This is a genomic window from Micromonospora sp. LOL_024, assembly GCF_048060415.1.
Taxonomy (GTDB): Bacteria; Actinomycetota; Actinomycetes; order Mycobacteriales; family Micromonosporaceae; genus Micromonospora.
Genome location: NZ_JBHMIS010000016.1, coordinates 55,363 through 111,397 on the forward strand (window position 1 = coordinate 55,363; position 56,035 = coordinate 111,397).

A 56,035-nucleotide genomic window follows, 5' to 3' on the forward strand; every position below is an offset into this window, starting at 1 on the left:
CTACGCGAAGGCCAAGCCGGCCGAGTTCACCGAACGGGCCCGGGAGTCGATGGCGAAACACGTCGAGGCGATGGTCGGCTTCCTCGACGCCGGCGCGGAGGTCTTCGACTACGGCAACTCGATCCGGGGGGAGGCACGTCTCGGCGGGTACGACCGGGCGTTCGACTTCCCCGGCTTCGTGCCGGCGTACATCCGGCCGCTGTTCTGCGAGGGCAGGGGCCCGTTCCGGTGGGCGGCGCTCTCCGGCGACCCCGCCGACATCGCCGCCACCGACCGGGCGATCCTGGAGCTGTTCCCGGAAAACGAGTCGCTCGCCCGGTGGATGCGGTTGGCTGGCGAGCGGGTCGCCTTCCAGGGCCTGCCGGCCCGGATCTGCTGGCTCGGCTACGGCGAACGGGACAGGGCAGGCGTACGGTTCAACGAGATGGTCGCCTCCGGCGAGCTGAGCGCACCGCTGGTGATCGGCCGGGACCACCTGGACTGCGGCAGCGTGGCCAGCCCGTTCCGGGAGACCGAGGCGATGGCCGACGGCTCCGACGCGATCGCCGACTGGCCGCTGCTCAACGCGCTGGTCAACACCGCGAGCGGGGCGTCCTGGGTCTCCCTGCACCACGGCGGCGGGGTGGGTATCGGCCGCTCCATCCACGCCGGCCAGGTCTGCGTCGCCGACGGCAGCGCCCTGGCCGGGCAGAAGATCGAGCGGGTGCTGACCAACGACCCGGCGATGGGCGTCATCCGGCACGTCGACGCCGGCTACGACACCCCGCACACCGGCGTCCGCATCCCGATGGCGGAGTAAGGGAGGGCTCTTGTTCACGCATACGGTAGAGGAAGGGCCGCTTCCGAACAGGTTCCGGAAGTTGTGGGACGAGATCGCGCCGATCGGGCGGGACCCGGTCAGCGGCGGCTACCTGCGCTACGCGTTCACCGAGCCCGAGCTGCGGCTACGCGACTGGTTCCGGGCGCAGGCCGAGGCGCGCAGCATGCCCGTCACCGAGGACGGCAACGGCAACCTGTTCGCCTGGTGGGGAGACCCGGACGCCAGGGACGCGGTGCTGACCGGCAGCCACTTCGACTCGGTGCCGCACGGCGGGGCGTACGACGGGCCGCTGGGCATCGTCAGCGCCTGGCTCGCCGTGGACGAGCTGCGCACGGCCGGCGTCGCACCGGCCCGGCCGCTGGTCGTCGGCGCGTTCGTCGAGGAGGAAGGGGCACGGTTCGGCGTACCGTGCCTGGGTTCGCGGCTGCTCACCGGGCAGATCGGCGTGGAGCGGGCGGCCGGGCTGCGCGACACGGCCGGGGTGAGCCTCGCCGAGGCGCTGGGTGACCGGCCGGCGGGTGCCGACCCGGCGCTGCTCGGCCGGCTGGCCGCCTTCGTGGAACTGCACGTCGAGCAGGGCCGCGCGCTGGTCGACCAGGCCGCGCCGGTCGCGGTGGCCAACGCGATCTGGCCGCACGGCCGCTGGCGCTTCGAGGTCACCGGCGAGGGAGACCACGCCGGTACGACCCGGATGGCCGACCGCCGCGACCCGATGCTCACGTACGCGTTCACGGTGCTCGCCGCGAACAAGGAGGCCCGGCTGCGCGACGCCCACGCCACCGTCGGCCGGGTGGCCGTGACGCCGAACGCGACGAACGCGATCCCGTCCCGGGTGACCGGTTGGCTGGACGCCCGCGCCGCCGAGCCGGAGACGCTGACCGGCCTGGTGGAGGCGGTCCGCGCCAAGGCCGCCGAACGGGCCCGGCGCGACGGCACCGAGGTCACCATGGTCGAGGAGTCGGCGACCCCGCTGGTGGCCTTCGACGGCGGGTTGGCCGACCGGCTGGCGCGGCTGCTGCACGCCCCGGTGCTGCCCACCGGCGCGGGCCACGACGCGGGGGTGCTGGCCGCGCATGTTCCCACGGCGATGCTCTTCGTCCGTAACCCCACCGGCGTGTCGCACTCCCCCGCCGAGTCGGCCACCGACGCCGACTGCGCCGCCGGGGTGACCGCCCTGGCCCGGGTACTTGAGGATCTGACCGGATGACCTCGACCCGCTGGCTCGCCGAGTACGCGTGGCTGCCCGAGCAGGCCGAGCCCACCGCGGACGTGCTGATCGAGACGGTCGACGACCGGATCACCGGGGTGACCCCGCTGACGCCCGCCGGCCACCCGGATGCCGGCGTCGACGTGCTGGTCGACGCGGTACGGCTGCCGGGGCTGACGCTGCCGGGGCTGGCCAACGCCCACTCGCACGCCTTCCACCGGGCGCTGCGCGGACGCACCCACGGAGGGCGCGGTGACTTCTGGAGCTGGCGCGACCAGATGTACGCCGTCACCACCCGACTGGATCCGGATTCCTATCTGGCGCTGGCGCGGGCGGTCTACGCCGAGATGGCGCTGGCCGGCATCACCGGTGTCGGCGAGTTCCACTACCTGCACCACGGGCCGGGCGGCACCCCGTACGCCGACCCGAACGTGATGGGAGCGGCGCTGGTCGCGGCGGCGGCGCAGGCCGGCATCCGGTTGACCCTGCTGGACGCCTGCTACCTGACTGCCACTGTGGACGGTCAGCCGCTGACCGGACCACAGCAGCGCTTCGGCGACGGCGACGCGACACGCTGGGCGGAGCGGGTCGACGCGTTCACCCCCGAGGGCGGGCACGCGCGGATGGGCGCGGCGATCCACTCCGTCCGTGCCGTGCCGGCCGACCAGCTCGCCACGGTCGCCGCCTGGGCGGTGCACCGCGACGCGCCGCTGCACGTGCACCTCTCCGAGCAGCCCGCCGAGAACGACGCCTGCCGAGCGGTGCACGGCCGCACCCCGACCGGCCTGCTCGCCGAGCACGGGGTCCTGCGCCGGTCCACCACGGCGGTGCACGCCACCCATCCCACCAGTGCCGACGTGGGCCTGCTCGGCGAGGCCCGGAGCGGGGTCTGCCTCTGCCCGACCACCGAGCGGGACCTCGCCGACGGCATCGGACCGGCCCGCCGGATGGCCGACGCCGGGATCCCGCTCAGCCTGGGCAGCGACAGCCACGCCGTGATCGACCCGTTCGAGGAGGCCCGGGCCGTCGAGCTGGACGAGCGGCTACGTACCCGGCGGCGCGGCCACTTCGCCCCGGCGGACCTGCTGAGCACGGCGAGCGAGACCGGGCACGCCGCGCTGGGCTGGACCGACGCCGGCCGGATCGCGGTGGGTGACCGCGCCGACCTGGTCACGGTGCGGCTGGACAGCGTTCGCACCGCCGGGGTGGCTCCGGCGGGTGTCTGGTTCGCGGCGAGCGCCGCCGACGTCACGCAGGTGGTGGTGGACGGGCGGGTCCTGGTCCACGACGGTCACCACGTGACGCTCGACGTGCCGCAGGAACTGGCCACCGCGATCGCGGCGGTCGCCCGATGACAGGTCTGCTGGTGGACAACATCGGTGAGCTGGTCACCAACGAGGCTGGTCGGGGCGAGGCCGGGCCGCTGGGCATCCGTCGTCGGGCGGCGCTGCTCGTCGAGCACGGCGAGGTGGCCTGGGTCGGCCCGGCCGCGGACGCGCCGGCCGCCGAGCGGCGGATCGACGCCCACGGTGCGGCGGTGCTGCCCGGTTTCGTGGACAGCCACGCCCACCTGGTCTTCGCTGGGGACCGCGCCGCCGAGTTCGCCGCCCGGATGGCGGGGCAGCCGTACACCGGCGGCGGCATCCGGACCACGGTCGGCGCCACCCGCGCCGCCAGTGACGGCGAACTGCGCGCCACCGTGCGGCGGCTGCGCGCCGAGGCACTGCGGCAGGGCACCACCACCATCGAGATCAAGAGTGGGTACGGCCTCACCGTCGCCGACGAGGCCCGCTCGTTGCGGATCGCCGCCGAGGTCACCGGGGAGACCACCTTCCTCGGCGCACACGTGGTTCCGCCCGAGTACGCCAACCGCCCCGACGAGTACGTGGGGCTGGTCTGCGGGCCGATGCTGGCTGCCGCCCGGCCGTACGCCCGCTGGATCGACGTGTTCTGCGAGCGGAGCGCCTTCGACGCCGACCACGCCCGGGCGATCCTGACCTGCGGGCAGGCGGTCGGCCTGGACGTTCGGGTACACGCCAACCAGCTCGGCCACGGTCCGGGCGTGCGACTCGGGGTGGAGTTGGGCGCGGCCAGCGTGGACCACTGCACCCACCTGACCGACGCCGACGTCGACGCGCTGGCATCGACCCGGTTCGACTGCACGTGCCACGAAGGCGGGCACACCAGGACCGTCGCCACCCTGTTGCCCGGCGCCGAGTTCTCCACGCGCTCGCCCTATCCCGACGCGCGCCGGCTGCTCGACGCCGGCGTCACCGTGGCGCTGGCCACCGACTGTAACCCCGGCTCGTCGTACACCTCGTCGATGCCGTTCTGTATCGCGCTGGCCGTACGCGAGATGCGGATGACCCCGGCGGAGGCGGTGTGGGCAGCGACCGCCGGTGGCGCGCGGGCACTGCGCCGCGACGACGTCGGTGTGCTGCGGCCCGGCGCCCGCGCCGACCTGGTCATCCTCGACGCCCCGTCCCACCTGCACCTGGCCTACCGGCCCGGGGTACCCCTGATCCGCCAGGTTCTGCACAACGGAGTTCCGCGATGACCGTGACCATCCAGCCCACCGGGATCTCCCCCGCCGACGTGCTCGCCGTGGCCCGGGGCACCGCCAGGATCGTGCTCGCCCCGGCCACCATCGACGCGATGGCGACCAGCCGGGCCATCGTGGCGGGCATCGAAGCCGCGGGCCGCCCCGTCTACGGCGTGTCCACCGGCTTCGGGGCGCTGGCCAACACCTTCGTCGCCCCCGAGCGCCGCGCCGAGTTGCAGCACGCGCTGATCCGCTCGCACGCCGCCGGGGTGGGCGCACCGATGCCCCGGGAGGTGGTGCGGGCGATGATGCTGCTGCGGGTGCGGTCGCTGGCGCTGGGGCACTCCGGAGTACGACCGCTGGTCGCCGAAGCCCTGGTGGACCTGCTCAACCACGACGTCACCCCGTGGGTGCCGGAGCACGGATCGCTGGGCGCCTCCGGCGACCTGGCACCGCTGGCGCACTGCGCGCTGGTGCTGCTCGGCGAGGGCTGGGTGCTCGGCCCGGACGGCGGCCGGATGCTCGCCGCGGACGCGCTGAACCGGGCCGGCCTCACCCCGGTACAGCTGGCCGCCAAGGAAGGGCTGGCGCTGATCAACGGCACCGACGGCATGCTCGGCATGCTGCTGCTGGCGATCCACGACGCGGCACACCTGTTCACCATGGCCGACGTGACCGCCGCGCTGGCGATCGAGGCGATGCTCGGCTCGGAGCGACCGTTCCGGCCGGAGCTGCACGCCATCCGCCCGCACCCCGGGCAGGGCGTCTCGGCCGCCAACATCCACCGGCTGTTGCAGGACTCGGCGGTGATGGACTCGCACCGCGACGACCTGGCGCACGCGGTGCAGGACGCGTACTCGATGCGCTGCGCCCCGCAGGTCGCCGGCGCGGCCCGGGACACGCTGGACTTCGTCCGCACCGTCGCCGCCCGCGAGCTGGTCTCGGTGGTGGACAACCCGGTGGTGCTGCCGGACGGCCAGGTCGAGTCGACCGGCAACTTCCACGGCGCTCCGCTGGGCTTCGCAGCGGATTTCCTGGCCATCGCCGCCGCCGAGGTGGGTGCGATCGCCGAGCGCCGGGTGGACCGGCTGCTGGACGTGACCCGGTCCCGGGACCTGCCGGCCTTTCTCTCCCCCGACGCGGGCGTCAACTCCGGGCTGATGATCGCCCAGTACACGGCGGCCGGGATCGTCGCGGAGAACCGGAGGCTGGCCGCGCCCGCCTCGGTCGACTCGCTGCCCACCAGCGGCATGCAGGAGGACCACGTCTCGATGGGCTGGGCGGCGGCCAAGAAGCTGCGAACGGTACTGGACAACCTGACCAGCCTGCTCGCGGTGGAACTGCTCGCCGCGGTCCGCGGATTGCAGCTGCGGGCGCCGCTGACGCCGTCGCCGGCCGGCCGGGCGGCCGTCGCCGCGCTCGGTCCGGCGGCCGGCGAACCCGGGCCGGATGTCTTCCTCGCCCCGGTGATGGAGGCCGCCCGCGCCGTGCTGGCCAGCCCCGACCTCCGCGCCGCCATCGAAGTCGAGCTGGGTGCCCTCGGCTAGCCGATCGTGCTGAGCGGGCGCCCCGGCAGGATCTCGCCTGCGTCGTCGTTCAGGCGGCCGGCGGGAGCACCTTGGCCACCAGGGCAGCCAGCTCCCGCAGCGCCTTGCCGCGGTGGCTGATGGCGTCTTTCTCCTCGGGCTTCAACTCGGCGTTGGTGCGATCCTGGCCGTCGCCGAGAAAGATCGGATCGTAGCCGAAGCCGCCGTCGCCACGTGGGGCGCGCAGCAGCCGGCCCGCCTGCCGGCCGTCGACGAGATGCTCCTTGCCGCCGGGCAGCACCAACGCGACGGTGCAGACGAAGGAGGCGCCCCGATGCTCGTCCGGCACGTCGCCGACCTGGTCGAGCACCAACTGAAGGTTGGCCTGGTCGGCGCCGTGCCGCCCGGCCCAGCGGGCGCTGAACACCCCCGGCATCCCGTTGAGCGCGTCCACGGCCAGCCCGGAGTCGTCGGCGATCGTCGGCAGCCCGGTGCGCCGGCAGCCCTCCCGCGCCTTGATCAGCGCGTTCTCACCAAAGGTCAGCCCGGTCTCCGGCAGCTCGGGATACGCCTCGACGTCGTCCAGTCCGATCAGGGCGACCCGGTGCGCGCCGAGCGCAGCGTCCACAATCCGCTGCAACTCGATCAGCTTCTTGCGGTTGCGGGTGGCGAGCAGGACCTTGTTCATCGAAGCAGCGCCTTCCGCTGGGCTTCGGCCAGGTCCAGACAGCCCAGGACGGCCACGTCGAGCAGGGCGTCCAACTGCTCCCGGGCGAAGACGCCGGCCTCGCCGGTGCCCTGCACCTCGACAAAATCGCCGGAGCCGGTGCAGACCACGTTCATGTCGACCTCGGCGGCCACGTCCTCTTCGTAGCACAGGTCCAGGCGCGGCTCCCCACCGATCAGTCCGACGCTGATCGCGGCCACCGAACGGTGCATCACCATCTCCGGCTTGCCGCTAAGGGCCTTGCGCGCGGCGAGCCAGTGCACCGCGTCGTGCAGGGCCACGTACGCGCCGGTGATCGCGGCGGTCCGGGTGCCGCCGTCGGCCTGCAGGACGTCGCAGTCGAGCACGATCGAGTTCTCGCCGAGCGCCTTCAGGTCGATGCCCGCGCGCAGGCTCCGGCCGATCAGCCGGGAGATCTCGTGGGTACGCCCACCGACCCGGCCCTTGACGCTCTCCCGGTCGGACCGGGTGTTGGTGGCCCGGGGCAGCATCGCGTACTCCGCGGTGACCCAGCCCAGTCCGGAGCCTCGCCGCCAGCGGGGCACGCCCTCGGTGACGCTCGCCGTGCAGAGCACCCGGGTCGCGCCGAACTCCACCAGCACCGACCCCTCCGGGTGGGCGCTCCAGCCGCGGGTCAGGGTCACCGGTCGAAGTTGGTCGGGTCGCCGCCCGTCAGGTCGCGCCATCCCTGCACCCTATGTGGTGCGCTGATCGCACCGTCCCCGGGTGTCCGCCGCCCGGCCCTGCCTCGTAGTCGTGGTGCCGTGCGCGCGGAGGAATCCGGTGGTCGCCGTCGGCCACCCGAACTGCTCGGCCCGCCGACGAGCGGCCGTCCGGCGCTCCGCCCGGGGGAGTTCCAGGAGCCGCCCGACGGCCCGGGCGATCGCCGCGGGGGTGCCGTGGACAGCGAGCCCTCCCGCACCGAGCACCTCGGGCAACGCGCTGGCGGCATTGGCCACCACCGGCGTGCCACAGGCCAGCGCCTCCAGTCCGGCCAGGCCGAAGGTCTCCACCGGACCGGGGGCCAGCACCACGTCGGCGCTGGCCATCAACGCCGCCAGCGCGCACCGGTCGGGCAGGAAGCCGGTGAAGGTCACCGGCAGGTCGGCCGCGCGCCGCAGCAGCGCCGGCCGGCGCGGCCCGTCACCGACCATCACCAGCACCGCTGGTACGCCGGCCCGCCGCAGCTCCGCCAACGCGCCGACAGCCAGCTCGGGCCGCTTCTCCACAGAGAGCCGGGCACAGTGCACCAGCAGCACCTCGGTCGGGTCGGCGTACCGCGCCCGGACCGCCGGGGTTGCCCGGTCGGGATGGAAGGTGTCCAGATCCACGCCGAGCGGCACGAGGTCCACCTGCGGAGCCCCGATACGGGTGAACTCCTCGGCGGCCCATCGCGTGGTGCAGACGATCCGGTCGTACCGGCGGGCCGTGTCGGCGTTGAGCCGGTCGGCGAGCCGCCGACCGACCGGTCCGGGCACCCCCCACGCGCCGAACAGGCCGCTGAGGGACTCGTGCGAGACCATCATCGACGGCACCCCGTGGGCCCGCGCCCAGTCCCCGGTCCAGCGCAGCGTCGACCGGTCGGAGACCTCCAACCGGTCGGGTGCGAGCGTGGCCAACAGCCGCGACAGCCGTTGCCGGCCGGTGAGCAGCCGGTAGCCGCCGCTGTGCGGCAGCGGCGGGCTGGCCAAAGTGATCACCCGCCCCCACGGGTGCAGCTCGTCGCCGTCGCGGCGGCCGGGCACGACGAGCACCGGCTCGTGGCCGGCCCGGCGGTAGCCCGCACCGAGGTGCTGCAGGGCGGTGCGCAGTCCGCCGGAACGTCCGGTGACGAAGGTGGCCAGCCGGACGATCCGCAGGGCGTCGGCGGTCGTGCCAGCCGGCAACGCGGTGATGCCGGCCGGGGTGGTGCGGGTGGCGGTGGTGCGGGTCGGGATGGTGCCGGTCGGGATGGTGCCGGTCACGACGCCGCCGGCAGGTCGACGACCGGGGTCGCGGACCGGGCGGCCCGGTAGTGCCCGACGAGTTCGTCACCGACGGCGGCCCAACTGCGGCCGCTGACCGCCGCTCGCGCCGCGAGGCCGTACGCCCGGCGGCAGGGCGCGTCGGCGGCGAGCGCCGCAACCGCCTCGGCGAGCGCCGCCTCGTCCTCGGGCGGCACCAGGGTCCCAGTGCTCCCGGACGTGACCAGGTCGACCGGTCCGCCGCTGGCCGGCGCTACCACCGGCACCCCGCTGGCAAGCGCCTCCTGGATGGTCTGGCCGAAGGTCTCGTGCGGGCCGGTGTGCACGAACACGTCGAGGCTGGCGTAGAGGCGGGCGAGCGCGTCTCCCTGCTGGACGCCGAGGAAACGCACTCCTGGCAGGTCCCGTTCGAGCTGGCGGCGGGCCGGACCGTCACCGGCGACGACGACCCGGACACCGGGCAGCCGCGCGGTGCCGGCGAGCAGTTCGACCCGCTTCTCCGGAGCGAGCCTCCCGACATAGCCGACCACGAGTTCACCGTCGGGCGCGAGTGTCCGGCGCAGGCTCGGGCAGCGCCGCTCGGGATGGAAACGCGCGGCGTCGACGCCCCGGCGCCACAACCAGACCCGCTGGACACCGTGGGCGGCGAGGTCGGCGGCGGCCCGAGTCGAGGGGGCCAGTGTGCGCCGCGCCGAGTTGTGGATCTCCCGCAGCCGCCGCCAGGCCGCGGCCTCGCCCCAGCCGACCCGGTACGCGCGGGCGTAGGCTGCCACGTCGGTCTGGTAGACCGCGACGGTGGGCAGCCCGTGCCGGGCCGCCAGCACGGCCGCCCGAGCGCCGAGGACGAACGGACTGGCCAGGTGCACCACGTCGGGCGTGTGTTCCAGCAGCACACCGGCCAGCCGGTTGTTCGTCGGCACGCCGAGCCGGAATCCCTGGTATCGGGGCAGCGGCACGCTCGGGATGCGGACCACCGGGTAGGGGTACCGGTCGGTGCCGCCGCGCAGCGCCCCGGGTGGGGCGGGTGCGATCACGATCGGCTGGTGGCCGCGGGCGACCAGATGCTCGGCGGCCCGCACGACCGAGTGCGCGACACCGTTGACGTCCGGCGGGAACGACTCGGTCACGATGGCGATCCGCATGCCCTCCACCCTGGGGGCGGCAGCGAAGGTTCAAGAGACGTCCGGCTGGCCGGTCGGCGAACACTGCGGCACGAACCCGCGCCGGGCGGGTCAGATCTCGTAGCTGGCGCCGGGGCGGACCACTTCCAGCGGACCGGCGTACGCGGCCGAGGCGGCGGCCACCGTGTGGGCCTCACTGCCCCAGGCGGGGACCAGGTGGGTCAGCAGCAGCCGCCCGACATTGGCCTTGGCCGCCGCCTCGCCCGCCTCGCCGCCGGTGAGATGGAGATCCGGCGGGTTGTCGACGCCGTCGAGGTAGCTGGCCTCGCAGAGGAAGGTGTCGGCGTTCTGGGCCAGGCGCAGCAGCGCCTCGCAGGGTGCGGTGTCCGAGGAGTAGCAGAGCACCCGGCCGGCGTGCTCCAGGCGGACGCCGTAGGTTTCCACCGGGTGCAGCACCCGGTCGACGGTGACGGTGAACGGACCGATCGGAAAGGTGCCGGGTTGCAGGGCGTAGAAGTGGTACACGTCCTCGACCGTGCCGCCCTCCTGCCCGTAGGCGGCAGCCAGCCGGTCCGGGGCACCGGCGGGTGCGTAGACCGGCAGCGGCGGATACGGGCCGTCCGGTGCGTACCGGCGGACCACCACGTAGGTCGCCGCATCGAGCATGTGATCGCAGTGCAGGTGGGTCAGGAGGATCGCGTCGGGGGCGTGCAGCCCGGCGTAACGCTGAAGGGTGGACAGCGAACCCGACCCGAAGTCGACCAGGAGGCGGAAGTCGTCGGCCTCGACGAGGTAGGCCGAGCAGGGTGCCTCAGGTCCGGGGAAGCTGCCCGCACAGCCCAGGACGGTCAGTCGCATCGAGTTGTCCTGCTATCACGGTAGGTAGCGATCGTGCCTGCCGCCGCTCCGGCGGTGATCACTACCGACGCGTACGCCACGCTGCGTAGCCTACGCCCGCCCCTGCAAGGGCAAGAATGATCTGCAGGAAGTTGTCACCAACGTGACACCGGTTTCGCCCGTCCGATCGACCACCGATCACCGGAGTGGCCGACGCGGACCGACCGACGCGACGAGGGCCACCGGTGGCGTTCCGGTAGCCCTCGTCGCGTGTCGGTCGCGCCGCAGGTCACGCCCAGAGTTGCCCCTCTAGGGCCTCCTCGGCGTCGGCGAGGGTGCCGCCGTACGCCCCGGTGCTCAAATACTTCCAGCCGCCGTCACTGACCACGAACGCCACGTCGGCGCGGCGCCCGTCGCGTACCGCCTCGTGCGCCACGGCCAGCGCGGCGTGCAGGACAGCTCCGGTGGAGAAGCCGACGAAGAGACCCTCCACCTCCACGAGCTGCCGGGTGCGCAGCACCGCGTCCCGGGTGCCGACGGAGAACCGCCGGGTGAGCACGGTGGCGTCGTAGAGCTCGGGGACGTACCCCTCGTCGATGTTGCGCAGGCCGTAGACCAACTCGCCGTAGCGTGGCTCGGCGGCGATGATCTGGATGCCCTCGACCTTCTCGCGGAGGTAGCGGCCGGTGCCCATCAGGGTGCCGGTGGTGCCCAGGCCGGCGACAAGGTGGGTGACCGTCGGCAGATCGTGCAGCAGCTCCGGGCCGGTTGTCTCGTAGTGCGCCCGGGCGTTCGCCTCGTTGCCGTACTGGAAGAGCATCACCCAGTCCGGGTGCTCGGCGGCAATCTGCTTGGCGGTGGTCACCGCCTGGTTGGAGCCACCGGCCGCCGGCGAGAAAATGATCTCCGCGCCGTACATCCGCAACAGCTGCACCCGCTCGGTGGAGACGTTCTCCGGCATCACGCACACCAGCCGGTAACCGCGCAACTTGGCCACCATGGCCAGGGAGATACCGGTGTTGCCGCTGGTCGGCTCCAGGATGGTGTCGCCCGGCCGAAGCCGCCCGGCCGACTCGGCGGCCCGGACCATGAACAGGGCCGCCCGGTCCTTGACGCTGCCGGTCGGGTTGCGGTCCTCAAGCTTCGCCCACAGCCGCACCGGCGGCGCCCCGTCGGGCGCCGTCGGTGACAGTCGGGGCAGCCCCACCAGGGGCGTACCACCACACGCGTCCAGGAGGCTGTCGTAACGCGCCATCGCGGGCCGCCTCAGCTCACGGCGACGGGCACACTGCGCCCGGCGGCGTTGTGCTGCGCGATCGCCGCCGCGGCCGCGAAGCCGAACGCGCCGCCGGCCACCGCGGGCAGGATGGTGACGCTGTCGCCGTCGTTGAGCTTGGCGTCCAGCGCGCCGAGGAAACGGACATCTTCGTCGTTGACGTAGACGTTGACGAAGCGGTGCAGCGCACCGGCCTCGGTGACCAGCCGCCCGCGCAGCCCGCCGTGCCGGGAATCCAGGTCGGTGAGCAGGTCGTTGAGCGTGTCGCCGCTGCCGTCGACGACCTTCGCGCCGCCGGTGTAGCTGCGCAGGATGGTGGGGATGCGAACCTCGATGGCCATGGTGTCGTACTCCTAGATCAGGGGTTGCTCGGTGACGGAGAAGGGTGCGGGGCTGAGAAGGTCAGCGGCCCGAACACTCGTAGTCGACCGTCGCCGGGCTCTGCCCGAACAAGCATGACTGCACGGCGTGCGGATCCACCCCGGCGTCGAGGATCCGCACCGGCTCCTCGGTCACCACCCCGTCCGAGATACGGAAGGAGCGGATCTCCTCCGTGTCGGGCTCGCGGGTGGAGACGAGCAGGTAGTGTGCGCCAGGCTCACCGGCGAAGGCGATGTCCGTCCGCGACGGGTACGCCTCGGTGGCGGTGTGTGAGTGGTAGATGATGACGGGCTCTTCGTCCCGATCGTCCATCTCCCGCCAGACCCGCAGATGCTCCATCGAGTCGAACTCGTAGAACGTCATCGAGCGGGCGGCATTCTCCATGGGGATGTGCCGGGTCGGGGTGTCGCTGCCGGCGGGGCCGGCAACCACGCCACATGCCTCGTCGGGGTGATCCCGACGAGCGTGGGCGACGATCGTGTCGACGATCGACCGGTCGATGCTCAGCACGCCGCCAAGCCTAGCGCCGGTGGTGGCCGCCCGCGAGGCGGCGCTGGTCACAATCAGTCGATCAAGGCGTTGAGCAGGGACTCCTGGAGATAACCGAGGTAGGCGTAGACCGAAAGCTGGAACACTCGGCTGGAGGCCGGGTCCTCCGCGACCGCGTCGTCGAGCTCCTCGCCCAGGTCCGTGCCGTCCTTGATCCCAAGCCGGACGCCCATCGCCAGGCGGGCGTCGTTGAGCGCCCGCAGCCACGCCTCGGCCGCCTCGGCGTCCAGGCGCACCTCCCCGCCGCCGTCGCCGGGGAGCGCGGCCAGGATCGCACCGGCCTGATCGATCTTGGCGGTTTTCAGGTCGCCCTCGGTGTAGCGGCGAAACTCGGCGGTGCCGGGCGCGTCGTCCGGGTACGCCTCGGGAAAGAGCCGGCACACGACGGGGTCGGCGTGGTCGAAGCCGTCGGTGAGCAGGCCGACCACCTCGGAGGCGACCTTACGCAGCACCCGCACCTCGTCCAGGGCGAAGGTGGCGACATAGCGGTCACCCCGGCGGCGGAACATGCTCACGACCGGTCCACCGTTGCCCAGAGACCGTACGCGTGCAACTGGGAGGCATCGTGTTCCATGCGTTCCCGGGCGCCGCTGGAGACCACCGCCTTGCCCTTGTGGTGCACGTCCATCATGAGCTGCTCCGCCCTCTCCCGGCTGTAGCCGAAGAGCTTCTGGAACACCCAGGTCACGTAGGTCATCAGGTTGACCGGGTCGTCCCACACGATCGTCACCCACGGCCGGTCGGGTTCCGGCACCTCATGGGTGTCCGGAGTCTCGACCGGTGCAACCTGCGGAGCCGCCATACCCCCCATCGTGCCACCGGTTCCGCGGAACCGAGGAACCGGAACGCCGGACCAGCCCGGATCGCCGCCGGCGGCCGCGCCGTGACCACGACCGGTTGCCCTGTCGGCACGCGGCGCTGCCCCGCCGGCGCTGCCGGCGAGGTGGACACCGGGGCCGTCAGGCGAGCAGGATGCCGTGTTCAGCAGCATCCGACAGCACCGTGCCGAGCGAGAGGCGGATCGCCTCGAACCGGCGGGCGATCTCCCGCGACAGTTCCAGTTCGAGCTCCCGAAGCGCCCGCTGGGCCCAGGCCCGAGCGGCGCTCGTGTCATTGTTGCCGGGGGTACGCCAGTGCTGCCAGCATCCGCCGGCCAGCGCCACCGCCACCCGTGGAAGCACCGCCGTGCGGGCCGTCGTGGGATAGGCCGACAGCATGTCGACGGCCCCCGGACCGCTCAGCGACGTCACACCCGCGTTACTGGTCACGAGCAGCGCCCGCTCCAGTTCCTGCCCGGTGTTGTGGTCGGCCACACTCCAGCGGACCGCCTGCTGGATTCGCCGTTGGATCGCCTCGGGCAGTGGCAGGCCGAAGAGGCGACCGGCGACGTCGGCGACGAGTTCGCGGACGTCGTGGTCGCTCTGCGCGGTGGCCAGCAGCGACAACGCCGCCATCTCCCGATCGAGCAGCTCCGGCAGACCAGCGCAGCCGACGCCGAAGACGATCTCCTGCACCACCCGCAGGTGCATGTCGGCCAACTCCAGCGCGAGATGCTGCCGGATGCGCTGGGCGGCGAGGCTGGTCCGCCGGTCGAGCAGCTCGGCCCACTCGCCCGGTTCTGGCAGCACCGGCACCCGGCCGTGGGTGCCGGGCAGCTCCGGCGGCTCCAGGCTTCCCCGGCGCAGACCCTCGTCGGCAGCCCAGCCCACCAGCGCCCGTTTCAGGTCCGCCTCGCCGCCGGTGACCATCGGGAACCAGCGGGCCTCGGCCAGCCCGGGCACGGCGGTGAGCAGCGCGGCCCGGTGCGCCTCGACGGTGACCGCGACCGGATCCACCGCCTGACCTCCGGGCTCCCCCGATCCCTGCCCCGCCGCCGCGCCCTCGCCGGCCGCCCAACCGCCGGCACCCGGCGTGACCGCGAAGAAGACCTGGACAGGGGTCCCGGCGATCTCGGAGAGCACGGTCAGCTCGGCGGCGTTGAAGGACTGGTCCGCCGCGATCACGAACAGGAACGCGCCGGCCCGACCGACCGCGTCGAGTAGGAGGCCGGAACCGCAGCCGCCGAGCGTGGCGATGTCCGGCGTGTCGACGAGGGCGAAGTGCTTCAGCAGCCGCTCGGGCAGGCACAGCTCGACCCGGCGCGGCGGCCTGGCCAGCGCCGGACCGACGGCCAGCAGGTCCGGCCGGTAGGAGTGGGGCATCCGGTAGCCGGGCACGAAGGCGTTTCTGGCGGGTTCCGCGGCGTGGCGTACCACCAACAGACTGCCGGCCGGACAGGCGAACATTCCGGGGTCGAGCCCCAGCAGGGCGGCGAGTACCTGCGCCCGACCGGCGCCCGCCGGGCCCGCGGCGATCACCGCCAGCGGTTCGCTTGCGCTGGTGCGAGTCACTCCGAGCCGCTTCGGAAACCGGACTCGGCCAGGAGGCATCGCGGCCTCGGACGTACCGAGGTCAGGGATCGGGCCGGGCATCATCAGGCGGCGGCCTCCGAGGCAGGGCGGCCGGCACGGCCGGTCGCGGCGAGGATCCAGGACAGGACCCGGTTTCGGAAGAGTAAGGCTGCCAGCGCCAGGAACGGGACAATTGCGGTACTCACGGGTAACTCTACGACTACTCAACTTCACCCCCGCGCGCTACCGGACTCGCGGTGGTTCCGTCGATATGCTGCGCCAATGAGTCGGTGGAGCTTCGTGGGTCGCGCTGAGGAACTCGACCGCCTCCGGCAGACGCTGAACGGCGCCAGAGGGCGGGGCGTCTTCTTCACCGGCAGCGCGGGCATCGGCAAGAGCCGGCTGTTACACGAGGGCGTCGAGACGCTGCCCGGTGAGGAGTACGCGGTCTGGCGGATCGCGGCCAGCGCCACCACCGAGGCGATGGCCTTCGGCGGTCTGGTGCAAGTGCTTCCCGTCGAGCAGCCGCAGGGCCTGTCCCCCGCGGGCATCCTGCGCTGGGCTGTGAACGTGTTGCAGCAGCAGGCCGCCGGGCGGCGGATCGTGCTCGCCGTCGATGACGCGCACCTGCTCGATCAGCCGTCTGCCGCGCTGGTGCATCTGGTGGCCCGTTCGGACAATGCCTTCGTGGTCGGCACGCTGCGCGACGGGGAGCAGATCCCACTGCCGATTCGGGCACTGTGGACCGACGGTCTGGTCGAGCGCGCCGAGCTGAGCCCGATGACGCCCACCGAGACCACCAACCTGCTCGCCGCCATTCTCGGCGGCCAGGTGGACAGCGGTTCCGCCGACCGGCTGGGTCGACTCAGCGCCGGCAACCCGCTGCTGCTGCGCGAACTGGTGCACGCCGCCAACACCGGTGGCGAGTTCGCCGAGAAGTACGGCGTCTGGACCTGGACCGGCCGCCTGGAGCTGGCGCCCAGCCTGACGGAGCTGATCAACATCCGGATCGGCCAGCTGACGCCCGGGGTACGGGCCGTTGTCGAGCTGGTCGCATTCGGTGAGCCGCTCGGTTTGCGGCTGCTGCACCAGGCCGCGGAGCAGCATGATGTGGAGTGCGCCGAGGAGCGCGGTCTGATCAGCATGGTGGAGTCCGACCGGCGGCTCGACGTCCGGCTGGCCCATCCGCTCTACGGCGAGTTGATCCGCCGGCATTGCCCGGTCAGTCGCACCCGCCGGTTGCAGGCGCACCTCGCCGACCTGCTGGAGAATGCCGGCAAGCGACGTCGGGAAGACTTGCTGCGGGTGGCGAGGTGGCGGCTGGCCTCCGGCACCGCACAGGACCCGACCATGCTGATCGCCGCGGCCGGCGAGGGGTTCGCCCGCTACGACATCCCGTTGGCGACCCGGCTGGCCCGCGCCGCGCTCGACGCCGGGGGTGGCTTCGACGCGGCCGAACTGCTGGCCACCATCCTGATGTTCGGCGACCGGCCGGCCGAGGCGCTCGGCGTGCTCGACGCCGTCGCCACCGACACCGGTGAGGAGGAGCGGCTCAGCCGTTGGCTGACCGTGCGCGGCATGGTGAGCTACTGGGGGCTGAGCCAGGCGTCCACCGTGGAGGACATCGCCACCCGGGGAGCGAAGCTCAGCGACTCCGCCGCACAGGCCCGGGTCCGCGCCTTCGAGGCGATCATGCGTCTGCACCGGTTGGACGCACCGACCGCGCTGCGACTCGCCCAGGGTGTGCTCGACCGACCGGCGGCCGGCGTCTCCGCCCGCGAACTGGCCCGCTGCACGATCGCCCACCTACAGGCCGTGCAGGGCCAGTTCTGCCGCAGCGCCGCCGCGGTGGACCTGGTCCAGGCGAAGGTGGCCAGTTGGCGGGCCGACATGCCGTACCTGCAACTCGCCGTGGAGCTGGCCCGGGGCACCCGGCTGGCTCTCTCCGGCGACCTGGCCGGCATCGACACCCTGGTCGCCGACGAATTCGCCGACCTCGCCGACGCGGGCGACTTCCGGCTCGGCACCGGATACCTGGCGATCCTGCGGGCGTACGCGGCACGGTTGCGCGGACGCAGCGACACCGCGTTGCAGGCCGCGCTCGGTGCCTGCGCGGTGCTGGCGACCAGCCAGGTCTATGCCGGGTGGGCCCAGGCCGAACGGGCGCAGGCCGCCGCGCTGCGCGGCGATGCCCGGCAGGCGGCCGAGGCGATCGCCGAAGCCGACCGCCTCCACTCGCCGAACATGGCAGTGCTCTACCCCTGGCTGGAGCAGGCCCGGGTGGCGGCTCTCGCCGCCGGCGGCGACCTGACCGGCGCGGTCCGCCGGCTGCACGAGCTGGTGGACCGGCTGCGGGCCGACGGCTTCGTCGGACACGAGACCCTGGCGCTGCACGATCTGGTGCGGCTCGGTCAGGCCGGGGCACCGACCGGGCCACGCTGTTCCGACGGTGGCCGCCGATCGGTCGCCCAGCGACTCGCGGAGCTGTCGGAACAGGTGGACGGTGAGTTGCCGCCACTGTTGGCGCGGCACGCCCGCGCGGCAGCCGACGGTTCACCGGAGCAGTTGCTGGCCGCCGCCGACGGCTTCATGGATCTAGGGCTCGCGCTCCCGGCCGCCGAGGCCGCGGCTGGCGCGGTGCACCTGTTGGGACAACGGCGCTCGCCCGATGCCGCCGGTGCCCGTGAGCGACTCGCCGCACTGCTCAACTGCTGTGACATGGTGCACACCCCGGCGTTGCAGGCGGCCACCCCGCCGCTGACCGAACGGGAGTGGCAGGTGACTCGGCTCGCGGCGGAGGGAGGGACCAGCCGGGCTATCGGTGAGCAGCTGTTTCTCTCCGCCCGGACAGTGGAGAACCACCTCCAACGCATCTACAGCAAGCTCGGGGTGACCAGCCGCGCGGAGCTGAGGGCGGCGCTGCGGACGATCCCGGGCCGTGGCGGCACGACGGCAACCTGAACCCTAGGCTGAGGGTGTGCACACCCTTCGTCCCGCGCTGCTGACCGACCACTACGAGCTGACCATGGTCAGCGCCGCCCTGCGGGATGGCACGGCCCACCGGCGCTGCGTGTTCGAGGCGTTCAGCCGCCGGCTGCCGACCGGCCGCCGGTACGGCGTGGTCGCCGGTACCACCCGACTGGTCGAGCTGATCCGCGATTTTCGTTTCGAGCCCGCCGACATCGATTTCCTGCGCCGCACCGGCGTCGTCGACGAGCAGGGCGCCGACTGGCTGGCCGACTACCGGTTCACCGGCGACATCGACGGGTACACCGAGGGTGAGCTTTTCTTTCCCGGCTCGCCGATCCTGACCGTGTCCGGCGGCTTCGCCGAATGCGTGGTGCTGGAGACGCTGGTGCTGTCGGTGCTCAACCACGACTGTGCGGTGGCCGCCGCCGCGGCGCGGATGGTCACTGCGGCCCGAGGCCGGGCGTTGATCGAGATGGGTTCGCGCCGGACCCACGAGGAGGCTGCCGTGGCGGCGGCACGGGCCGCCTACCTGGCCGGATTCCGCTTCACCTCCAACCTTGCCGCCGGCCGCAGGTACGGCATCCCGACCGCCGGAACCGCCGCGCACGCCTTCACCCTGCTGCACGACGACGAGCGGGCGGCCTTCGCCTCGCAGGTCGCCACGCTGGGCACGGAGACCACACTGCTGGTCGACACCTACGACATCAGCCAGGGCATCCGGACCGCGATCGAGGTGGCCGGGCCGAAGCTCCGCGCGGTCCGGATCGACTCCGGCGACCTGGCCGTGATCGCCCAGCAGTCCCGGCAGTTGCTGGACTCGCTCGGCGCCACCGAAACGAAGATCATCGTTTCGGGTGACCTCGACGAGTACGCCATCGCGGCACTGGCCGCCGAACCGGTGGACTCCTACGGCGCCGGCACCGCCGTGGTCACCGGCTCCGGCGCGCCGACCGCCGGCCTGGTCTACAAGCTGGTCGAAGTCGAGGGACGCCCGGTGGTCAAACGGTCCGAGCACAAGGGCACCATCGGCGGGCGCAAGGTGGCCGTCCGGCGACACAAGCCGACCGGCACCGCCGTCGAGGAAGTCGTCGTAGTTCAGGGTGTGCCCGACCACCGCCCCAACGACCGGCTGCCGCAACGGTCGTACGTCGCGGACGGCGAGCCGTTGGCCCTGCCGACGCTCGACGAGTCGCGGGAGCACCTGCGGCACTGCCTGATCTCCATCCCGTGGGAGGGCCTGAAGCTCTCCGCGGGCGACCCGGCCATCCCGGTCACCGTGGAAACCGCGCAGTAGGGAGTGGAATCGGTGAGCAACGCGCTGATCATCGTGGACGTGCAGAGGGACTTCTGCGAGGGTGGTTCGCTGGCTGTGGCCGGCGGTGCCGGTGTGGCGGCCGGGATCTCCCGGCTACTCGCCGCCGAGCCGGACCGCTGGGATCACATCGTGGCGACGAAGGACTACCACGTCGATCCCGGCGGCCACTTCTCCGACTCACCGGACTTCGTGAGCACCTGGCCCCGGCACTGCGTCGTCGGCACCTCCGGCTCGGAGTTCCACCCCGAACTGGCCACCGACCGGATCGAGGCGATCTTTCACAAGGGTGAGCATGCCGCCGCGTACTCCGGGTTCGAGGGTCATGCCGAGGGCGGCGAAGGTCTGGCCGGCTGGCTGCGGCGGCACGACGTGAACCGGGTCGACGTGGTCGGCATCGCCACCGACCACTGCGTCCGGGCCACCGCCCTGGACGCCGCCCGGGACGGCTTCACCACCACCGTGCTGCTGGACCTGACCGCGGCGGTCGCACCGGACACCACCGACGTCGCGTTGCGGGCCTTCGAGGGCGCCGGGATCGTCACGCTCGGCGTCCCTGTGATCAGAACCGCATGAGCCGGTAATTCGTTGGCGAGTGTCCCTCCCGCCGTCGAGGATGTCCGACGGAGGTACGGACCGACGTGAACATGAAACCTTACCGGGAGGCGCTCGCCCTACCCGGCCTGCGGTCGTTGTTGCTCGTTGCCGTGCTGGCCCGGGTTCCGCTGACCGCCACGGGCGTCACGCTGACGTTCTACGTCGTTCAGGACCTCGGGCGCGGCTACGGTGCGGCAGGGTTGGCCGGTGCCGCGATCACCGTCGGCGCGGCGGTCGGCGGCCCGCTGCTCGGCCGCCTGGTGGACCGTCACGGCCTCCGGCCCGTCCTGGTCCTCACCGCCGTCGCCGAGGCCGTCTTCTGGTCCGCCGCTCCGATGTTGTCGTACCTCCTGCTGCTGCCGGCCGCGTTTCTCGCCGGCCTGCTGGCGCTGCCGATCTTCTCGGTGATCCGGCAGTCCGTCGCCGCGCTGGTGCCGGTGGAGAAGCGCCGTCCGGCGTACGCGCTGGACTCGATGTCGGTCGAGCTGTCGTTCATGATCGGCCCCGCCCTGGCCACCGTGGGCGTCACCACCATTTCCGCCCGCCTCACGCTCTATCTGGTCGGGGCGGGCATCGTCGCCGCCGGCGTGGTGCTGTGGCTGCTCAACCCGCCGGTACGCAGCGTCGGCGAGGCTGCCACCGGCCCGCAGCCGAGGATCGCCCGCCGGCAGTGGCTCACCTCGCGCCTGGTCGCCGTGTTCGCGGTGAGCGCCGCGGCGACCCTGGTCCTCGGCGGCACGGACGTCGCGGTCATCGCCGTGCTTCGCGAGAACGGCGACGTCGGCTTCACCGGGGCGGTGCTCTCCGTCTGGGCGGTCGCGTCACTGGTGGGCGGATTCGCGTACGGCGCCGTCCGCCGCTCGTTCTCGGCGGTGGCGCTGATGGGCGCGTTGAGCCTGTGCACCATCCCGGTCGGGCTGGGTGGGTCACACTGGTGGCTGCTCTGCCTGGCGCTGGTCCCGGCCGGCGCGCTCTGCGCGCCGACCATCGCGGCCACCTCCGACACGGTAAGCCGGCTCGCCCCGGCCAGCGTGCGCGGCGAGGCGATGGGCCTGCACGGCTCGGCGGTCACCGTCGGCATCGCGGTGGGCGCCCCGCTGGCCGGGGCGGTCATCGACGCCTCGGCGCCCCTGTGGGGCTTTGCGGTCACCGGCGCGATCGGCGCCCTGGTGGCGCTCGCGGTGCTGCCGATCGAGCTGCGCCGCCGCCGCGCCGAAACCGCCTCGGCCACCACGGCGAACGCCGACGACGACATCGCCTCCGCCCTCACCCCCACCGCCCTCTGACGCCACCCCTCCTGGCGTCACCGCTTTCCAGGTCAGGTGAGCCAGACCCCCACCGGGAATGCCGGGGACGGGCGCCAGCCCCGGCAGGGCTGGCGCCCGTCCCCGGCAGCCTAAGAGTGAGCCGGCAGGGCGGTCAGCGGCGGTCGATGTCGCTGGCGACGTCCTCGGTGTAGCTGGCACCGCCGTCGGACTCGCTGGTCAGCGGCCTGGCACCACCCTCCGGCGGGCCGGCCAGGGAGTGCCCGGCGGCCAGCTCGGGAAACTTGTGGTCGAACGCCGGGCGCTCCGAGCGGATCCGCGGCATGCGGTCGAAGTTCCGCAGCGGCGGCGGTGAGCTGGTGGCCCACTCCAACGAGTTGCCGTGGCCCCACGGGTCGTCGACCTCGACCACCGGTCCGGCCTTGTAGGACTTCCAGCAGTTGTAGATGAACGGCAGCGTCGAGATGCCGGTGATGAAGGCACCGATCGTGGAGAACGTGTTCAGCCAGGTGAAGTCGTCTTCGGGCAGGTAGTCGGCGTACCGCCGGGGCATCCCCTCGCTGCCCAGCCAGTGCTGCACCAGGAACGTGGTGTGGAAGCCGACCATGGTCAGCCAGAAGTGGATCTTCCCGAGGCGCTCGTCGAGCATCCGGCCGAACATCTTCGGGAACCAGAAGTAGATGCCGGCGAAGACCGCGAAGACGATCGTGCCGAAGAGCACGTAGTGGAAGTGCGCCACCACGAAGTAGGAGTCGTGCAGGTGAAAGTCGATCGGCGGGGCGGCCAGCAACACGCCCGTCAGGCCACCGAAGAGGAAGGTGACCAGGAAGCCGACCGACCACAGCATCGGCGTCTCGAAGCTGATCTGCCCCCGCCACATAGTGCCGAGCCAGTTGAAGAACTTCATTCCGGTCGGCACGGCGATCAGATAGCTCAGGAAACTGAAGAACGGCAGCAGCACCTGGCCGGTGGCGAACATGTGGTGCGCCCACACGCTCATCGACAGGCCGGCGATGGCGATGGTCGCGGCGACCAGGCCCTTGTAGCCGAAGATGGGCTTGCGGGAGAAGACTGGAATGATCTCGCTGATGATGCCGAAAAACGGCAGCGCGATGATGTAGACCTCGGGGTGACCGAAGAACCAGAATAGGTGCTGCCAGAGCATCGGCCCGCCGGTCTCCGGGCTGTAGACGTGCGCGCCGAGGAGGCGGTCGGCGGCCAGCGCGAACAGCGCGGCGGCCAGCAGCGGGAAGACCAGGATCACCAGCAGGCTGGTGACCAGCATGTTCCAGGTGAAGATCGGCATCCGGAACATGGTCATGCCGGGCGCGCGCAGGGTCAGGATCGTGGTGATCAGGTTGACCGCGCCCAGGATGGTGCCCAGACCGGAGATGGCCAGACCGACCACCCACATGTTCGCCCCGACGCCCGGGGCGTGCTCGCTGGTGCTCAGCGGGGTGTACGCGGTCCAGCCGAAGTCCGCCGCCCCACCAGGGGTGAGAAAGCCTGCGGTGGCCATGGTCCCGCCGAACAGGTACAGCCAGTAGGCGAAGCTGTTCAGGCGCGGGAACGAGACGTCGGGAGCGCCGATCTGGAGGGGCACCACATAGTTGCCGAAGGCGAACACGATCGGCGTCGCGAAGAACAGCAGCATGATCGTGCCGTGCATCGTGAACAGCTGGTTGTACTGCTCCGGCGACACGAACTGGAGCCCGGGCCGGGCCAGCTCAGCCCGCATGATCAGGGCCATCAGGCCACCGATCATGAAGAACACGAATGCGGTGACCATGTACATGATCCCGATTTGCTTCGCGTCCGTGGTCCGCAGCAGCCGCGCGATGGCCGACCCCTTGACCGGCTCCCGGACCGGCCAGGGCCTGGTCACGACCGGCTTCGGTGCGACGGTGGTCACGAGTGGCCTCCGGTTCTGGGTTGTCCCGCTCGGCTCGCGCTGTCTCGGCGGCCGTTATCCGCAAGGAGGATAGTCCCCGGCAGGTGACAGCGCCGCGTGGGGTCGTCCGGCTAGATCACAGCGGGCCGAGAAGCAAGCGGTAGTGCTCGCCGAAGATTCTGCCGCCGCGTCCGCGCAGCAGCGGGTCGCGTAGCGCGGGCGGCACGTCGCGGGTCCGGTTGCGGTCACGGGTCCGATCCTGCACCCATCGGGTACGCGGCCTGCGGCGACTCTCGTACGCGGTCAGCGCCGCGTCCATACTGCCCGCGGCGTGCAGCGACTCGGCGAGCACCACCGCGTCCTCGAACGCCATCGCGGCACCCTGCGACAGGGTCGGAGCGGTGGCGTGGGCGGCGTCACCGACCAGCAGCACCCGTCCCCGGTACCAGCGCCCGAGCTCGACCTCGTCGGTGGTTGTGGCGTGCACCGCGTCGAGCGCGTCGAGCACCTCCGGAACCGGGCCGCCGTAGTCGCCGAAGAGTTCGCGCAGCCGGGCCAGCGGATCGTTCGGCAGTGCGGTGCCGGCCTCGTCCGCGTAACAGTGCAGCCGGCCGGCGCCGATCGGCACCACCAGGAAGCCGGACCGCTGGCCGAGTAGGGCGGTCCATTCCCGCACCTGCGGGCCACCGCGGACGACACCGCGATAGACCACCTGCCCGGCGGGGCGGGGCGGGCCGCCGAGGGCGGCCAGCGTCCGGATCGAGGAGCGCGGCCCATCCGCGCCGATCACCAGGTCGTACTCGGTCTGCGTGCCGTCGACGAAGGTGACGCCGACGGCGGCCGGCAGCAGGCTGATGGTGCGCACCTCGGCGCCGTGGCGCACCGCGCCGCCGGCTCCACTCAGCAGTACCCGGTGCAGGTCGGCGCGGGGCAGCGCGCGGCACTCACCGACTCCGGCCCAAAGTGCGTCGAGGTCGACCTCGCAGAGGGGCGCGCCGGTCGAGTCGAGGAAGCGTTGCCGGTGGATGACCTGCCCGAAGGGGCGTACCGGGCCGTCGAGGTCCAGCCGGCGCAGCGCGCGGGCCGCGTTGCCCGGCAGGTAGAGGCCGGCGTCGGCGAGGTCGCTCGGCGGAGCCTTGTCCGTGAGGTCTGGCCGGAATCCCGCCAGGCGCAGCGCGCGGGCCATGGCCAGGCCAGCGATGCCCGCGCCGACGACGAGGATGCGCAGGGGGGAGCCACGCATGGGGGTGTACGCCTCCGGAGGGGTTCGGCACGCGTTGGAGGCAAGACACTACTCGGCGCAATCGGCGCACACCAGAGGCGACCGGTCCGCCGCGGACACCCCTCTGCGTCGGCCGCTCCACCCGTCGGCGCTGACCACCGGCCATCGGGGGATGAGCGGGTGGCCGATGGTAGCGTCCGTGACAGACGTCATAATTGGTGCGATTTGACCTCACCTGTTGCGCCTATTGTTTCAAGGATGTAAATGTGACGATGAGCATGGGAGCGCTTCCGGATCCACCCCGGTCGGCGTGCGTTCCGACCGCTCCGTCCGCATCCGTCCCGGCGTCCGGGTGACGCCGCAGCGCAAGGAGCATCATGAGACGTACCCTGCGGGCCACCGTGGCCGTCGGCCTGCTCGCCGCCAGCTCGATCGTCGCCGTGGCCCTCGGCGGCACCGCCTCCGCCGACACCGTGATCTGTGAGCAGTACGGCAGCACGGTGATCCAGAACCGCTACGTGGTGCAGAACAACCGCTGGGGCACCACCGCCCAGCAGTGCATCAACGTCACCGGCACCGGCTTCGAGATCACCACCCAGAACGGCAGCAGCCCGACCAACGGCGCACCGACGGCGTACCCGTCGATCTTCGTCGGCTGTCACTACACCAACTGCTCCCCCGGCACCAACCTGCCGATCCAGGTCAGCCAGATCAGCAGCGCGACCAGCAGCATCAACTACCGGTACGTCAGCGGGGCCACCTACAACGCCTCGTACGACATCTGGCTCGACCCGTCGCCCAAGCGGGACGGGGTGAACCAGATGGAGATCATGATCTGGTTCAACCGGCAGGGCCCGATTCAGCCCATCGGCTCGGCCGTGGGTACGGCCAACCTCGCCGGCCGGAGCTGGGAGGTCTGGCGGGGCAACAACGGCGGCAACAACGTCATCTCGTACGTCGCGCCGTCGGCGATCACCAGCCTGAACTTCAGCGTGCTGGACTTCATCAACGACACCCGCAACCGTGGCGCCATCACGAACTCCTGGTACCTGACCAGTATCCAGGCCGGGTTCGAGCCCTGGCAGGGCGGCGTCGGTCTGGCGGTGACCAACTTCTCGACCGCGGTCAACGGCGGCGGCAACCCGACCAACCCGCCGCCCACCACGCCCCCGCCCACCACGCCCCCGCCGTCGGGTAGCGGCGCGTGCGCGGTGACGTACACGGCCAACTCGTGGAACAACGGCTTCACCGCCGACGTGCGGATCACCAACACCGGGTCGAGCACCGTCAACGGCTGGACGTTGGCGTACTCACTGCCCGCCGGCCAGCAGGTGACCAACTCCTGGAACGCCACGGTGAGCCAGAGCGGATCATCGGTGACCGCCCGCAACGTCGGCTACAACGGCACGATCGCCCCCGGCGGCACGGCCAGCTTCGGCTATCAGGGCACGCTGAACGGTGGGTACTCCTCCCCCACCAGCTTCACCCTCAACGGCGCCGCCTGCTCGCGCTCCTGATCGCCTCCCACCTCGGCCGGTCGCCCCGAGCACAGCTCGGGACGACCGGCCGCCCGCCCATCCACACCCCGGTCGATCTAGTGGTTATCGTCGTCTGAGGAGATCAACCAACGACGTTGCTCCCTAGATCGGCGGGCAGGTCGGCGGGGGAAGTGGGAGTGAGGGCTGATCGTGGACATACGGCTCGAAGGGGACGGAGTTGTCCTGCGTCAGTGGGCGAAGCGCGACCTGGGACAGTTGGTGGCGATCTTCGACGACGCCGAGATGGCGTACCGGCTGCCGGTGGCCGCCCCGTTCGACCTGCCCGCCGCCGAGGCGTACCTGACCACCGCCCGGCGTGCGCAGCTGACCGGCGCCCGGATCTACCTCGCCATCACCAGCGGCGACGACCTGGCCCGCGGCGAGGTGGTGCTCAACCTGGCAACGGGCACCGTCGGCTACTCGGTCGGGCCGGCCTACCGGGGTCAGCGCCTGGCCAGTCGGTCTCTCCGGCTGATCACCGGGTACGCCCACTCGGTGGCCGACCGGCCAACGGTTCACTTGGAGATTGAGGCGGACAACGCGGGAAGCACGGCGGTGGCCCGGTCGGCCGGCTACCGGCCGACCGGCGGCGACCCGGTCTTCGTCGAGGACAAGGGCCGCCGGTACGCCCTGTACCGCTGGTCGCACAACGAGCCGCCAGCGGCGGCCACCACCTGACGCCGCCGTCGACGGTCAGGATCCGCCGAGGGCGTCGATGTCGCGAATCTCCTCGGCGGTCAGCGAGAAGCCGATGATGTCGGCGTTGGCCCGGATCCGCTCCGGGGTCACCGACTTGGGGATCGCCACGATCTCGTGGTCGAGGTGCCAGCGCAACACCACCTGGGCGGGCGAGACATTGTGCGCCGCAGCGATCCGGGTCAGCACCGGGTCCGACAGGTCGCTGGTCTTGAACGGGCTGTAGCCCTCCAGCACCACCCCGCGATCGCGGTGTTCGGCGTGCCGCCGCCGGTCGTAGAGGCGCGGGCTCCACCTGATCTGGTTGACCGCCGGATTCTCCTCGGTGGCCTGGATCAGCTCGTCGATCTGCGCGGTACTGAAGTTGCTGACACCGACCGCCCGGGCCAGGCCCGCGTCGCGGGCGGCGAGCATCTCCCGCCAGACCGGGATCAGGTCGCCGGCGTCGCTCGGCGGCCAGTGCGCCAACCACAGGTCGACATGGTCGACGCCGAGGGCGCGCAGGCTCGCCTCGATCGTCTCCCGTTCCCGGCCGACCCGCTCGGGTGGCAGCTTGGTGGTGAGGAAGACGTCCTCCCGCCGCAGGCCGCTCTCGCGGACGGCCTGGCCCACCTCCTCCTCGTTGCCGTACATGGTGGCGGTGTCGATGTGCCGGTAACCGGCGTCCAACGCGGCGAGCACAGCCTTGAAGCCGGCATCCCCGGTGACCTGCCAGGTGCCGAAGCCGAGCAGAGGAATCCTGACGTCGCCGGGGAGGGTGGCGGTCGGGTGGTCGATGCGCTCCATACCGACCGTCCTACCCCCGATGGCCCTCGCCATGCCGAGATCGGGGTATGACCCGCCGCCCGGGCGCGCCGGCCCGGTTTGCCGGAGAATGTGGGGCGCGGACGCGAGTCGAGACGGCGAGGAGCATCGTGCACCTGACCCACCTGGATTGCCCACGCTGCGGCCGGGAGCACGACGCCGGCGTACCGCAGAACCTCTGTGAGTGCGGCTCGCCGCTGCTGGCCCGTTACGACCTCGCGGTGGCGGCGAGGGTGGTCGAGCCGGAGCGGTTCGGGTTGCGCCCGGCCGACCTGTGGCGCTACCGGGAACTGCTGCCGGTGGCCGACCAGAAGTGCGTCACCACGCTCGGCGAGGGTTGGACGCCGATGCTCCGCGCACCGTCGTACGGTGCCCGGATCGGCGTAGAGGATCTGCTCGTCAAGGACGAGGGCCTGAACCCGACGGGCTCGTTCAAGGCACGTGGCGCCGCGGTGGGCGTCAGCCGGGCCCGGGAGTTGGGCATCCGTCGGATCGCCATGCCGACCAACGGCAACGCGGGCGCCGCCTGGGCGACCTACGCGGCCCGCGCGGGGATGGGCGCCACGATCGCGATGCCGTTGGACGCGCCGAGGATCTGCCGCCGGGAGTGCGTGGCGGCCGGTGCCGACCTGCGCCTGGTCGACGGACTGATCAGTGACGCCGGGCGGCAGATCGCCGCGCTCGTCGAAGCCGCGGCCGGCACCGTCTTCGACGCCGGCACGCTGCGCGAGCCGTACCGCCTGGAAGGCAAGAAGACGATGGGGTACGAGATCGTCGAGCAGCTCGGCTGGCAGGTGCCCGACGTGATCGTCTACCCGACCGGCGGCGGGGTGGGGCTGATCGGCATCCACAAGGCACTCGGGGAACTCCGCGAGCTGGGCTGGGTGCAGGACAAGTTGCCCCGGCTGGTGGCGGTGCAGTCCACCGGTTGCGCGCCGATCGTGCGGGCGTTCGCCGCCGGGGAGAGCCGAGCACGAGCGTGGGCGGACGCGCACACCACGGCGTTCGGCATCAACGTACCCGCGCCGCTCGGCGACGAGTTGATCCTGAGCGCGCTGCGGGCGACCGCCGGCACCGCGATCGCGGTGGACGACGCCGAGATCCTGGCCGACCTGCGCGACTTCGCCGCCCAGGAGGGCCTGCTGGTCTGCCCAGAGGGGGCGGCCTGCCTGACCGCGACCCGCAGGCTGCGCGCCGGTGGGTGGATCCGCGCCGGTGAGCGCGTGGTGGTGCTCAATACCGGTGCGGGCATAAAGTACCCGGAGACGATCGACGTGACGGGCGTACCGGTCCTGCCTTCCTGACGTGCGACGCCCGGGCGAGAACCACCACCCGGGGCGTCGGCGGTACGGCCGATCAGCGATACGTGATGTCGGACGCGGAGTGGGAGGGTGCCGTAACTACGGATTGCAGGAATGTTGCAGGGCGGCCAACCGGTGGGGTCGACCGCCCTGGCCGGGACGGAGGAGGGCCGGCGGGTGCGGCGGGTTTGCCCCGGCCCGGGTCTTCCCGGGGCCGGGAGCGGAACCTCAGGAGGTCGGCGGCTCGTCCTCACCGGCGGCCTCGGCCGCGTCGGCCTCCGCCTTGGTCTGGTGGACCGCCTGGTCGGCGTGCTCCGGCGGACCGTAGACGGTGTACAGCACCAGCGGGTTCGGCCCGGTGTTGACGAAGTTGTGCCGGGTGCCGGCCGGTACGACCACGAGGTCGCCCTGCACCACTTCGCGCTGATCCCCGGCAACCCGTGCTTCGCCGGTTCCGCTGACGAAGGTCAGGATCTGGTCGATGCCCTCGTGGACCTCCTCACCGATCTCGCCACCGGGCGGAATCGTCATGATCACCAACTGGGTGTGGTTCCCGGTCCACAGCACGCGCCGGAAGTCCGGGCTCTTCTCGGCGACGGTCGCGATAGTGAAGTGCTCCATGCCCGCTTCATACCCCGCCTCGGGCCGGCCCACGCCGGGGTTCGCAGATAGTGGAATTGGCCACGCCCCGGGGGTTTGGACCGGCACCGATCGGGCACCGACACGACCGACCGGCACCGTCCGGTCACGCCAGGTCCCCGCCGACGTACCGCCGCACGGCTGCGACGGTGGGAGACGGCCGAGCGCGGCGACGTTGTGACCCTCGGGTCTGGCGGCGCCGCGCGCTCGTGCGGGACCCGGGCGACCGTCAGGAGAGTACGGCCAGGTGAAACGGGCGGTCGGCGGCAACTCCGGCACCGTCGAAGGTGGTCACGAAGACCGCGTTCCGGATCCCGGTGCGACCGGCCACCGCGATCTGCCCGGCGGGGGCCAGCCCGGAACTGCTCGTCAGGCCGACAGTGCCGACGAAACTGGCGGCGGTCACGTCCTGATCGAATACCACCTGGTACATCCCGGTGCGCAGCCGATTCGCCGTCGCCGCACCCAGCCCTCGGACCAGGGAGCCGTCGGCGTTGACCACCGCGAACAGGGTCCTCGCGGTCAGTGGCAGGCCGGAATCGACACAGGTGGTGTGTTCGGCCTCGGCGCGGGCAGTGGCCTCCTGTTCGGGCACCGGCTGGGTCGCCCCCCTGCTCCTGGCTCTCGCGCTGGACATCGCACCCCTTCCGGGCTGGGCCGGGCCGCCCCCGGCGTGTTGGGTTGGTTGTGGCGGCTAAGGGGGATCAGCGCCGATCAGCCCCCTTTGTCTATCGAACGTATGTCGTGTTCCCGGCCGGCTACCAGGCGGTCGGCTGTCTGATAATGGACAGATGCTCAAACGATCACGCCCTTGACCTGCCACGTAGCGCCGTCGGTTGCCCAGGTATGGTCGTCCGTTACCAGCATGGGGCTGCGCCCACGCACCGGCCGGTGAACTCGCGTTGGCACACGCCGCCGGAGGCCGGATCAGCCACGAGATCGACCGGGACGAGGACCGACAGAGGGGTGTCGCCGTTTCGGCGATCGGGTCAGCCGTCGCGGTGCAGCCAGGAGAGCAGGTCCGCACCCGCCGCGCCGGATGAGCGTGCCCTACTCCTGCTCGGTGAACCCGAACTGCACGACACCCTCGTCGTCGACGCTCGCGTCGACCGAAGCCTCGCCGAGCAGGTCGGCGGCGTCGGAGTCGAGAAAGATCCGGGCGCCCTGGTTGTCGACCACCTGGTCCCCCTCGATCGGCGCAGGAACCAGCTCGACGGTCAGCGAGCCGGCCGTGGTGTCGGCTGCGATGCGTACCCCACCGCCTTCGGAAACCGCCTGCTGGGCGGCCAGATCACGGATCACCAGGACGGCGTTGTCGGTCATCGTGAGCATGCTGAGACTCCTCGTGGTGTTCTCGCACTCCCGGTGCGGACGCACATTCGCGGATCTGCGGGCAAGCCGGACGGTGGCCGTCCACCGCCACATCGGGGCAGCTCAGGGCCCCTGCTCTGCCCACGGTGCCCGGTGCCGGCACATCCGTCAAATAGAGCATCCTGCATCAATCGGCCGGTATGACCGCGCGTCGAACGGGTACCCGAACCGGTTTCAGGAGCGGAACCGGGCGCGGCCCCCTGACCTCAACCGGCCGTTCGGGGAGGCAGCGGAGCGGCCGGGTCGCCTCGTTCGATCAGCTCGGCGATGTCGGCGTCGTGCAGGCCACGCAGCGCGAGCACCCGGGTGCCCCAACGGTGCAACCGGCACGGATGCGGGCTGGCGTCGTTGCGGCAGACCGTCCCCCCCGACCATCTGCGTGGCGCGTGCACCACGACGGCCCGGACGGCGAACTGGGCATCCTCGGCGCTCACGTACGGCGGCAGGGGGATCTCCCGCAGACCCACTCCAGCCCGCTCGCCGGTGGACGGGTACGGACGGACGGTACTGCTGCTGCTCATCGGCCTGAACTCCACGAAGGACGGTCGAACACGGACAGCAGGACGGTACGATCCGTTCGACACGGTGTGACGGACAAACTGTCCCGATGACTCAGTTCCCCACCTGTGCCCGCAGCGCCGCCGCGGTGCGACCGGGATCGTAGTCCGGGCCGACGCCGTCAAAGATGATGACCGAGGCTGCGATGTGTCGGGTCCGCAACGGCAGGATCTCCTGGTAGGCGGGCGAGTCGTACCAGGCGTGCGCCTGCCGCCGATCGGGAAACTCGATGATGACCACGCTGCCCGGCCACTCGCCCTCACGGGCCTCCACCTCCGGTCCGTGCACCACGAACCGCCCACCGAAGGGGCCCAGGGTCGCCTGGATCCGCTCCAGGTACGTCAGGATGTCCTCGTTGACCTGCGGATCGCGCAGGTGGGCCAGGGCGAAGGCGGGCATCTGTGGTTCTCCCAATCGTCTCGTCCACCCGGCAGAGGGCCGGCGACCACCGGCAGTCTGCCGCAGCCGATCAAGGTCAGCTACCCCGGGTTCGGGGCACCACCGCGCGCTGCGGACACTACGGCGCAGGTCAGAGGCGTTCGAGCAGCACCACCGGAATATCCCGGCCGGTCTTGGCCTGGTAGTCGTCGTACGCCGGCCAGATGTCGGCCATGACCGGCCACAGCCGTGCCTTCTCCTCGGCGCTGGCGGTCCGCGCCCGGGCGGTGAACCGCTCGGCACCGACCTGCACCTGCACCTCCGGCTCGGCCAGCAGGTTGAGATACCAGGCCGGGTGCCGGGGATCACCACCCTGAGAGGCGACCACCACGTACCCGTCGCCGGACCGACCGTAGATCAGGGCGGTACGCCGCAACGCACCACTGCGCCGGCCACGGGTGGTCAACAGCAACGTGTAGACGCCCGGCCGCCACTCGTGCCCGTCGGCCCCGTCGGTGTCGACGTAACGGTTGATGTGCTCGGCCACCCAGCCCGTAGGGCTGTCGCGCACCTGTTCGCCTGTGGTCATCGGTCCTCCCGGTTCGTGGATCGGTCGCCGACCACGCTACTGCCGAATCGCACCGGCGGCCGTCCAACGCCGGGTTGCCCGACCCGCCGCCACCACGGTCAGCGCAGGGCGACAGCCTGGAGGCCGACGTTGCCGCAGTGCGGGGTAAAGCTCTCCTCCACCGTCCAGGCGAGCAGCAGCCGGGTACCCTTCGGCGCCTCGAACCGGATGGTCGCGCCCGTGGACCGACTGGTGTGCCGCTCCTCCAGCCGCAGCGTCCGGCTCGGGCCGCCGTCGGAGAGCCGGACGTCCAACCGGCCACGGGCCATCCACACACCGAGGTAGACGGTGGCGGTGCGCGGACGGCCGTCGGCGACCACGGCGAGGCTGAAGCCGCTGTCCACACCGCAGGTGTAGACCCCGTCGGGTGTTGCGCCGGCCGACCTCACCGGCTCGCCGTCGCGCCACCGGAACAGCTCCTGGTTGCCATCCCAGCCGGCCCGCTCACCCTGGCTGCCCAGGTCGCGGATCTCGGCCGAGCCGTCGCGCTTGCGAACCGTTGCTCCGGCGCCGCCCAGCCCCCAGTGCACCCAGTCGCGCTCACCCGCCTCGGTCAGGTCAACCGTCGCCGGCACGTCCGAAGGGCCGACGGTGAGCATCATCGGCACCGACGGGGGCGGCGGAGCGACCGGGCGCACAGTCGGGCTGGGGCTCGGCGAACGTTCGCGGGGCCGAAGGCCAGGTACGGCAGGAGCGGTCGGCTGGCCGCTGGGCAGGCTCGGGCGGCCTTCGCCCGCAGGCAGGCCCGCCCGCTCGGCCTGCTGCTCAACGCCAGGCTCCGACCACCATTGCAGGTACCCGACCAGGGCCAGCAGGCTGGCGACGGCGGCGGCGGCGACCGCCTCCACCAGGTAGCGGCGACGCCGACGGGCCCGGGCCAACCGACGGGCCGCGGCACGGGTCTCGCCGACAGCGGCCGGCACGTGTCGTCGGGTCTCCGGTGCGCGGTGCCGAGCGGCCTGACCGTCGTGAACTGCCCGTGCGGGGTGTTCCTCCGCCACCGACCCTCCACTTTCACCATCGGACTCGCACCGGCACACTCCACCCGATTACGTGGATGCCTCACATTCGCATTGAGGAGACCCTCCGCGCTAGTCGAGAAGAATCGTCAGACCCGCCTTCGGGCGGCAGACCTCAGCCTCGGACGTCGAAACCGAGAGCGTGGGCGAGGGTCACCGCCTGCATCACATCGATGACCGCTCCGGCACGTTGGACCGCCGCCGGGTCCAGGCCGGTCAGGTCGCTGCCGCGGAGATCCGCACCGGACAGTCGGGCGCCACGCCACTGCACGTCGGTCAGGTCCACCCCAGTCATCGTCGCCCCGGTCAGGTCGACGCCGGAGAGATCGGTCTCCCGCATCCGCACCCCGGTGAACCGCCCGCCGCGCAGGTCGGCCCCGGCGAGGGTGACGAACGACCAGTCGCCTCCACTCACCGTCAGCGGACGCAGATCGCAACGGTCGAACGCGCTGCCGACGACCTTGCAGCCGGTGAACTCCGTCTCGAACAGGTTGCAGCGGATGAACACGCACCGGGTGAAGGCCGAGTCGGTGTGCCGCGAGACGTTGAACTGCACGTCGCCGAAGGTGCAGCCGTCGAAGACCGCGCCTGCGCTGGTCGCCTCGGTGAGGTCCACCCGGTGGAAGGAGCAGCCGATGAAGTGCCGGCCGGCCAGCTCCTCGGCGTACCAGTCCTCGTCGTGGAAAGTCACGTCTTCGATCGGCTCCGGCATGTCAGGAGGCTAACCAGTGACACCGACTACGAATTCTTCCCGCCGCCGGTACCGGCCGGTAGGTTCGGTCGGGTGAACGTGGCGAGCAGCATCGACGCGGATCAGGTGGGTTTCGACCCGGCCCGGTTGGCCCGGATCGACGAGCACTTCGGCAGGTACGTCGACGACGGCCGGTTGGCCGGATTCCAGGTCGTGGTCACCCGACGCGGCCAGATCGCCCACAGCTCCACCCGTGGGCTGCGGGACCGCGAGGCGGGGGCGCCGGTGGAGCCGGACACCCTCTGGCGGATCTACTCGATGACCAAGCCCATCACCTCGGTCGCCGCGATGATGCTCTGGGAGGAGGGCCACTTCGAGCTGACCGACGAGATCGGGCGCTGGCTGCCCGAGTTCGCCGACATGCGGGTCTACTCGAAGGGGTCGACGCTCAAGCCCTACACCGTGCCGGCGATCGAGCCGATCCGGGTCTGGCACCTGCTCACCCACACCGCCGGGCTGACGTACGGTTTCATGCAGACCTCGGTGGTCGACGGCCTGTACCGCGCGGCCGGCTACGACCTGTACCCACCGGCCGAGGTCGACCTGGCCGGTGCCTGCCGGGTCTTCGGCGAGCTGCCGCTGCTGTTCCAGCCCGGCACCGCCTGGGGCTACTCCGTCGCCACCGACGTGCTCGGCCGGCTGGTCGAGGTGGTCTCCGGGCAGAGTCTCGACACGTTCCTCACCGAACGGATCCTGCGCCCGCTGGGCATGGACGACACCCGCTGGCACGTCGACGGCACCCACGCCGACCGCCTCGCCGCGCTGTACGTGCCGGACCCGGCGACCGGTCGCGCGGTGCGCCACGACGCGCTCGGCGGCCTGGCGTACGAGAAGCCGGTGCTGCTCTCCGGCGGCGGCGGACTGATCTCGTCGGCCGCCGACTATCACCGGTTCACCCAGCTGCTGCTGCGCGGCGGCGAACTGGACGGCATCCGCCTGCTCGGCCCGCGCACGGTCCGCTTCATGACCCGGAACCACCTGCCCGGCCGCCAGGACCTGGGCGTCCTGTCCACCGGCGGGTTCGCCGAGACGACGCTGGACGGGATCGGCTTCGGTCTCGGCTTCGCCGTGGTCGACGACCTCGTCACGAGTCGGGTGCCGAGCAGCGTCGGCGAGTACTACTGGGGCGGGGTGGCCAGCACCGCGTTCTGGGTCGACCCGGCGGAGGAAATCACCGCCATGTTCTTCACCCAGCTGATGCCGTCGAGCACCTGGCCGATCCGGCCGCAACTGCGCCAGCTGGTCTACTCCGCGCTGGTCGGCTGAGATCGCCGTTCCACCGACGGCCGCCGGGTCCGATCCATAACCTGGGAGGCGTGAGCGACATCGTCGTGTTCGGTGCGGGAGGCACCGCGGGTTCGCGGATCGTGGTCGAGGCGTTCGACCGGGGACACCGGGTGGTGGCCGCGGTACGCCGGGCCGAGGCGGACGCGCCCTACCTGCCATCCGGGGTCCGGGTCGTCACTGGGGACGCCACCAGCGAACGCAGCGTGCGGGAGTTGGCACCTACTGCGGACGCGCTGGTGGTGGCGGTCGGCGGGGGTGATCGTTCGCTCTGGCCCGACGCGGCACGCACCCTGCTGGGGGCGTTGCGCGGCATGCCGGCCGCACCCCGGATAATCCACGTCGGCGGCGGGGCCACGCTGCTCACACCGGCCGGGACACGGTTGCTCGACGAACCGGACTTTCCCGAGGAGTACCGCGACGCCGCGCTGGGCCAGGCCGAGGCGTTGGACGTCTACCGGTCCGGCGCCGACGGTGTGCGGTGGACGTACCTCTCCCCGCCGCCGCTGGAGTTCCATCCGGGGCAGCGCACCGGCCGATACCGCACCGGCACCGACCAGCCGGTGACCGACGCGCAGGGCCGTAGCGTGCTCAGTTACGAGGATCTCGCCGTGGCGGTGGTCGACGAGATCGAGAACCCGCGCTTCCAGGACATGCGCTTCACCGCCGCGTACTGATCTGTGATCTTGAAAAGACACGGGCCCGTCGGATAGATTCAGGTCTCTGCGATCCAGGCGTCACACTCCTGACGTCCAGGTCGGACCTCGAATCAGGAGGGCACCGTCTTGGCTACGCTCGACGACACCGTGACATCCCCGCACGAATCGTCCCGCTCCACCGGATCAGGCCAACTCAACCGGCGACGGATGCTGACCGTCGCGCTCGGTGGCGCCGCCACCGTGGCGCTGCCCGCGCCCGCCTGGGCGGCAGCCGACCACCGGCCCGGCGCCATCTGTCCGCCCAGGCTCACCCCGGCGGACCGCAGGGTCATCGCCCAGCTCTCCGCGAGGCGTGCGCTCGCGCACCTGAAGGTGCTCTCCGAGGACATCGGACCACGCATCGGTGGCACGGACTCGGAGCGCCGGGCCGCGCACTACATCGCCGGCCAGCTCGACAAACTCCGTTACCACACGACCCTGCAACCCTTCCCGGTCGCCGACAAGTTCCTCGCCCAGCTCAGCTCGCCGGCCCGGCTGCCGAGAGACCTCAACTGGCAGGTCGGGGCGAGCGGACAGGCGGCGCTGGACACCAGGGTCAGCGCACCCGTGGTCGACGTCGGCCCGGGTACGCCCGGCGACTACCCGGCCGACGTCACCGGCAAGATCGTACTGGTGGACTACGTCGCGGCCCAGCGCGACCAGCTGGCGGCGACCGCCCTGGTCGCCGGGGCAGCCGCGGTCGTCTTCCTCCCGGCCGACCTGGTGGAGCCACGCCGGGCGTCCGCCTTCTCCCCCACGCTGCCCGGCTCCGCCTCCGCGCCACTGCCGATCCCAGTCGTCGGGGTGGCCCAGGCGCAGAAGCACCGGCTACGGGCCCTGCTGGCCGCCGGCCCGCTCACCCTGACCATCGTCACCACCGCACACCGCGGGCTGACCTCGCACAACGTGCTGGCCGAGCGGCGCGGGCGCTCGGGCGCGGGCGGCCCGGTCGTCATGGTCAGCGCCCACTACGACTCGGTCATCGGCGCTCCGGGCGCCAACGACGACGGCTCCGGCACAGTGCTCTGCCTGGAGCTGGCCCGGGTGCTGAAGGCGGTGCCGGTCGACGCCACGCTGCGCTTTGCCCTGTGGGGCTCGGAGGAGCAGGGGCTGATCGGGTCGCGATATCACGTCGCTCAACTGCCACAGGCCGAGCGCGACCGGATCCTCGCCGTCTACCAGAACGACATGGTCGCCACCAGCTGGGACCCGGCGACGCGGTACTGGCTGCTGTCATTCACCGGGGCGAACAACCGGGCCACCGACGAGGTCTCCGCCGCGGCGCGACGGCTCGGCTACGAACCGCAGATCTCCCCGGTGACCCAGCGCGGCGCCAGCGACCACCAGTCGTTCCAGGAAGTCGGCATCGCCAGCGCGAACTTCTCCTGGCGCGGTGAGGAGTCACCGGCCCTGCTGGAGCCGCCGTACCACAGCCCGGAGGACACCATCGCCAAGAACATCAGCCTGGAGCGGCTCCAGGTGTCGATGGAACTGATTGGCTGCGCGACGTACGCGACCGCACGACACTGACCGTCTCGGGCGGGGCGAGGTCGAGCCCGCCCGTACGGCCCGGTCAGGCGGCCCGGCGGGCCGGGAAGCCGCCGGTGACCAGCGGGCCCCAGCGGTGCGGTGGTGGTGACCCGGATCAGGGGCTTCTACCAGCCGTCACCGTTGGTGGCTGTCGGACTGCTGTCTGGGCACCCGGGGCCGCACGGGCGGTCGCCAGGCCCGGCCGTTGGCGTAGATGATCCGGAAGCCCAGGTACGACGCCAGGGGCGCCCAGTGCGCCGAACCCATCCGCAGTTCGGCGGCGTTGTGTCGCCGACCGTTGGCGAGTACGTCGAGCAGCACCGTCTCGAACGCCGCCGACTCGACCCAGTCGACCTCGCGGCTGAACCCACAGATCATTGCCGCGCCGGTCACGTCGAGGAACTCGCGCAGCACCGACTCCGGAGCGCGCAGCACCGAACAGCTGCCGAAGTAGAGACGTCGCCCCTCGCAGCGCCCGGCCATCAGCTCGGCCACCTCGGTCAACTCGACGGAATGCCAGTCGGTCAGGCACAGCCGGTTCGGTTCGCCGTGCATGGCGAAGAAACCGAGCCGATGGTCGGCGTACTGCTTCAGCAGCCAGCGGTCGATGAAGTAGAAGAGTTCGTCCCGGGTCGCCGCGTCCTTGTGTATGAAACGGACCTTGCCCAGCCGTTCGAGCAGTTCGAGGGTGGGCAGCACGGAACCACGGTCGTTGAGATCACGGTGCCACTGGCCCTCGACGCAGAAGATGCCACCACGTGCCACGTCCGCCTCCCGCCGTCGCCCGCGCTGACGTTACCGGTCCAAGCTGACCAGGGAACATGGCCCATGGTGTCGCCCGACGTGCTTTTCGCGCGGAAATGGTCTCTGTGCGACCCGTCCGGCATTGATGCCCGATTCACAGAGGACCAGATTCCCAGCGAATGCTCAGGGACAACGCATAGTGAGGACAATTCTCGTTAGTCACCGCCAAAGGGCCAGCCCGGTGCGATGGTGGATCCACGGGACGGTCCGGTCGAAGTCCCGGATGCCACCCCAATCGCTGCCTATCGGGAGGACTCCTGTGCGCGTACACACCCTGAAACGGGCAATCGTCGCCCTCGCCCTCGCCCTACCGGGCGCCGCGATCGCCTCGGTGGTCACCGCGTCACCGGCCCACGCCGACGCCTGCTACACCTGGGACCGCACCCTCTACCAGGGGCGCTCCGGTAGCGACGTACGTGAGCTGCAACTGCGGGTCGCGGGCTGGGCCGGCAACAACAACATCGTGGAACTCGACGGCCGCTACGGCCCGAAGACCGCCGCGGCGATCCGCCGCTTCCAGTCCGCGTACGGCATCAAGGTCGACGGGATCGCCGGACCACAGACCTTCGCGAAGCTCTATCAGATCCAGGACAACGACTGCACGCCCCGGCACTTCAGCTGGAGCGAACTGGACAACGGCTGCGGCGGTAGCGGGTGGACCGGCGGCCCGCTGACGTCGGCACAGACCCGGCAGAACGCGCTGCGCACGATGTGGAAGCTGGAGGCGCTGCGTAAAAGCCTCGGCGGCCAGCCGCTGAACGTGACCAGCGGTTTCCGTAGCCGCACCTGCAACAGCCGGGTCGGTGGCGCGTCGGACAGCCAACACCTGTACGGCAACGCCGCCGACCTCGTCTCACGCAGCAAGTCGCTGTGCCAGATCGCCCGCGAGGCCCGCAACCACGGGTTCAGCGGAATCATCGGCCCCGGCGTGCAGGGCCACAACAGCCACGTCCACGTCGACTCGCGCCGGGAGAACAACCAGGACCGCAGCTCGAACTACACCTACTGGGCCGCGCCCGACTGCGGGATACCGGCCGGCACCCGCTGAGGCCGTGACGCCGACCCGGGCGCGGGTGGGAACCGGCCGCGCGCTCCGGGTCGGCGTCGTGACGCCGCGGGCGAGCCCTCTCAGCTCGCCCGCGGCCAGCGCGGCACGGTGGCGGGGGGAGCCACCGGCCGGCCGGACCCGGCGGGCCGGACTCCGGTACGCGCCGCCGAGCGGTCCGGTCGCACCGGATAGCCCGCTGCCCGGTCGACGCGCGGCGGGAGCCGGTCGGCGCCCCCCGGACGGGCGGCGGGCACCGGACGCCCGGCGGGACGTGCGGCGGCGGGTCGCCCCGCCGCGGGTCCGTTGACCAGGAACGGGAACGGCACGTGCACGAACGGATTGCCGTGCCGGATGAGGGCGTCGAGTTGTCGCTCGTTGAGCCCGTGGTTCAATAGCACCCGCCGACCCCAGCGGTGCAGTCGGCAGGGAAACCGAGCTCCGTCGTTGCGGCACAGCGCCCCGGTCGGCCACTCCTCCGCCGCGTGCACGACCACCGCCCGGACGGCCAACCGGACGTCTTCAGGGGTCAACGACGCTGGGACCGGCATTTCGCCCAGAATCTGATCGATGGGATCTGTCGACTGCTCATAAACTCGCACGGCAGGCCTCCCGCAGCTCCGGTAGCGGTGCGCTTGAGCACCGCACCTCGTAAACTGTTACGGCTCCCGGTACGGGAAAGTTCAATTCCTCTAACGAGCCTTCGACGGCACCGCGGAGCGGCGCCGCTCAGACCAGCCCGGCGTCGTGGACGAGCAGGGCCACCTGTACCCGATTGTTGAGATTGAGGCGGGTCAACACCCGGGAGACATACGCCTTCACGGTGGCCACGCTCACGAACAGCTCGGCGGCGATCTCGGCGTTGGTGTAACCCTGGCCCAGGGCCACCGCGACCGCACGCTCCCGCTCGGTCAGGGCAGCGATCAGCCGGGCAGCCCGCTCCCGCCGCGAATCGGCCAGCGTCGCCGCCGTCACGTGCTCGATCAGGATACGGGTGACCGTCGGGGACAGGGTCGCCTCGCCCGCCGCGACCCGGCGCACCGCTCGCACGATCTCGGCAGGCGGGGCGTCCTTCAGCAGGAACCCGCCGGCCCCGGCCCGTAGGGCCCGGAGCACGTACTCGTCGGCGTCGAAGGTGGTCAGCACGAGCACCTCGGGCGGTCGGGGCAGCGCCCGCAGTGCCTCGGTGGCGGCCAACCCGTCCAGCTGGGGCATCCGAATATCCATCAGCACCACGTCCGGCCGGCAGGCGGCGACGGCCCGGACGACCTCGCTGCCGTCGGCCGCCTCGCCAACCACACTGAGGTCGGGCGTACCGCCGAGGATCATCGACAGCCCGGCACGCACCAGTGCGTCGTCGTCCACGATCAGGATCCGGACCTCTCGGCCCGGTCCCTGCGGGGGTGCGACATGGGCCGGCGTCACCCGCTCGGCCTCCGGTACCGGGCCGGTCACGGAGCCGGCCACGGCAGCCAGGCGGCCAGCCGGAAGTCGCCGTGCCCGTCGCGGCCGTGCTCCAGCCGCCCACCGGCGAGGTGGACCCGCTCGGCGATGCCGACCAGACCGATGCCGGCGCCGGGGATCGACACCGTGTTGGACTCACCCACCGGCCAGCGGTTGCGGATCTCCACGGTAAGCCCGTCGCCAGGAGCGCCCCTGAGCCGGACGGTGACGGCGGTGCCACCGGCGTGTTTGCGGGCGTTGGTCAGCCCCTCCTGCACGATCCGGTAGATGCTGCGGCCGATCGCGAATGGCAGCAGGTCCGGCACGGCCACCTCATCGCGCAGGTCGACCCGGACACCGGCGGTCCGGCACTCGGCCACCAGCGCCGGCAGATCACCGAAGGTGGGCTGGGGGCGTTCGAGATCCTCCGGCAGCAGCACCTCGGCGCGTAGCACGCCGAGCACCTCCCGGAGATCCTGCAGGGCGGCGTGCGCGCTGTCCCGGATCACCCCGGCCGCTCGCGCCACCTCCGAGGCCGGGGCGTCCGGACGGAACTCCAGCGCTCCGGCGTGCAGGCTGAGCAGCGAGATCCGGTGGGCGAGCACGTCGTGCATCTCGCGGGCGATGCGGGTCCGTTCCAGCTGCCGGGCCTGAGCCACCCGCAGTTGCTGCTCAGCCTCGGCCCGCTCGGCCCGCTCCCGCAGCGACAGCACCAGCTGCCGGCGGGCACGCACGAACATCCCCCAGGCCAGCACCAGCAGGGTGATCACGGTCCCCGAGGCGTTGGAGACCCAGTACGAGACGCCCGGCTCCGGGCGCAGCAGGGCGAAGACCAGACCGGTGAGCAGCCCGCCCGCGCTGACCGCCAGGGCGACCGCCGTCCGGCGGTGCACCACCACCGTGAAATAAATGATCAACGACGCGGCGACAGACGTGACGGAGAACATCGCCGACGGCAGGGTAACCAGCGCAAGCCCGAGCGGCCAGCGGCGGCGGAACCAGAGTGCCAGCGTGCACACCAGACCGAGGAGCGCCTCACCGACGATCATCCAGTCGTGGGGCAGCCGTTCGGCGAAGGCCGGGTTCGGCGAGGCGGCGTCGAAGGTGGCCAGCGCCACCCAACCGAGCGAGACCAGAAAGCAGAGGCTGTCGACCAGCCAGTCGCGGGCGGTACGGCGTCCCGGGCGGAAAGCCGCAGCGCGGAGCGACCTGGGCAGCAGCCCTGGGTGCTCGAGCACGACGGCGCTGCTCACAGCCGCAATGGTAGGCAGCCGCAGGGCGTGCGGCCAGCTACCGAAGTCGACACCTGACCGTCGACCTTCGGCTAGTCGACGGTCGACCGGCGACCGCAGCGGGCGGCCGGGTGGCCCGGGCAGGCTGACCAGATGATCGCGGTACATCTGCTCGCCAAACGGTACGGACGGCACCCGGCCGTCGACGCTGACCAGCCTGGCGGTGGCCGGCGCGACGGGCGGTGCCGGTACCTGGCGGATCGTGGGCGCCCTGGTCCGGTCGTCGGACACCGCAGCCGAGTTGCTGGACACCGGGCGCACGATGGAGCCGCTGTTCACCGCCGACGTGACGGCCGGGCAGTGGGCGCGCGGATCGGCGTCTCGCTGCTGCTCTGGCTGGTCGTGCCGCTGGCCGCCGGGCTGGTCCGCGGCATCGGGCGGGAGGTGGCGTGATGTCGTACGGTGCGCCGACCGTGGTCGACGGCGGCGCTACGGAGCTACTGGTGCTCTGGGGCGGCATCCCGCTCGTCGGCGGCACGGCGGGTGGGCTGCTGGCGGCCGGATCGGGCTGGGTGACCGGCCTGCCGTGGACGCCGATGCAGGGCCTGTTCCGGCTGGTCGACGGCATGCCCGACGGGTACGCCCTGGCGGGCGGCGTGGCCGTCGGCGTACTGGTCGGGCTGGTGATCGCCGCCATCGGCAACGCTGAGCGGGTGCGCGTCACAGTGTCGGGGCACCAGGCACAGCTCCGCCTCGGCAGCGCCGAACGGGAGTTCGGTCGCCGGGACACCGGTGCGGTGTTCGTCGACGGCAAGGACCTGGTGCTGCTGGGCACCGACGACGGTGAGCTGGTCCGGCAGCGCGGCGACGTGGCGGTCGAGCGGCTTGCGGATGCCTTCCGTGAGCACGGCTGGCCGTGGGTGGACGCCGATCCGCACCAGACGGCGTACCGGCGCTGGGTGCCCGGCCTGCCGGGGCTGCCGGCCGGCGCTGACGCGCTGGTGCGGGCCCGGCAGAATGCGCTGGAGCACGATCGGGGTGACGAGGCCCGGGAGCTGCGCGCGGAGCTGGCCCGCTACGGCGTGGTGGTCCGGGACGACGGCAAGCGGCAGCACTTCCGGCTGATCCGGTCCGCCGCGCCACCCGACTGACCAGCCAGGCCCCGGAGGCCGCGAGCCCACCGGCCAGATCCGACCGGGCGGCGCCGCCGCCCAGTCGCCCAGCTGGTGCCCCCGGAGCGGGGTAGAGCAACGCCCAGCCCGCCGCCGCCCCCGCTCGGCTACCCCGGCGAGGCGGTGCCGGCCGACTCCTGGGGTACGCCGAGCAACCGCAGCCCGATCGGCTCGACGCCCTTGCCGGTGTTGCCGAGCACCACCACCCCCTGCCCGGTGGCCCGGTCGAACCCCACGTACGAGTGGAAGCCGCTGGTGGCGCCGTTGTGCCAGGTGATCTCGCGGTCGCCGTAGCGGTTGGTGAGCCAGCCGTACCCGATGCGGGAGCGTTCGGTGTCCTCGAAGCGCGGGTCGCGGGCGTCCACGCCGGGCGCGGTGCCGGCGGCGGTGGCGGCGACGAGTCGGGCGAGGTCCTCGGCGGTGGACCAGATGCCGATGCCGGCGGGCGCGTAGCCTGCGCCGATCCACGGATCGGGGGTACGTCCGCTGCTCCTGGCGCCCTGGGCCCGCCCGGTGGGCAGCGCGTCCGGACTAGCGGCGAGCACTGTGGACGTCATGCCCAGCGGGGTCAGTAGTTCCCGGTCGAGCAGGTCGGGGTAGCTGGTGCCGGCGTTCGCGGCAAGCGCCTGCCCGAGCAGCGCCATGCCGAAGTTCGAGTAGCCGACCCTCCCCCGGCCGTCGCCCGGGCCGTGTTCGTCGGTCGCGGCACGGATCCGGTCGACGTCCTGACCGGCGTACGCGTTGCCGGCGCTGAAGTTGGACCACAGCACCCGTGCCCAGTCGCCGACCGAGCCGATGGCGACCCGGGGCAGGCCCGAGCGGTGGCTGGCCAGCTCGGCCAGGGTCACCTCGTGGGCGGGGCCGGTGACGTCGGGCCAGGTGACGCCGAGGGTGTCGTCGGAGCTTACGGCTCCGGCGGCGGCCTGCTGGGCCAGCAGCATGCCGGTGAGGACCTTGGGCACCGAGCCGACCTCGAACGGGGTACCCGACTCGACCGGGTTGCCGGCGCGGTCGCGGTCGCCGAGGCCGGCGGTGCGGACCTGGCCGCCGTCGATCAGGGCGACCGAGAGCCCTCGATATCCCCTGGGGTCAGCGACCGCCGCCCGGGCGGCGGCGGCAAGGTCGGCGTCGCCGGTGGTCTGTGCGGTCAGTCGGGGCTCGCGGGGCGCGAGACCGAGGCCGGCGACGCCCCCGGTGACGAGGGCGATGACAGGCGGCTTGCGCATGATGATGTTGCCTTCCTTTAGCGCTTCCGGCGCCACCGGCTGCGGTGGCGCCGATGTGCACGGTCAGCGGCCGGCGGCGGTGAGGATGACCAGCAGCGGCACCACCCGCTCGGCGGGGATCACGTACCGGCCCCGGCTGGCGCTGCGCAGCCAGCCGGCGGCGGTCAGCTGCCGCAGGTGGTGGTGCAGCTGGCCGGTGGTGCCGAGGTCTTCGATCCCGGCCAGTTCGGCGGTGCCCTGCCGGCCGCCGAGGATCTCGCGCAGCAGCCGAAGGCGCACCGGGTGGGCCAGGGCGGAGAGGGCGGCCGGCAGTTCGGTCCAGTCGTCGGCCATTAGGTCGTCGACGGTCCGGCCGTACTGCCAGTCGTACTGCTCGCCGGCGAGGCGGACGGTGCCGGTGTAGAGCGCGGCACCGGAGCTGTCGGCGGGCAGCCGCTGCTTGAGCCCGTCGAGAGCCCAGAAGGTGCCCTTCGGCGGCGTCACCGGTTCACCCGGCTCGGCAAGCCGTCCGGTCAGCTCGGCAACCTGGCTCTCCAGCGCGGCCAACCGCTTTTCCACATCGGACACGCTTCGATAATACGCACGTACGTAGTTACGTGCAAACGATGAATGACCGGAATGATCGACTCCGGTCGGGCGGCCCGCTACCGTCGGTCGTCCTGGGGAGGTACGCCGATGTACGTCGTGTCCGTGATCAACTACAAGGGTGGGGTCGGCAAGACCACGGTGACCGCCAACCTCGGCGCCGAACTGGCCAACCGGGGAATGAAGGTGCTGCTCATCGACCTCGACCCGCAGGCCAGCCTGACGTTCGGCTTCTACGACCCGGACGACTGGCGGGACCGGCTGCGCGACAGCCGGACGGTGAAACGCTGGTACGACGGGCTGTGTGAAGGCGACCCGGCGGTCACCCTCAGCGAGCTGGTGGTCTCACCCGGCCCGGCGAACAGTCGCCTGACCGGCGCCGGCCGGCTCGACCTGATCGCCTCGCACCTGAAACTGGTGGACATCGACCTGGCGTTGGCGCGAAACGTCGCCGGCGGCGAGGAGTACGACGCCGCGTTGTTCCGGGTGCGCGGCTCGCTCGCGGAGGGACTGCTCGACGACGGGCTGGACCCGTACGACCTGGTCCTGATCGACTGCCCGCCGAACTTCAACGTGGTCACCCAGTCGGCCATCATCGCCAGCGACCATCTGGTCATCCCGGCCAAGGCCGACTACCTGTCCACCCTGGGCATCGACTACCTGCACGGCAACGTCCGGGAACTGGTCGACCAGTACAACGCCGACGCCCGCCGGTTCGCCACCGTACGCCGGCACCAGAAGTTCGCCCCCGACGTCGCCGGGGTGGTGTTCACGATGATCCAGCTGCTCGCGCAGCGGCCCATCGCCACCCATCAGGGCTACATGGACCAGGTCCGCAACCTGGGCCTGCCGGTCTTCCCGACGGCGCTACGGGAGAACGTCACCCTCTACGCCACCAACACCCCGCGCGGCGTGCCGGTGGTGCTGCGCGACCGGGTCACCGTGCCCGCCGTCCGCGACGAGCTGCGCCGGCTCGCCACCGAGTTCCTGGACCACCTACAGCCGCAGCGGCAGCCGGCGTGACGGGCCGAGACAGGCGCGAGGACCCTACCGGTGCCGCGGAGCGCCTGGCGACGATGACCAGCCGCGCCGACGGCACCCGATACCTGTCCGGGTGGCCGGCCCGCGACCTGCGGGAGCTGGCCGCGAGCCTGGGGTTGCGCGGACTCGGTGGACGACGCAAGGCGGAGCTGGTCGAGCGGGTGGTCGAGCGGACAATCGGCTACCGCCTGGCCTCCAGCGCCGTCCGACAACGCTGACCCGAGGTGCCGGTGTGAGCGAAGTTACAGAGGGTGGGGTGGCGGTTCGACGGCGAAAGCGGGTATTCCAGTCGAATGGCAACCACGATTCCGGACATTGCCCTAAATGACGGCAACACCATCCCGCAGCTTGGCTTCGGGGTCTACCAGATCAGTCCGGCGGACACCGCCGACTCGGTGCGCACCGCACTCGACGTCGGCTACCGGCACATCGACACCGCCGAGATGTACGGCAACGAGGCCGAGGTCGGCCACGGCGTACGCGCGGCCGGGTTGGCCCGTGAGGACGTCTACATAACCAGCAAGCTCAACAACGGCGCGCACCGTCCCGAGGACGCCCGTGCCGCGTTCCAGGCGACCCTGGACGCGCTGCGCGGCGACTACATCGACCTGTTCCTCATCCACTGGCCGCTGCCGACCCGCTACGACGGCGACTTCGTCGCCACCTGGAAGGTGCTTGAGGAGTTCCAGCAGGACGGGCGGGCCCGCTCGATCGGTGTGTCCAACTTCCAGGTGCCGCACCTGGACCGACTGGCCGCCGAGGCCGAGGTGGTGCCCGCGGTCAACCAGATCGAGGCGCACCCGTACTTCGTCAACGACGAGGTGCGCGAGTACGGCGTCAAGCACGGCATCGTCACCCAGGCGTGGTCGCCGATCGCGCAGGGCGCGGTGCTCGGTGACCCCACCGTCGCAGACCTCGCCGACCAGGTCGCCCGAACCCCAGCCCAGGTGGTGCTGCGCTGGCACGTGCAGCGTGGTGACGTCATCTTTCCGAAGTCGACCACACCGAAGCGGATCGAGGAGAATCTCCGGATCTTCGACTTCGAGCTGGACGACGCGGCGATGGAGCGGCTCACCCAGCTGGATCGGGGCGAGTCCGGCCGGCAGGGTCCGCACCCGGACAGCTTCGACTACCTTCCCGGCTGAGCGGGAAGCCGCCGGGCTTGACCTCGAGTGCGCTCGAACACGGACGCTGGTGTGGCGTCCCAGCTCGGGCGCACGAGAGGAGTTTCCATGCGGTACCGCATCATCGGCACGGACCCGCGTACCCGACGTGAGGTCAGCACGCTCAGCCTCGGCGCGATGCTGTTCGGCACGAAGACTGACGAGGCCACCTCCTACGCGATCCTGGACCGCTTCGTCGAGGCGGGTGGCACCTTCATCGACACGTCGAACAACTACGCGTTCTGGATGACCGGCGGGCAGGGCGGGGAGAGCGAGAAGTTGCTGGGCCGGTGGCGGCGCAGCCGGGGCGTCGGCGACGAGATTTTCATCGCCACCAAGCTCGGCGCGCGACCGCTGGCCCCCGGCACCAGCTATCTGGACAACCGGGAAGGGCTGTCCGCGAAGGTCGTCCGGGAGTCCGCCGAGCGCAGCCGGGAACGCCTCGGCGTCGGCAAGCTGGACCTGCTCTACGCGCACATCGAGGACCACGAGGTCGCGACCTCCGAGACGGTGCAGGGCTTCGCCGAACTCGTCGCGGAGGGCACGGTGGGCCTGCTCGGTGCGAGCAACCATCGGACCTGGCGGGTGGAACGGGCTCGCGCGCTGGCCGCCGCAGCTGGCCTGCCCGGCTACGAGGTACTCCAGTACCACCGCAGTTACCTGCTGAGCCGCCTGGACGGGCCGTCCGACCTGGACCAGGACGGAAACGTGGGCGCGGCCGGCGGCGAGCTGCTCAGCTACCTGCGCTCCGAGCCCGACCTGACCCTGGTGTCGTACGGGTCGCTGCTCCAGGGCGCCTACACCCGCCCGGACAAGGCGCTGGGACCGGAGTACGACCTGCCGAGCGCACCGGTCCGGCTGGCTGCGCTGCGCGAGGTCGCGGAGCAGACCGGAGCGACGCTGAACCAGGTGGTGCTGGCCTGGCTGATCGGCGGGGACGCCCCCACCATCCCGCTGGTCGGCGCCTCGTCGGTGGAGCAGCTGGAGGAGAGCCTCGGCGCCGTCGACCTGGAACTGACGCCCGAGCAGCGGCAGCGGCTCGACACCGCCTGGTAGCGGGGCCGGCAGCGGACTGACGGTTGCCTGCCGGTGGTGCTGCGTGCCACGTCCGGGGCGTCGCACAGCCGCCGCTAGATCAGATCTAGCGGCGGCTGTGCGCTGTCTCGCGCCTGCACAGTGGGCTGGCCGACCACCGATGCCAGTCCTCCTCGTTGTAGGAGGCGGACGGCACGGTGCGACGACGGCTGTCGTACCCGTGGAGTCTGATGGGACGGGCGAGCCGCAGACCTGCCGCGAGGCTGGCTCACAGCTGAGACGGCACTAGAGCTGAGACGGCCCTAGAGCTGAGACGGCCCTAGAGCTGAGACGGCCCTAGAGCTGAGACGGCCCTAGAGCTGTGACGATCGAAGGGCGAATAGAGATCATGAGTAGACGCACCACCGGCCTCGCTATCGAGGCCGTCGGCCTCACCAGGTCGTTCGGCGAGACCCGCGCGCTCGCCGGCCTCGACCTCCAAGTGCCCGCCGGCACGGTGTACGGCGTGCTCGGCCCGAACGGGGCCGGCAAGACCACAGCGGTGCGCGTGCTGGCCACGCTGCTGCGGCCGGACGGCGGGCAGGCCCGAGTTTTCGGCCACGACGTGGTCGCCGAGGCCGACGCGGTCCGCGCCCGGGTCAGCCTCACCGGCCAGTACGCCTCGGTGGACGAGGATCTGACCGGCACGGAGAATCTCGTCCTGCTGGGTCGGTTGCTCGGGCTGCGCAAGCCGGCCGCCCGGCAGCGGGCGGAGCAGTTGCTGGCCGCGTTCGGGCTGACCGAGGCGGCCGGCCGGCAGGTCAAGAAGTACTCGGGCGGGATGCGGCGACGCATCGACATCGCGGCGAGCATCGTCAACACGCCTGATCTGCTTTTCCTCGACGAGCCGACGACCGGGCTGGACCCACGCAGCCGCAACCAGGTGTGGGAGATCATCCGGGCGGTGGTGGCGCACGGCACCACCGTGCTGCTCACCACACAGTACTTGGACGAGGCCGACAAGCTGGCAAGTCGGATCGCGGTGGTCGACCACGGCCGGGTGATCGCGGAGGGCACCCCGGGCGAGCTGAAGTCGTCGGTCGGTTCGGGCACGGTCCACCTCCGGCTGCGGGACCCGGCTCAACGTCCGGAGGCCGAGCGGGTGCTTCAGGCGGCGCTCAGCGTGCCGGTGCAGTTGGAGGCCGATCCGGTGGCGATGACCGCCCGGGTCGGCGGTGACGGCAGCGAACTGGACGCCACCGCGCAGGCATCCCGGGCACTGGGCGAGCTGTCCCGCGCCGGGATCGTGGTGGACGATTTCTCCCTCGGTCAGCCGAGCCTGGACGAGGTCTTCCTGGCCCTGACCGACCACCCCGCCGTTGCAACTGAGAACGAGCGGGACGACGAGCTGGAGGCAGCCCGATGAGCAGCGACACCGCCACCTCGACCAACCGGGCGCCGAAGGTCTACGTGCCCTCGTCGGAGGCGCTGGCGACGGTTCTCGCCCCGGGTGCGCGAGCGACCCCGCCGAGCCCTCTGTCCGCGTCGCTGATCTTCGGCTGGCGGGCCTTGTTGAAAATCAAACATGTGCCGGAGCAGTTGGCCGACGTGACCGCGTTCCCGATCGTCATGGTGCTGATGTTCACGTACCTGTTCGGCGGCGCGCTCGCCGACAGCCCACGCGACTATCTGCAGTTCTTCCTGCCGGGCATCATGGTGACCAGCGTCGTGATGATCACCATGTACACGGGTGTCGGGCTGAACACCGACATCGAGAAGGGCATCTTCGACCGGTTCCGGACGCTGCCGGTCTGGCGCCCGGCGGCCCTGGTCGGCATGATCGTTGGCGACGTGCTGCGCTACATTCTCGCGGCGCTGGTGATCCTGGCTGTCGGGCTGGTGCTCGGTTTCCGTCCCGACGGCGGGGTGGTCGGTGTCCTCACCGGGATCGGTCTGCTGGTGGTCTTCTCGTTCGCCTTCTCCTGGGTCTGGACGTTCTTCGGCTTGGTCCTGCGCAGCGAGAAGTCCGTGATGGGCGTCAGCATGATGGTGCTGTTCCCGTTGACCTTCCTGAGCAACGTCTTCGTCGACCCGTCCACCATGCCCGGCTGGCTCCAGGCATTCGTCAAGGCCAACCCGATCACGCACCTCGTCTCGTCGGTGCGCGCGGCGATGGCCGGCACCACCGACACCTCAGCCATGATGTGGATCATGCTCTGGAGCGCCGTGTTCGTTGTGCTGTTCGGCACCCTGACGATGTCCCGCTACAACCGCCGCTAACCCCCACCGGCCCCTGCCCCGACACCCCGTTGTCGATCATGAGGTTAGCGGCGATCCCGAAGATCGGAAGTGCCGCTGACCTCATGATCGACGCAGGATTAGAAACGCCAGGGGACGGGGGCGGGCGGGAGGTAGCGGCAGGCGGCACCGGTGGAGACCGTCGCACGAAGGTGGGCGGCCAGGGGCGGGTGCCGTGCGTCGAGGCGGCGCAGCGTGTCACGGATCCGTGCGGTGACCGTCTTGCGGACGCGTTCCGTCTCGTCACCGAGGCGGCGGGTACGACCGGCCAGCCCGGCGGCAGCGCGTAACTGGTCGATGAGGGCCTGCCGTTCGGCGTCCAGCACGGCCACCCTGCCCCGGTCACCACGCTCGGCCACCCGATCAATCTCGTCGTCGAGCCGCTCCAGATGGCGCCGGTAGCGGCTCTTCGCCTCGTCGTCGAGCACCTCGTCGCCACCCAACCGACGGGCGGCGACGAGCTGCGGCCCGGCCGCCGGGTCGAGCAACTCGACCGAGGGCACGTCGACACCCGGGCGACCCAGCAGCAGGCGCAGGTCGTGCAACCCCTTGGCGTCGGGCAGATGCACCGTGGTGCCGTCGAAGGTGAGTCGCCAGACGTCACCGTCACGGCGAAACTCGTAGGCCGGACCCGACGCGCCACCGGCCCCGGCGGCTCCTGACACCAGGCCGACCGGCACCGAACCGCCCGCCGAGGCAGCCGGCACCTGACGCCCGTCTGCCGACTCCAGCACCACCGACCCGACCACCACCGACCTGCCCAGTGCCCGGCCACCCAGTGCCGACCCGACCGGCACCGACCCGACGGGTGTCCAACCGGCCCCGATCGACACCGAACCGACGGGTGCCGGGCCGACCTCAGCCGGCCCGGCAGGCGCGACGTCGATGAGTCGGGCGAGCATCTGCGGCATGTCGAGTTCACGGGCCGCCCGGTCTGCGTCGGCACCCAGCGCCGCGGCGCTCGCCGCGTCGCCCGGGCCACCCCGACCGGTCAGAGCCGCGGCGAGTGCGACCTGGGCGATCAACGCCCATGGTCGGGCACCCATCCGCTCGGCGGCGGCGTGAGCGGCGGAGAATCCGGCGACCGCGTCGTCCCAGCGCTGGTCCGCGGCGTCGATCACGGCGAGCCAGTGGTCGACCGGGCCGCTGAGATCACAGCCGTACAGCGAGACGAGCCACTGGCCCCGGTACGGCAACAGCGCCTGCCGAGCCTCAGCGCAGCGGCTCGGGTCGGCGACGGTGGCCTGGGCACGCAGCCGCAGCCACAGCGGAGATATCGAGCTGGGAAACCGGGTGCCGGCGGCCTCGAGCCGGACGGCGGTTCGACCGGCGCTGCCATGGTCGCCGCGCTCGGCGGCGCTCACCCCACGGAGCAACTCCAGGTGCGGGTGGCCGGCCTGGCCGAGGCCGTGGAGCATGACGTCGATCTCGTCGAAGCGGCCCCGCAACAACTGCAACGACCAGAGCAGGTGATGGCCGAGGAAGGCGTGGTCGGCCTGCTCCCAGTCGTTGAGGTCACCCAGCTCCGCGAAGCAGGCCTCGGCGTCGGCGAAGTCGCCCCGGAAGGCGCTGGTGATGCCGCCGTCGATGGCGGTGGCCATCCGGTGCCGAGGCAACTCGGTCTGCCGGCCCGCGGTCACGAAGGCAGCGACTTCGTCCAGGTAGCGCGGGTCGCCGAGCTCCAACAACGCCACCCAACGCAGTGAGGTTGACCACAGCTCCGTCTCCCGGTCGCCGTTGCGGCGGGCGACGTCGCGGATCTCCGCGGTCAGGGCGGCCCGTTCCGGGGCGGTGCCCAACCCCCAGGTGGTGTCGTGCCGGACCCACAGGCTGAAGGTGAGTGCCTCGTCGTCGCGGGACGACCGGGCGAGCGTCTCGGTGGCGGTGATCAGGTCGGCTTCGAGCGCGGCGAGCCCGGCGGTGGCATCTGGTTCGCCGATCAGCCGCCGGTACGCCTCGCGCAGCAGCCCCTCGACGTCGATGCCCGAAACGGGATTGAGCTGGCTGTGACGCCGCGCGTTGAGGGCGAACCGGGCCAGCACAGCCTGGTCGTCAACGGTCAGAGCCAGCGCGGTGGTGTCGGTGAGCAGTTGGTGCGCTTCCTCGCGCTGACCGGTATGGAAGAGCTGCTCGGTCAGCATCGTCATGATCCTGATTTGCTGGGAATCGTCCCGCACGAGCTCCAGGGCCCGGCGGAGGTGGACGGCGGACTCGTCCATCGCCAGCCTGCATCTGGCGTCCCGGGCGGCGCTGATGAGCAGCTCCGAACTGCGGGACGCGGCCAGGTGCTCGCCGGCGTGCCAGGCGTGGCGGGCCAGGTCGGCCGGGATCAGCAGCTGGTCCAGCGCGCCGTGCTCGTCGACGGCCCGGACCACGGCGGCGTGCCGGGCCCTGCGGTCGTCATCACCGAGCCCGTCGTACAGCGTCTCGCGGACCAGGTCGTGGGCGAACGAGTAGCGGCCACCACCCGGGGCGAGCAGCAGCCGCGCGGTGACCGCGACGCCGAGGAGTTCGTCGACCCGGGCCGGTGGCAGATCGGCGCTGGCCGCGAGGATCTCGCCCCGGAACTCCCGGCCCAGCACGGCGGCCTGGGCGAGCGCGTCGACCACCATCGCCGGCAGATGGTCCAGCCGACGACTCACCACCTCCCGTACACCCGGAGGGATCGTGCTCAGCGCACCGTCGGTGTGCCAGAGCCGGGCGGCCTGCTCGACGAAGAAGGGGTTGCCGCCGGTGCGCCGGTGCACGTCGTCGACACAACGGGAGTCGGGCTGCCGTCCGGCGGTACGGGTCATCAGCGCGCCGACCTCGTCGCGGGACAAGCCGGTGAGGGTGACCGTGGTGGCCTTGGCAAGCAGCGACATCAGTAGCGGACGCAGCGGATGGTCGCCGGCCTCAATCTCGGCGTCCCGGTATGTGCCGACGAGCAGAAGCCGCTCGAACCAGGTGTGCTGGGCGGCGAACTGGAGCAGCCGCATCGAAGCCGCGTCGGCCCAGTGCAGGTCGTCGAGGATCACCACGACCGGCCGGCGCTGGGAGACGGTGACCAGGGCGGTGGTGACAGTGTCGTAGAGGGCGAACGCCTCCTGCTCGCCGACGTCGCCCTCGCCGGTGGTCCCGCCCGCGAGCGAGGAGCTGCCGGGGTGCTCCGTGGCGGGCACCTCGCCGAGCAGCAGCGCGAGCGCCGGCTCGGCCGACTCCCGGGCCGCCGCCCAGTCGTCGGGCGACCGCCGCAAACCGCGCAGCACCTGCGTCCAGGGCCAGTGACCGGGTGCGCTCCCCGAATCCCAGCAGGCGGCTCCGAGCACCAACGCGCCCTGTCGGCGGGCCTCGTCGGCGGCGGCGGTTACCAGGGTCGTCTTGCCGATGCCCGGCTCGCCGGTCACCAGGACGAGACCGCCGTGGCTGGCCGCCGCCCGCTCGACCTCTGCGCGCAGCAGACCGGCGGGATGGTTCCGCCCGATCATCGTTTCCCCGGCCTGCGCCCTCATCGCAACCGACGGTAGCCCACACCACTGACACGGCGAGGCTGCTGAGCCTCAGCGGGCGTCGGTGACGACGTGGGCGCACGCCGCGCAGGCGGCGGGTCCCTGTTCGGCGAACCAGCGGCAGTTCCGCCGGATGGCGCAGCGCGGCAGGTCGACCTCTGGATCGCCGACGGTCTCCGCGTACGAGGCGACGAGTCGTTCGCCGAGCCCGCAGTGCTCACCGGTCCAGAAGCCACACCTGCTGGTGACGCAGGGGCCGGCGAGCCGGTACTGCGCCTGGACCGGGGCGTCCGCCTGCGCCGCGGCGCTGATGGCCACCTCGGCGGGCAACGCCGGGGTGACGTAGGCGACCCGACCCGCCGGAGTGATCATGCCGAGGAAGACCGTGGCGTTGGCCACCGGTGTACTCGGGCACATCCGCTCCGGCGAGGAGGGCCGGTCCGGCGGTCGGGTCACTTCTGTAGCCAGAAGCCGATGTCGTTGATCTTCTGGCCGAGGTCCTGGGCGAACGGACCGTCAATCACCCACAGGCCGTACCACTCGGGCCGCAGCCGCAGGTTAGCGTGGCCGAGGGCGATCGGGTTGGTGAGCTTCGTGCCGGCGACCGAGAGCGCGGCCAGGCCGGCCCTCTGAATCTCACCGGCAATCTGGCTCTGCTGCGCTGAGCTGAGGTCGACGCCGTCGACCACAAAGCGGAACTCGTGACGTGCCATGGTGCTTCCTCCGGTTGGTCAGTACGTGTCGGTCCGCAGTCCGCAGCCCGCCGCCGGCCACGACGGCGACCTGCCCGAGGGCCGCCGGTGCGGCCAGTCGTGCGGTGGCGATCCCATCGTGGGTGAGTGCCGGTCGTGCCGCACGGACCGGACTGGCCGCGAGGGCGGGTGCGGTGACGGCGGCGACGGTTACGGTGACGGCGGCGGCCGCGGTGCCAGCGAGCCGCCCGCGCCGGGACAACGGAGCAGTTGGGGATTTCACACAGCTCACGCTATATACGGCGACAGATCATCTGAATCGATCTTGTATCGGTACAGCGACACAGAATCGGGTGATCTAGGACGGCATGAGTCCGCTCATCCTGCATGCGTCCCCGCTGGTCAGCGCCCTGGTTGGGCGGCCGGCGCCAGGTGGGCGAGGATCGCCTGGTGGGCCTCCCAGCCGTCGGGGAACCTGACCGGCACGTCCAGCTGGGGTGCCTCAGTCGACGGATGGGCGTCCAGCAGCTCGCCGATGCCGGCGCGGGCCACCACGACGCAGGCCTGCCGGTGCCGTGAGGCGAGCACACAGAGCCGCCCCGACTCCAGGTGGAAGGCGGTCGCGTCACGTCGGCCCGACAGCGGATGCAGCACGATCGTCACGTCGTACTCGCGGCCCTGAAGCCGGTTCGCGGTGTCCACGGTGACGGCCGCGCCGACCTCGCCCAGCTGGGCCCGGATGGCGGCTACCTGGTCGCGGTGGGCGGCCCCGACGGCGATCCGGTCGGCGGTTACCGGCGCGCCGCCGGGCGCCTGCTCGCTGACCGCGACTGCCCCGCGCCGCAGCACCCGCAGCGCGAGCGCGGCACACGCGGCGGCGGCCTCGCCGTCGGTACGCAGCGTGTGCCGCGCCGGCAACTCGTGCAGAGCCCAGCCGGTGGCCGCCGCCAACTCCACCGCCCGGTCGACGGCGTCACCGGCACCTGCCCCGGTGAGGTGCAGGGCACGGTCGGCCGCTGCGGAGCCGGCACGGAAGCCGG

Annotated in this window: 55 protein-coding genes (2 of these 55 running past the window's edge); 23 read left to right on the plus strand and 32 right to left on the minus strand. The window is 71.7% G+C overall.

The window, feature by feature from the left end; genetic code table 11:
* The 5 genes in view from hutU to hutH are tightly spaced (at most 10 nt apart) and all read left to right on the plus strand, a layout consistent with a single transcriptional unit that may run on beyond the window.
* Positions 1-799 carry the final stretch of a urocanate hydratase gene (gene hutU / locus ACFHWY_RS17640; RefSeq protein ID WP_416581289.1) on the plus strand. It extends 887 nt beyond the left edge of the window, so 799 of the gene's 1,686 nt are visible here — the last part of the coding sequence; its start codon lies beyond the left edge, outside the window; its stop codon occupies positions 797-799.
* Positions 800-809: 10 nt separating this feature from the next.
* Positions 810-2,027, plus strand: coding sequence for an allantoate amidohydrolase (locus ACFHWY_RS17645; RefSeq protein ID WP_416581290.1), 1,218 nt, complete (start codon positions 810-812; stop codon positions 2,025-2,027).
* Entirely contained in the window at positions 2,024-3,382 is a 1,359-nt protein-coding gene (locus tag ACFHWY_RS17650) for a formimidoylglutamate deiminase (protein ID WP_416581291.1), read from the plus strand. Before ACFHWY_RS17645 ends, ACFHWY_RS17650 begins: the two co-directional genes overlap by 4 nt.
* A complete protein-coding gene (hutI, locus tag ACFHWY_RS17655; protein ID WP_416581292.1) occupies positions 3,379-4,584 on the plus strand; it encodes an imidazolonepropionase in 1,206 nt (401 codons plus the stop codon). Before ACFHWY_RS17650 ends, hutI begins: the two co-directional genes overlap by 4 nt.
* Positions 4,581-6,116 carry a histidine ammonia-lyase gene (gene hutH, locus ACFHWY_RS17660; RefSeq protein WP_416581293.1) on the plus strand — a complete coding sequence of 512 codons (1,536 nt, stop codon included), beginning with the start codon at positions 4,581-4,583 and terminating at the stop codon, positions 6,114-6,116. The genes hutI and hutH overlap by 4 nt, the downstream gene beginning before the upstream one ends.
* A gap of 49 nt (positions 6,117-6,165) precedes the next feature.
* On the opposite strand, the gene rdgB is transcribed toward hutH, so the two are convergent.
* The 11 genes from rdgB to ACFHWY_RS17715 form a co-directional block, all read right to left on the minus strand.
* The gene (gene rdgB / locus ACFHWY_RS17665) at positions 6,166-6,783 is read right to left on the minus strand and encodes an RdgB/HAM1 family non-canonical purine NTP pyrophosphatase (protein WP_416581294.1); all 618 of its coding nucleotides are present in this window, start codon (positions 6,781-6,783) and stop codon (positions 6,166-6,168) included.
* Positions 6,780-7,508, minus strand: coding sequence for a ribonuclease PH (gene rph / locus ACFHWY_RS17670; protein WP_416581295.1), 729 nt, complete (start codon positions 7,506-7,508; stop codon positions 6,780-6,782). Before rph ends, rdgB begins: the two co-directional genes overlap by 4 nt.
* A gap of 9 nt (positions 7,509-7,517) precedes the next feature.
* Positions 7,518-8,681 (minus strand): glycosyltransferase, encoded by a 1,164-nt coding sequence (locus tag ACFHWY_RS17675; RefSeq protein WP_416581349.1) that lies wholly within the window; start codon positions 8,679-8,681, stop codon positions 7,518-7,520.
* Between the two features lie 101 nt (positions 8,682-8,782).
* Positions 8,783-9,928, minus strand: coding sequence for a glycosyltransferase family 4 protein (locus tag ACFHWY_RS17680; protein WP_416581296.1), 1,146 nt, complete (start codon positions 9,926-9,928; stop codon positions 8,783-8,785).
* A 90-nt stretch (positions 9,929-10,018) separates the two neighbouring features.
* Positions 10,019-10,765: an MBL fold metallo-hydrolase gene (locus ACFHWY_RS17685; protein WP_416581297.1), complete on the minus strand. Its 747-nt coding sequence runs from the start codon at positions 10,763-10,765 to the stop codon at positions 10,019-10,021.
* Between the two features lie 268 nt (positions 10,766-11,033).
* Entirely contained in the window at positions 11,034-11,999 is a 966-nt protein-coding gene (locus tag ACFHWY_RS17690) for a PLP-dependent cysteine synthase family protein (RefSeq protein ID WP_416581298.1), read from the minus strand.
* Between the two features lie 11 nt (positions 12,000-12,010).
* Positions 12,011-12,361, minus strand: a complete 351-nt coding sequence (locus ACFHWY_RS17695; protein ID WP_416581299.1) for a MoaD family protein — start codon at positions 12,359-12,361, stop codon at positions 12,011-12,013.
* Between the two features lie 61 nt (positions 12,362-12,422).
* The gene (locus ACFHWY_RS17700; protein ID WP_416581300.1) at positions 12,423-12,911 is read right to left on the minus strand and encodes a Mov34/MPN/PAD-1 family protein; all 489 of its coding nucleotides are present in this window, start codon (positions 12,909-12,911) and stop codon (positions 12,423-12,425) included.
* Positions 12,912-12,964: 53 nt separating this feature from the next.
* Positions 12,965-13,459, minus strand: a complete 495-nt coding sequence (locus ACFHWY_RS17705; RefSeq protein ID WP_416581350.1) for a DUF2017 domain-containing protein — start codon at positions 13,457-13,459, stop codon at positions 12,965-12,967.
* A 2-nt stretch (positions 13,460-13,461) separates the two neighbouring features.
* A complete protein-coding gene (gene clpS / locus ACFHWY_RS17710) occupies positions 13,462-13,752 on the minus strand; it encodes an ATP-dependent Clp protease adapter ClpS (protein WP_416581301.1) in 291 nt (96 codons plus the stop codon).
* Positions 13,753-13,909: 157 nt separating this feature from the next.
* Positions 13,910-15,340, minus strand: coding sequence for a hypothetical protein (locus tag ACFHWY_RS17715; RefSeq protein WP_416581302.1), 1,431 nt, complete (start codon positions 15,338-15,340; stop codon positions 13,910-13,912).
* Positions 15,341-15,622: 282 nt separating this feature from the next.
* On the opposite strand from ACFHWY_RS17715, the gene ACFHWY_RS17720 reads away from it, so the two are divergent.
* The 4 genes from ACFHWY_RS17720 (at position 15,623) to ACFHWY_RS17735 (ending at position 21,505) form a co-directional block, all read left to right on the plus strand.
* Positions 15,623-18,301, plus strand: coding sequence for a LuxR C-terminal-related transcriptional regulator (locus tag ACFHWY_RS17720; RefSeq protein WP_416581303.1), 2,679 nt, complete (start codon positions 15,623-15,625; stop codon positions 18,299-18,301).
* Between the two features lie 16 nt (positions 18,302-18,317).
* The gene (locus tag ACFHWY_RS17725; RefSeq protein WP_416581304.1) at positions 18,318-19,604 is read left to right on the plus strand and encodes a nicotinate phosphoribosyltransferase; all 1,287 of its coding nucleotides are present in this window, start codon (positions 18,318-18,320) and stop codon (positions 19,602-19,604) included.
* Positions 19,605-19,616: 12 nt separating this feature from the next.
* A complete protein-coding gene (locus ACFHWY_RS17730) occupies positions 19,617-20,198 on the plus strand; it encodes an isochorismatase family protein (protein ID WP_416581305.1) in 582 nt (193 codons plus the stop codon).
* Positions 20,199-20,269: 71 nt separating this feature from the next.
* Positions 20,270-21,505: an MFS transporter gene (locus tag ACFHWY_RS17735; RefSeq protein WP_416581306.1), complete on the plus strand. Its 1,236-nt coding sequence runs from the start codon at positions 20,270-20,272 to the stop codon at positions 21,503-21,505.
* Positions 21,506-21,638: 133 nt separating this feature from the next.
* On the opposite strand, the gene ctaD is transcribed toward ACFHWY_RS17735, so the two are convergent.
* Positions 21,639-23,396, minus strand: coding sequence for a cytochrome c oxidase subunit I (gene ctaD, locus ACFHWY_RS17740; RefSeq protein ID WP_416581307.1), 1,758 nt, complete (start codon positions 23,394-23,396; stop codon positions 21,639-21,641).
* Between the two features lie 115 nt (positions 23,397-23,511).
* Positions 23,512-24,618, minus strand: a complete 1,107-nt coding sequence (locus tag ACFHWY_RS17745; RefSeq protein ID WP_416581308.1) for an FAD-dependent monooxygenase — start codon at positions 24,616-24,618, stop codon at positions 23,512-23,514.
* Between the two features lie 356 nt (positions 24,619-24,974).
* On the opposite strand from ACFHWY_RS17745, the gene ACFHWY_RS17750 reads away from it, so the two are divergent.
* Positions 24,975-26,114 carry a GH12 family glycosyl hydrolase domain-containing protein gene (locus tag ACFHWY_RS17750; protein ID WP_416581309.1) on the plus strand — a complete coding sequence of 380 codons (1,140 nt, stop codon included), beginning with the start codon at positions 24,975-24,977 and terminating at the stop codon, positions 26,112-26,114.
* Positions 26,115-26,285: 171 nt separating this feature from the next.
* Positions 26,286-26,813, plus strand: coding sequence for a GNAT family N-acetyltransferase (locus ACFHWY_RS17755; RefSeq protein WP_416581310.1), 528 nt, complete (start codon positions 26,286-26,288; stop codon positions 26,811-26,813).
* A 15-nt stretch (positions 26,814-26,828) separates the two neighbouring features.
* Here ACFHWY_RS17755 and ACFHWY_RS17760 read toward each other — a convergent pair whose 3' ends face one another.
* A complete protein-coding gene (locus tag ACFHWY_RS17760) occupies positions 26,829-27,617 on the minus strand; it encodes an aldo/keto reductase (RefSeq protein ID WP_416581311.1) in 789 nt (262 codons plus the stop codon).
* Positions 27,618-27,745: 128 nt separating this feature from the next.
* Here ACFHWY_RS17760 and ACFHWY_RS17765 point away from each other — a divergent pair, with 128 nt between their 5' ends.
* Entirely contained in the window at positions 27,746-28,939 is a 1,194-nt protein-coding gene (locus ACFHWY_RS17765) for a threonine synthase (RefSeq protein ID WP_416581312.1), read from the plus strand.
* Between the two features lie 225 nt (positions 28,940-29,164).
* Here ACFHWY_RS17765 and ACFHWY_RS17770 read toward each other — a convergent pair whose 3' ends face one another.
* The 8 genes from ACFHWY_RS17770 to ACFHWY_RS17805 form a co-directional block, all read right to left on the minus strand.
* Positions 29,165-29,557, minus strand: a complete 393-nt coding sequence (locus tag ACFHWY_RS17770; RefSeq protein ID WP_416581313.1) for a cupin domain-containing protein — start codon at positions 29,555-29,557, stop codon at positions 29,165-29,167.
* 247 nt (positions 29,558-29,804) lie between these two features.
* Entirely contained in the window at positions 29,805-30,212 is a 408-nt protein-coding gene (locus ACFHWY_RS17775) for a hypothetical protein (protein ID WP_416581314.1), read from the minus strand.
* Between the two features lie 413 nt (positions 30,213-30,625).
* On the minus strand, positions 30,626-30,907 hold the full coding sequence (locus tag ACFHWY_RS17780; protein ID WP_416581315.1) for an adhesin: 282 nt from the start codon (positions 30,905-30,907) through the stop codon (positions 30,626-30,628).
* A 245-nt stretch (positions 30,908-31,152) separates the two neighbouring features.
* A complete protein-coding gene (locus ACFHWY_RS17785) occupies positions 31,153-31,467 on the minus strand; it encodes a hypothetical protein (protein ID WP_416581316.1) in 315 nt (104 codons plus the stop codon).
* A 91-nt stretch (positions 31,468-31,558) separates the two neighbouring features.
* Positions 31,559-31,903, minus strand: coding sequence for a DUF1330 domain-containing protein (locus tag ACFHWY_RS17790; protein ID WP_416581317.1), 345 nt, complete (start codon positions 31,901-31,903; stop codon positions 31,559-31,561).
* A gap of 130 nt (positions 31,904-32,033) precedes the next feature.
* A complete protein-coding gene (locus ACFHWY_RS17795; protein ID WP_416581318.1) occupies positions 32,034-32,471 on the minus strand; it encodes a nitroreductase family deazaflavin-dependent oxidoreductase in 438 nt (145 codons plus the stop codon).
* Between the two features lie 98 nt (positions 32,472-32,569).
* On the minus strand, positions 32,570-33,511 hold the full coding sequence (locus tag ACFHWY_RS17800) for a hypothetical protein (RefSeq protein ID WP_416581319.1): 942 nt from the start codon (positions 33,509-33,511) through the stop codon (positions 32,570-32,572).
* 133 nt (positions 33,512-33,644) lie between these two features.
* Positions 33,645-34,241: a pentapeptide repeat-containing protein gene (locus ACFHWY_RS17805; protein WP_416581320.1), complete on the minus strand. Its 597-nt coding sequence runs from the start codon at positions 34,239-34,241 to the stop codon at positions 33,645-33,647.
* 72 nt (positions 34,242-34,313) lie between these two features.
* Here ACFHWY_RS17805 and ACFHWY_RS17810 point away from each other — a divergent pair, with 72 nt between their 5' ends.
* From ACFHWY_RS17810 to ACFHWY_RS17820, 3 genes are all read left to right on the plus strand, one after another.
* A complete protein-coding gene (locus ACFHWY_RS17810) occupies positions 34,314-35,546 on the plus strand; it encodes a serine hydrolase domain-containing protein (protein ID WP_416581321.1) in 1,233 nt (410 codons plus the stop codon).
* Between the two features lie 50 nt (positions 35,547-35,596).
* Entirely contained in the window at positions 35,597-36,241 is a 645-nt protein-coding gene (locus tag ACFHWY_RS17815) for an NAD(P)-dependent oxidoreductase (RefSeq protein ID WP_416581322.1), read from the plus strand.
* A gap of 108 nt (positions 36,242-36,349) precedes the next feature.
* A complete protein-coding gene (locus tag ACFHWY_RS17820) occupies positions 36,350-37,792 on the plus strand; it encodes a M20/M25/M40 family metallo-hydrolase (protein ID WP_416581323.1) in 1,443 nt (480 codons plus the stop codon).
* A 135-nt stretch (positions 37,793-37,927) separates the two neighbouring features.
* On the opposite strand, the gene ACFHWY_RS17825 is transcribed toward ACFHWY_RS17820, so the two are convergent.
* Positions 37,928-38,557 carry a DUF6642 family protein gene (locus ACFHWY_RS17825; protein ID WP_416581324.1) on the minus strand — a complete coding sequence of 210 codons (630 nt, stop codon included), beginning with the start codon at positions 38,555-38,557 and terminating at the stop codon, positions 37,928-37,930.
* Positions 38,558-38,855: 298 nt separating this feature from the next.
* Here ACFHWY_RS17825 and ACFHWY_RS17830 point away from each other — a divergent pair, with 298 nt between their 5' ends.
* Positions 38,856-39,644, plus strand: coding sequence for a D-Ala-D-Ala carboxypeptidase family metallohydrolase (locus ACFHWY_RS17830; protein ID WP_416581325.1), 789 nt, complete (start codon positions 38,856-38,858; stop codon positions 39,642-39,644).
* 80 nt (positions 39,645-39,724) lie between these two features.
* Here the strand turns inward: ACFHWY_RS17830 and ACFHWY_RS17835 are convergent, their stop codons facing one another.
* From ACFHWY_RS17835 to ACFHWY_RS17845, 3 genes are all read right to left on the minus strand, one after another.
* Complete coding sequence (locus tag ACFHWY_RS17835; RefSeq protein WP_416581326.1) at positions 39,725-40,192, minus strand: hypothetical protein; 468 nt, start codon at positions 40,190-40,192, stop codon at positions 39,725-39,727.
* A gap of 178 nt (positions 40,193-40,370) precedes the next feature.
* The gene (locus tag ACFHWY_RS17840; RefSeq protein WP_416581351.1) at positions 40,371-41,117 is read right to left on the minus strand and encodes a response regulator; all 747 of its coding nucleotides are present in this window, start codon (positions 41,115-41,117) and stop codon (positions 40,371-40,373) included.
* Positions 41,093-42,337 (minus strand): sensor histidine kinase, encoded by a 1,245-nt coding sequence (locus tag ACFHWY_RS17845; RefSeq protein ID WP_416581352.1) that lies wholly within the window; start codon positions 42,335-42,337, stop codon positions 41,093-41,095. The genes ACFHWY_RS17840 and ACFHWY_RS17845 overlap by 25 nt, the downstream gene beginning before the upstream one ends.
* Positions 42,338-42,768: 431 nt before the next feature.
* On the opposite strand from ACFHWY_RS17845, the gene ACFHWY_RS17850 reads away from it, so the two are divergent.
* The gene (locus tag ACFHWY_RS17850) at positions 42,769-43,467 is read left to right on the plus strand and encodes a hypothetical protein (RefSeq protein ID WP_416581327.1); all 699 of its coding nucleotides are present in this window, start codon (positions 42,769-42,771) and stop codon (positions 43,465-43,467) included.
* A gap of 128 nt (positions 43,468-43,595) precedes the next feature.
* Here ACFHWY_RS17850 and ACFHWY_RS17855 read toward each other — a convergent pair whose 3' ends face one another.
* Both ACFHWY_RS17855 and ACFHWY_RS17860 read right to left on the minus strand, forming a co-directional pair.
* Positions 43,596-44,714 carry a serine hydrolase domain-containing protein gene (locus tag ACFHWY_RS17855; RefSeq protein ID WP_416581328.1) on the minus strand — a complete coding sequence of 373 codons (1,119 nt, stop codon included), beginning with the start codon at positions 44,712-44,714 and terminating at the stop codon, positions 43,596-43,598.
* A 63-nt stretch (positions 44,715-44,777) separates the two neighbouring features.
* Positions 44,778-45,281: an ArsR/SmtB family transcription factor gene (locus tag ACFHWY_RS17860; RefSeq protein ID WP_416581329.1), complete on the minus strand. Its 504-nt coding sequence runs from the start codon at positions 45,279-45,281 to the stop codon at positions 44,778-44,780.
* 108 nt (positions 45,282-45,389) lie between these two features.
* Between ACFHWY_RS17860 and ACFHWY_RS17865 the strand changes: the two genes are divergently transcribed.
* The 6 genes from ACFHWY_RS17865 (at position 45,390) to ACFHWY_RS17890 (ending at position 50,797) form a co-directional block, all read left to right on the plus strand.
* A complete protein-coding gene (locus ACFHWY_RS17865; RefSeq protein ID WP_416581330.1) occupies positions 45,390-46,322 on the plus strand; it encodes a ParA family protein in 933 nt (310 codons plus the stop codon).
* Positions 46,323-46,375: 53 nt separating this feature from the next.
* Complete coding sequence (locus ACFHWY_RS17870; RefSeq protein WP_416581331.1) at positions 46,376-46,558, plus strand: Rho termination factor N-terminal domain-containing protein; 183 nt, start codon at positions 46,376-46,378, stop codon at positions 46,556-46,558.
* 75 nt (positions 46,559-46,633) lie between these two features.
* On the plus strand, positions 46,634-47,485 hold the full coding sequence (locus tag ACFHWY_RS17875; protein ID WP_416581332.1) for an aldo/keto reductase: 852 nt from the start codon (positions 46,634-46,636) through the stop codon (positions 47,483-47,485).
* Positions 47,486-47,572: 87 nt separating this feature from the next.
* Positions 47,573-48,559, plus strand: a complete 987-nt coding sequence (locus tag ACFHWY_RS17880; RefSeq protein WP_416581333.1) for an aldo/keto reductase — start codon at positions 47,573-47,575, stop codon at positions 48,557-48,559.
* Positions 48,560-48,926: 367 nt separating this feature from the next.
* A complete protein-coding gene (locus tag ACFHWY_RS17885) occupies positions 48,927-49,943 on the plus strand; it encodes an ATP-binding cassette domain-containing protein (protein ID WP_416581334.1) in 1,017 nt (338 codons plus the stop codon).
* A complete protein-coding gene (locus ACFHWY_RS17890) occupies positions 49,940-50,797 on the plus strand; it encodes an ABC transporter permease (RefSeq protein ID WP_416581335.1) in 858 nt (285 codons plus the stop codon). The genes ACFHWY_RS17885 and ACFHWY_RS17890 overlap by 4 nt, the downstream gene beginning before the upstream one ends.
* A 98-nt stretch (positions 50,798-50,895) precedes the next feature.
* Here ACFHWY_RS17890 and ACFHWY_RS17895 read toward each other — a convergent pair whose 3' ends face one another.
* The 4 genes from ACFHWY_RS17895 to ACFHWY_RS17910 form a co-directional block, all read right to left on the minus strand.
* The gene (locus ACFHWY_RS17895) at positions 50,896-54,306 is read right to left on the minus strand and encodes an ATP-binding protein (RefSeq protein ID WP_416581336.1); all 3,411 of its coding nucleotides are present in this window, start codon (positions 54,304-54,306) and stop codon (positions 50,896-50,898) included.
* 48 nt (positions 54,307-54,354) lie between these two features.
* Positions 54,355-54,702, minus strand: a complete 348-nt coding sequence (locus ACFHWY_RS17900) for a hypothetical protein (protein ID WP_416581337.1) — start codon at positions 54,700-54,702, stop codon at positions 54,355-54,357.
* Positions 54,703-54,755: 53 nt separating this feature from the next.
* Positions 54,756-55,016 (minus strand): hypothetical protein, encoded by a 261-nt coding sequence (locus ACFHWY_RS17905; RefSeq protein ID WP_416581338.1) that lies wholly within the window; start codon positions 55,014-55,016, stop codon positions 54,756-54,758.
* A 381-nt stretch (positions 55,017-55,397) separates the two neighbouring features.
* Positions 55,398-56,035, minus strand: the end of a protein-coding gene (locus tag ACFHWY_RS17910) for an AAA domain-containing protein (RefSeq protein ID WP_416581339.1). It continues 691 nt past the right edge of the window; the window shows 638 of its 1,329 coding nt (coding positions 692-1,329); its start codon lies beyond the right edge, outside the window; the stop codon is at positions 55,398-55,400.

Excerpts from the sequence above, each read along its gene's own strand:
- ACFHWY_RS17650 (WP_416581291.1), top strand. The coding sequence starts at position 2,024 with ATGACCTCGACCCGCTGGCTCGCCGAGTACGCGTGGCTGCCCGAGCAG.
- hutI (WP_416581292.1), top strand. The coding sequence starts at position 3,379 with ATGACAGGTCTGCTGGTGGACAACATCGGTGAGCTGGTCACCAACGAG.
- hutH (WP_416581293.1), top strand. The coding sequence starts at position 4,581 with ATGACCGTGACCATCCAGCCCACCGGGATCTCCCCCGCCGACGTGCTC.
- rdgB (WP_416581294.1), bottom strand. The coding sequence starts at position 6,783 with ATGAACAAGGTCCTGCTCGCCACCCGCAACCGCAAGAAGCTGATCGAG.
- rph (WP_416581295.1), bottom strand. The coding sequence starts at position 7,508 with ATGGCGCGACCTGACGGGCGGCGACCCGACCAACTTCGACCGGTGACC.
- ACFHWY_RS17680 (WP_416581296.1), bottom strand. The coding sequence starts at position 9,928 with ATGCGGATCGCCATCGTGACCGAGTCGTTCCCGCCGGACGTCAACGGT.
- ACFHWY_RS17685 (WP_416581297.1), bottom strand. The coding sequence starts at position 10,765 with ATGCGACTGACCGTCCTGGGCTGTGCGGGCAGCTTCCCCGGACCTGAG.
- ACFHWY_RS17690 (WP_416581298.1), bottom strand. The coding sequence starts at position 11,999 with ATGGCGCGTTACGACAGCCTCCTGGACGCGTGTGGTGGTACGCCCCTG.
- ACFHWY_RS17695 (WP_416581299.1), bottom strand. The coding sequence starts at position 12,361 with ATGGCCATCGAGGTTCGCATCCCCACCATCCTGCGCAGCTACACCGGC.
- ACFHWY_RS17705 (WP_416581350.1), bottom strand. The coding sequence starts at position 13,459 with ATGTTCCGCCGCCGGGGTGACCGCTATGTCGCCACCTTCGCCCTGGAC.
- clpS (WP_416581301.1), bottom strand. The coding sequence starts at position 13,752 with ATGGCGGCTCCGCAGGTTGCACCGGTCGAGACTCCGGACACCCATGAG.
- ACFHWY_RS17720 (WP_416581303.1), top strand. The coding sequence starts at position 15,623 with ATGAGTCGGTGGAGCTTCGTGGGTCGCGCTGAGGAACTCGACCGCCTC.
- ACFHWY_RS17735 (WP_416581306.1), top strand. The coding sequence starts at position 20,270 with ATGAAACCTTACCGGGAGGCGCTCGCCCTACCCGGCCTGCGGTCGTTG.
- ACFHWY_RS17745 (WP_416581308.1), bottom strand. The coding sequence starts at position 24,618 with ATGCGTGGCTCCCCCCTGCGCATCCTCGTCGTCGGCGCGGGCATCGCT.
- ACFHWY_RS17750 (WP_416581309.1), top strand. The coding sequence starts at position 24,975 with ATGAGACGTACCCTGCGGGCCACCGTGGCCGTCGGCCTGCTCGCCGCC.
- ACFHWY_RS17760 (WP_416581311.1), bottom strand. The coding sequence starts at position 27,617 with ATGGAGCGCATCGACCACCCGACCGCCACCCTCCCCGGCGACGTCAGG.
- ACFHWY_RS17770 (WP_416581313.1), bottom strand. The coding sequence starts at position 29,557 with ATGGAGCACTTCACTATCGCGACCGTCGCCGAGAAGAGCCCGGACTTC.
- ACFHWY_RS17775 (WP_416581314.1), bottom strand. The coding sequence starts at position 30,212 with ATGTCCAGCGCGAGAGCCAGGAGCAGGGGGGCGACCCAGCCGGTGCCC.
- ACFHWY_RS17780 (WP_416581315.1), bottom strand. The coding sequence starts at position 30,907 with ATGCTCACGATGACCGACAACGCCGTCCTGGTGATCCGTGATCTGGCC.
- ACFHWY_RS17785 (WP_416581316.1), bottom strand. The coding sequence starts at position 31,467 with ATGAGCAGCAGCAGTACCGTCCGTCCGTACCCGTCCACCGGCGAGCGG.
- ACFHWY_RS17790 (WP_416581317.1), bottom strand. The coding sequence starts at position 31,903 with ATGCCCGCCTTCGCCCTGGCCCACCTGCGCGATCCGCAGGTCAACGAG.
- ACFHWY_RS17795 (WP_416581318.1), bottom strand. The coding sequence starts at position 32,471 with ATGACCACAGGCGAACAGGTGCGCGACAGCCCTACGGGCTGGGTGGCC.
- ACFHWY_RS17805 (WP_416581320.1), bottom strand. The coding sequence starts at position 34,241 with ATGCCGGAGCCGATCGAAGACGTGACTTTCCACGACGAGGACTGGTAC.
- ACFHWY_RS17835 (WP_416581326.1), bottom strand. The coding sequence starts at position 40,192 with ATGCCGGTCCCAGCGTCGTTGACCCCTGAAGACGTCCGGTTGGCCGTC.
- ACFHWY_RS17850 (WP_416581327.1), top strand. The coding sequence starts at position 42,769 with ATGTCGTACGGTGCGCCGACCGTGGTCGACGGCGGCGCTACGGAGCTA.
- ACFHWY_RS17855 (WP_416581328.1), bottom strand. The coding sequence starts at position 44,714 with ATGCGCAAGCCGCCTGTCATCGCCCTCGTCACCGGGGGCGTCGCCGGC.
- ACFHWY_RS17865 (WP_416581330.1), top strand. The coding sequence starts at position 45,390 with ATGTACGTCGTGTCCGTGATCAACTACAAGGGTGGGGTCGGCAAGACC.
- ACFHWY_RS17870 (WP_416581331.1), top strand. The coding sequence starts at position 46,376 with ATGACCAGCCGCGCCGACGGCACCCGATACCTGTCCGGGTGGCCGGCC.
- ACFHWY_RS17875 (WP_416581332.1), top strand. The coding sequence starts at position 46,634 with ATGGCAACCACGATTCCGGACATTGCCCTAAATGACGGCAACACCATC.
- ACFHWY_RS17880 (WP_416581333.1), top strand. The coding sequence starts at position 47,573 with ATGCGGTACCGCATCATCGGCACGGACCCGCGTACCCGACGTGAGGTC.
- ACFHWY_RS17885 (WP_416581334.1), top strand. The coding sequence starts at position 48,927 with ATGAGTAGACGCACCACCGGCCTCGCTATCGAGGCCGTCGGCCTCACC.
- ACFHWY_RS17890 (WP_416581335.1), top strand. The coding sequence starts at position 49,940 with ATGAGCAGCGACACCGCCACCTCGACCAACCGGGCGCCGAAGGTCTAC.
- ACFHWY_RS17895 (WP_416581336.1), bottom strand. The coding sequence starts at position 54,306 with ATGAGGGCGCAGGCCGGGGAAACGATGATCGGGCGGAACCATCCCGCC.
- ACFHWY_RS17905 (WP_416581338.1), bottom strand. The coding sequence starts at position 55,016 with ATGGCACGTCACGAGTTCCGCTTTGTGGTCGACGGCGTCGACCTCAGC.